This is a genomic window from Mesorhizobium sp. B2-4-3, from assembly GCF_006442815.1.
In the GTDB taxonomy this organism is placed as follows: domain Bacteria; phylum Pseudomonadota; class Alphaproteobacteria; order Rhizobiales; family Rhizobiaceae; genus Mesorhizobium.
This window is the reverse complement of the sequence record NZ_VFVL01000001.1, coordinates 111,479-169,149: the sequence shown is the minus strand read 5'-3', so window position 1 is coordinate 169,149 and position 57,671 is coordinate 111,479. Positions and strand designations below refer to the sequence as shown.

General features: G+C 62.6%; 43 protein-coding genes and 3 pseudogenes (2 of these 46 running past the window's edge). 19 read left to right on the top strand and 27 right to left on the bottom strand.

The genetic code is table 11. From position 1 onward, the window contains the following. Together FJ956_RS00800 and FJ956_RS00795 are read left to right on the top strand one after the other, a co-directional pair. On the top strand, window positions 1-588 hold the 3' portion of the coding sequence (locus FJ956_RS00800) for a nucleotidyltransferase (protein WP_140684028.1). The gene continues 219 nt to the left of window position 1, outside the view; only the last 588 of its 807 coding nucleotides appear in the window; the start codon falls outside the window, past its left edge; its stop codon occupies window positions 586-588. Next, entirely contained in the window at window positions 581-1,330 is a 750-nt protein-coding gene (locus FJ956_RS00795; protein WP_140684026.1) for a metallophosphoesterase, read from the top strand. Before FJ956_RS00800 ends, FJ956_RS00795 begins: the two co-directional genes overlap by 8 nt. 3 nt (window positions 1,331-1,333) lie before the next feature. Here FJ956_RS00795 and FJ956_RS00790 read toward each other — a convergent pair whose 3' ends face one another. The 3 genes and pseudogenes from FJ956_RS00790 to FJ956_RS00780 form a co-directional block, all read right to left on the bottom strand. Beyond that, complete coding sequence (locus tag FJ956_RS00790; protein WP_140684038.1) at window positions 1,334-1,612, bottom strand: hypothetical protein; 279 nt, start codon at window positions 1,610-1,612, stop codon at window positions 1,334-1,336. A gap of 76 nt (window positions 1,613-1,688) precedes the next feature. Then, window positions 1,689-1,892, bottom strand: a pseudogene (locus FJ956_RS00785) (ATP-dependent DNA ligase); the annotation flags it as partial. Between the two features lie 418 nt (window positions 1,893-2,310). Beyond that, the gene (locus FJ956_RS00780) at window positions 2,311-2,628 is read right to left on the bottom strand and encodes a hypothetical protein (protein ID WP_140684024.1); all 318 of its coding nucleotides are present in this window, start codon (window positions 2,626-2,628) and stop codon (window positions 2,311-2,313) included. A 520-nt stretch (window positions 2,629-3,148) separates the two neighbouring features. Here FJ956_RS00780 and FJ956_RS00775 point away from each other — a divergent pair. Both FJ956_RS00775 and FJ956_RS00770 read left to right on the top strand, forming a co-directional pair. After that, entirely contained in the window at window positions 3,149-3,328 is a 180-nt protein-coding gene (locus tag FJ956_RS00775; RefSeq protein ID WP_140684022.1) for a hypothetical protein, read from the top strand. Between the two features lie 561 nt (window positions 3,329-3,889). Further along, the gene (locus FJ956_RS00770) at window positions 3,890-4,321 is read left to right on the top strand and encodes a hypothetical protein (RefSeq protein ID WP_140684020.1); all 432 of its coding nucleotides are present in this window, start codon (window positions 3,890-3,892) and stop codon (window positions 4,319-4,321) included. A 341-nt stretch (window positions 4,322-4,662) separates the two neighbouring features. Here FJ956_RS00770 and FJ956_RS00765 read toward each other — a convergent pair whose 3' ends face one another. The 11 genes and pseudogenes from FJ956_RS00765 to FJ956_RS00710 all read right to left on the bottom strand — a co-directional run bounded on the left by FJ956_RS00765 (window position 4,663) and on the right by FJ956_RS00710 (window position 16,352). Next, the gene (locus FJ956_RS00765; protein ID WP_140684018.1) at window positions 4,663-4,866 is read right to left on the bottom strand and encodes a DUF2934 domain-containing protein; all 204 of its coding nucleotides are present in this window, start codon (window positions 4,864-4,866) and stop codon (window positions 4,663-4,665) included. A gap of 179 nt (window positions 4,867-5,045) precedes the next feature. After that, window positions 5,046-5,249 (bottom strand): hypothetical protein, encoded by a 204-nt coding sequence (locus FJ956_RS00760; RefSeq protein WP_140684015.1) that lies wholly within the window; start codon window positions 5,247-5,249, stop codon window positions 5,046-5,048. A 152-nt stretch (window positions 5,250-5,401) separates the two neighbouring features. Further along, a pseudogene (locus FJ956_RS00755) lies at window positions 5,402-7,392 on the bottom strand (protein-L-isoaspartate(D-aspartate) O-methyltransferase). Between the two features lie 19 nt (window positions 7,393-7,411). Further along, window positions 7,412-7,564: pseudogene (locus FJ956_RS00750) on the bottom strand (thiamine pyrophosphate-binding protein); the annotation flags it as partial. 273 nt (window positions 7,565-7,837) lie between these two features. After that, entirely contained in the window at window positions 7,838-8,275 is a 438-nt protein-coding gene (locus FJ956_RS00745; RefSeq protein ID WP_140684013.1) for a DUF2267 domain-containing protein, read from the bottom strand. 685 nt (window positions 8,276-8,960) lie between these two features. After that, window positions 8,961-9,503, bottom strand: coding sequence for a sarcosine oxidase subunit gamma family protein (locus FJ956_RS00735; RefSeq protein WP_246672226.1), 543 nt, complete (start codon window positions 9,501-9,503; stop codon window positions 8,961-8,963). Beyond that, on the bottom strand, window positions 9,496-12,444 hold the full coding sequence (locus FJ956_RS00730; protein WP_140684010.1) for a sarcosine oxidase subunit alpha family protein: 2,949 nt from the start codon (window positions 12,442-12,444) through the stop codon (window positions 9,496-9,498). Before FJ956_RS00730 ends, FJ956_RS00735 begins: the two co-directional genes overlap by 8 nt. Next, window positions 12,441-12,707 carry a sarcosine oxidase subunit delta gene (locus FJ956_RS00725; protein ID WP_140684008.1) on the bottom strand — a complete coding sequence of 89 codons (267 nt, stop codon included), beginning with the start codon at window positions 12,705-12,707 and terminating at the stop codon, window positions 12,441-12,443. Before FJ956_RS00725 ends, FJ956_RS00730 begins: the two co-directional genes overlap by 4 nt. Window positions 12,708-12,724: 17 nt before the next feature. Beyond that, a complete protein-coding gene (locus FJ956_RS00720) occupies window positions 12,725-13,981 on the bottom strand; it encodes a sarcosine oxidase subunit beta family protein (RefSeq protein ID WP_140684005.1) in 1,257 nt (418 codons plus the stop codon). A 9-nt stretch (window positions 13,982-13,990) separates the two neighbouring features. Next, window positions 13,991-15,139, bottom strand: a complete 1,149-nt coding sequence (locus FJ956_RS00715; RefSeq protein ID WP_140684003.1) for a Xaa-Pro peptidase family protein — start codon at window positions 15,137-15,139, stop codon at window positions 13,991-13,993. 31 nt (window positions 15,140-15,170) lie between these two features. Beyond that, complete coding sequence (locus tag FJ956_RS00710) at window positions 15,171-16,352, bottom strand: M24 family metallopeptidase (RefSeq protein ID WP_140683998.1); 1,182 nt, start codon at window positions 16,350-16,352, stop codon at window positions 15,171-15,173. 238 nt (window positions 16,353-16,590) lie between these two features. Between FJ956_RS00710 and ehuB the strand changes: the two genes are divergently transcribed. The 6 genes from ehuB to FJ956_RS30960 all read left to right on the top strand — a co-directional run bounded on the left by ehuB (window position 16,591) and on the right by FJ956_RS30960 (window position 20,988). Beyond that, complete coding sequence (ehuB, locus tag FJ956_RS00705; RefSeq protein ID WP_246672225.1) at window positions 16,591-17,448, top strand: ectoine/hydroxyectoine ABC transporter substrate-binding protein EhuB; 858 nt, start codon at window positions 16,591-16,593, stop codon at window positions 17,446-17,448. 56 nt (window positions 17,449-17,504) lie between these two features. Next, on the top strand, window positions 17,505-18,233 hold the full coding sequence (ehuC, locus tag FJ956_RS00700) for an ectoine/hydroxyectoine ABC transporter permease subunit EhuC (RefSeq protein WP_140683991.1): 729 nt from the start codon (window positions 17,505-17,507) through the stop codon (window positions 18,231-18,233). Next, window positions 18,230-18,889, top strand: a complete 660-nt coding sequence (gene ehuD, locus FJ956_RS00695) for an ectoine/hydroxyectoine ABC transporter permease subunit EhuD (RefSeq protein WP_140683989.1) — start codon at window positions 18,230-18,232, stop codon at window positions 18,887-18,889. Before ehuC ends, ehuD begins: the two co-directional genes overlap by 4 nt. Next, a complete protein-coding gene (ehuA, locus tag FJ956_RS00690; RefSeq protein WP_140683987.1) occupies window positions 18,886-19,665 on the top strand; it encodes an ectoine/hydroxyectoine ABC transporter ATP-binding protein EhuA in 780 nt (259 codons plus the stop codon). Before ehuD ends, ehuA begins: the two co-directional genes overlap by 4 nt. After that, a complete protein-coding gene (locus FJ956_RS00685; RefSeq protein ID WP_140683985.1) occupies window positions 19,662-20,411 on the top strand; it encodes a GntR family transcriptional regulator in 750 nt (249 codons plus the stop codon). The genes ehuA and FJ956_RS00685 overlap by 4 nt, the downstream gene beginning before the upstream one ends. A 445-nt stretch (window positions 20,412-20,856) precedes the next feature. After that, the gene (locus FJ956_RS30960; protein WP_281405604.1) at window positions 20,857-20,988 is read left to right on the top strand and encodes a hypothetical protein; all 132 of its coding nucleotides are present in this window, start codon (window positions 20,857-20,859) and stop codon (window positions 20,986-20,988) included. A gap of 486 nt (window positions 20,989-21,474) precedes the next feature. Here FJ956_RS30960 and FJ956_RS00675 read toward each other — a convergent pair whose 3' ends face one another. The 6 genes from FJ956_RS00675 to FJ956_RS00650 form a co-directional block, all read right to left on the bottom strand. Beyond that, a complete protein-coding gene (locus FJ956_RS00675; RefSeq protein ID WP_181170375.1) occupies window positions 21,475-22,203 on the bottom strand; it encodes an amino acid ABC transporter ATP-binding protein in 729 nt (242 codons plus the stop codon). Between the two features lie 32 nt (window positions 22,204-22,235). Next, window positions 22,236-22,910 (bottom strand): amino acid ABC transporter permease, encoded by a 675-nt coding sequence (locus FJ956_RS00670; RefSeq protein WP_140683979.1) that lies wholly within the window; start codon window positions 22,908-22,910, stop codon window positions 22,236-22,238. Next, the gene (locus FJ956_RS00665) at window positions 22,907-23,584 is read right to left on the bottom strand and encodes an amino acid ABC transporter permease (protein WP_140683977.1); all 678 of its coding nucleotides are present in this window, start codon (window positions 23,582-23,584) and stop codon (window positions 22,907-22,909) included. The genes FJ956_RS00670 and FJ956_RS00665 overlap by 4 nt, the downstream gene beginning before the upstream one ends. Before the next feature lie 79 nt (window positions 23,585-23,663). Beyond that, window positions 23,664-24,452, bottom strand: a complete 789-nt coding sequence (locus tag FJ956_RS00660) for an ABC transporter substrate-binding protein (protein ID WP_140683975.1) — start codon at window positions 24,450-24,452, stop codon at window positions 23,664-23,666. 109 nt (window positions 24,453-24,561) lie between these two features. Then, window positions 24,562-25,725 (bottom strand): saccharopine dehydrogenase family protein, encoded by a 1,164-nt coding sequence (locus FJ956_RS00655; RefSeq protein WP_140683973.1) that lies wholly within the window; start codon window positions 25,723-25,725, stop codon window positions 24,562-24,564. Then, the gene (locus tag FJ956_RS00650; RefSeq protein ID WP_140683971.1) at window positions 25,722-26,231 is read right to left on the bottom strand and encodes an Lrp/AsnC family transcriptional regulator; all 510 of its coding nucleotides are present in this window, start codon (window positions 26,229-26,231) and stop codon (window positions 25,722-25,724) included. Before FJ956_RS00650 ends, FJ956_RS00655 begins: the two co-directional genes overlap by 4 nt. Window positions 26,232-27,808: 1,577 nt before the next feature. On the opposite strand from FJ956_RS00650, the gene FJ956_RS00640 reads away from it, so the two are divergent. The 7 genes from FJ956_RS00640 to FJ956_RS00605 all read left to right on the top strand — a co-directional run bounded on the left by FJ956_RS00640 (window position 27,809) and on the right by FJ956_RS00605 (window position 46,462). Next, complete coding sequence (locus tag FJ956_RS00640; RefSeq protein WP_246681601.1) at window positions 27,809-39,220, top strand: autotransporter-associated beta strand repeat-containing protein; 11,412 nt, start codon at window positions 27,809-27,811, stop codon at window positions 39,218-39,220. A 286-nt stretch (window positions 39,221-39,506) separates the two neighbouring features. Further along, entirely contained in the window at window positions 39,507-40,433 is a 927-nt protein-coding gene (locus FJ956_RS00630; RefSeq protein WP_140677798.1) for a helix-turn-helix domain-containing protein, read from the top strand. Between the two features lie 183 nt (window positions 40,434-40,616). Then, window positions 40,617-42,128: an alpha-N-arabinofuranosidase gene (locus tag FJ956_RS00625; RefSeq protein ID WP_140677794.1), complete on the top strand. Its 1,512-nt coding sequence runs from the start codon at window positions 40,617-40,619 to the stop codon at window positions 42,126-42,128. 47 nt (window positions 42,129-42,175) lie between these two features. Next, a complete protein-coding gene (gene ugpC, locus FJ956_RS00620; RefSeq protein WP_140677792.1) occupies window positions 42,176-43,267 on the top strand; it encodes a sn-glycerol-3-phosphate ABC transporter ATP-binding protein UgpC in 1,092 nt (363 codons plus the stop codon). 1 nt (window position 43,268) lies between these two features. Next, a complete protein-coding gene (locus tag FJ956_RS00615) occupies window positions 43,269-44,204 on the top strand; it encodes a sugar ABC transporter permease (protein ID WP_246681600.1) in 936 nt (311 codons plus the stop codon). Continuing rightward, window positions 44,201-45,049: a carbohydrate ABC transporter permease gene (locus FJ956_RS00610; RefSeq protein WP_140677790.1), complete on the top strand. Its 849-nt coding sequence runs from the start codon at window positions 44,201-44,203 to the stop codon at window positions 45,047-45,049. The genes FJ956_RS00615 and FJ956_RS00610 overlap by 4 nt, the downstream gene beginning before the upstream one ends. A 93-nt stretch (window positions 45,050-45,142) precedes the next feature. After that, window positions 45,143-46,462 carry an extracellular solute-binding protein gene (locus FJ956_RS00605; RefSeq protein ID WP_140677788.1) on the top strand — a complete coding sequence of 440 codons (1,320 nt, stop codon included), beginning with the start codon at window positions 45,143-45,145 and terminating at the stop codon, window positions 46,460-46,462. A gap of 406 nt (window positions 46,463-46,868) precedes the next feature. Here FJ956_RS00605 and FJ956_RS00600 read toward each other — a convergent pair whose 3' ends face one another. From FJ956_RS00600 to FJ956_RS00570, 7 genes are all read right to left on the bottom strand, one after another. Next, window positions 46,869-48,956 (bottom strand): N,N-dimethylformamidase beta subunit family domain-containing protein, encoded by a 2,088-nt coding sequence (locus FJ956_RS00600; protein ID WP_140677785.1) that lies wholly within the window; start codon window positions 48,954-48,956, stop codon window positions 46,869-46,871. A 300-nt stretch (window positions 48,957-49,256) separates the two neighbouring features. Continuing rightward, window positions 49,257-49,991 carry a ribonuclease activity regulator RraA gene (locus FJ956_RS00595; RefSeq protein WP_140677783.1) on the bottom strand — a complete coding sequence of 245 codons (735 nt, stop codon included), beginning with the start codon at window positions 49,989-49,991 and terminating at the stop codon, window positions 49,257-49,259. A gap of 26 nt (window positions 49,992-50,017) precedes the next feature. Then, a complete protein-coding gene (locus FJ956_RS00590; protein WP_140677780.1) occupies window positions 50,018-51,181 on the bottom strand; it encodes a mandelate racemase/muconate lactonizing enzyme family protein in 1,164 nt (387 codons plus the stop codon). 27 nt (window positions 51,182-51,208) lie between these two features. Continuing rightward, window positions 51,209-52,306, bottom strand: a complete 1,098-nt coding sequence (locus FJ956_RS00585) for an ABC transporter ATP-binding protein (RefSeq protein ID WP_140677778.1) — start codon at window positions 52,304-52,306, stop codon at window positions 51,209-51,211. Between the two features lie 9 nt (window positions 52,307-52,315). After that, window positions 52,316-53,206, bottom strand: coding sequence for a carbohydrate ABC transporter permease (locus FJ956_RS00580; protein ID WP_140677776.1), 891 nt, complete (start codon window positions 53,204-53,206; stop codon window positions 52,316-52,318). Beyond that, on the bottom strand, window positions 53,203-54,162 hold the full coding sequence (locus FJ956_RS00575) for a sugar ABC transporter permease (protein WP_140677774.1): 960 nt from the start codon (window positions 54,160-54,162) through the stop codon (window positions 53,203-53,205). The genes FJ956_RS00580 and FJ956_RS00575 overlap by 4 nt, the downstream gene beginning before the upstream one ends. Window positions 54,163-54,239: 77 nt before the next feature. Further along, window positions 54,240-55,721 (bottom strand): sugar ABC transporter substrate-binding protein, encoded by a 1,482-nt coding sequence (locus FJ956_RS00570; RefSeq protein ID WP_140677772.1) that lies wholly within the window; start codon window positions 55,719-55,721, stop codon window positions 54,240-54,242. Between the two features lie 217 nt (window positions 55,722-55,938). On the opposite strand from FJ956_RS00570, the gene FJ956_RS00565 reads away from it, so the two are divergent. Together FJ956_RS00565 and FJ956_RS00560 are read left to right on the top strand one after the other, a co-directional pair. Continuing rightward, complete coding sequence (locus tag FJ956_RS00565; protein ID WP_140677770.1) at window positions 55,939-56,649, top strand: GntR family transcriptional regulator; 711 nt, start codon at window positions 55,939-55,941, stop codon at window positions 56,647-56,649. Window positions 56,650-56,691: 42 nt separating this feature from the next. Beyond that, window positions 56,692-57,671: the 5' portion of a mandelate racemase/muconate lactonizing enzyme family protein gene (locus tag FJ956_RS00560; RefSeq protein WP_140677767.1), read on the top strand. Its footprint extends 187 nt past the window's final position; 980 of the gene's 1,167 nt are visible here — the first part of the coding sequence; it begins with the start codon at window positions 56,692-56,694; its stop codon lies off the right edge, out of view.

Below are 57,671 nucleotides of genomic sequence, written 5' to 3'. Positions count from 1 at the left end.
GCCGGCGACTGCCCGCGCGTCCTCGCCCATTTCAAGGATATCGGCTACGCCGTCGAGATCGAGGATGATCGCTGGCTGGGGAAGGTCTTCGAAGGCCCGCATTTCTTCGATGTGATCTTTGCATCAGCCAACGGCACCATGCAGGTCGAGGACCAGTGGCTGGAGCATGCCCGGCAGGTTGAGCTGCTCGGCAGCCGTGTCCGGATCATCGGACCCACGGAACTCATCTGGTCGAAATGCTTCATCCAGGACAGGGGCCGTCACGATGGCGCCGACATTGCCCACACCGTCCTCAAGGCGCATGACCAGATCGACTGGCACAGGCTGCTTTCCTATCTCGACGTCCACTGGGAGGTTCTTTTGATGCAGCTGCTCAACTTCCGCTGGATCTATCCGAGCGAGCGCGACCTCGTCCCCGACTGGCTGCTCGATGATCTGCTCAAGCGGCTGGCCACACAGCGGCGGCTGCCGTCGCCCAGAATGAAGATCTGCCGTGGCCGACTGCTGTCGCAGATCGATTATGAGATCGACGTGAAGGAATGGGGCTTCGCGGGCGTCGGCGGCGTTGGAGAATTCCGCGATGGCTGAACGAAGCAAGGCAGACCGCAAATCGAACGGCAACGGAAAGGTCAAAGTCGCCGCCATGGGCGATCTGCATGTTCAAGAAGATTCGCAGACATCCTACCGCGATCTGTTCGGCGAGGTTTCGCGCGAAGCCGACATCCTGGTGCTTACCGGCGATCTCACCAATCTCGGCAAGCCCAAAGAGGCCGAGCTTCTTGCCGAGGACCTGCGCGCCTGCTCGATCCCCATCGTCGCTGTGCTCGGCAATCACGATTACGAATCCGGCTGCGCCGACCAGATCGCGGCGACGCTCCGTCAGGCCGGCGTCCATCTCCTCGATGGGCAAGCGACGGAATTGATGGATGTCGGCTTTGTCGGCGTCAAGGGTTTTGTCGGCGGTTTCGGCTCAAGGATGCTCGGCTCATTCGGCGAGCCGGCAATCAAAGCCATGGTGGCCGAGAGCGTCAATGAAGCGATGCGGCTTGAGAACGCCATGCGGCAAGTTCGCGCCAAACGCACGCTTGTGGTGCTTCACTACGCGCCGATCCCGGAGACGGTCGCCGGCGAGCCGCCGGAAATCTTCCCCTTCCTCGGATCATCCCGGCTTGCGGAAACGATCGACCGGTTCAAGGTGAGCGCTGTCGTGCACGGCCATGCGCATCGCGGCAGCTACGAAGGCCAGACGCCCGGCGGCGCCAAAGTCTACAACGTCGCCATGCACATCACGAAGCCGACGGGCCGGCCTTACGCACTGATCGAAATCTGAACTTTAGACCTCGTCGAAGCGGCTGCCTTCCTTGGAAGGATCTTGCGACAGCACTCGTTCCTCCTCGTCGTCCGGCAGAGCCTCGTCGCTCTCTTGATCGGGATTGTCATCATCCTCTTCGGGCAAGGCCCCCTCGGTCTCGCCCGGATCAGGACCGTTCTCGGTGACGACGCTGTCAGGAAGCACTTTGTTGCCCTCGAAGGAATCCCAGTCCTGCTGTTCGATGGTCGGCGCTTCGGCTTCGTCCTGCCGTGCGGATCGCTGCTTGTTACGAGGGTCCATATCGTTCTCCAATACTCGGCTGGCTGTTTCCTTTCAGGAACCGCCCTGGCGGTCGATTGTTCCGGCAAGGGCGCAGCTACGCGATCTGCTCGAACGTGCATTGGCGGGGCGCTTTGTCAGGCCGCCAGCGCAAAAGCTTTGTGCCATGGCGGAAACGGTCGCTGGTGACATGGTCGAAACGAACTTCGACGACCAGTTCCGGCTTCACGGGTTCCCATGCTCCGCTGCGCTCCGTGCTCCAGCGGCTCGGTCCGCCCGGCGCCTTGCCGGTGAAGCCCGGTCCGCCATCCGTCGGCATTTTGAGCGTGCAATTGAGCGCGAATGCGGTGAGCGGCATCATATCCTCCTGCGGCTTGGGGCGATCGTCTCGCCCTGACGATCCGAGCCTTGGATGGTGGCGCTTTCGTAAGGGAGCTCGGCCGGACGCCTAACAGTGCGTTATCGGCTTTGTTCCTTGCCGATCCGCTGAAGTCACGTCGCCTCGCAACAGCGAACTCAATCCCGATCCCGAATGCCGCCAGTGCCGCTCTGCTTATTGGCGTCCCGCAGCAGGCGGACAATGGCATCCACTGGGGACGGGTCGGTGGTGGGTTGGGCTTTCCGACGCCACAGATGGCGAAACAAAATCCTTAAGCTTGGCATCGCAACAGCCTCCTGCGCTATCAAACCTGGAACGAGGAGCGATGTTCCCTTCGCGGCTAGCGAAAGGCTGCCGCGACAACAAATGCGACGGCGGCTACGACAACCAGCGCCACGATGACCAGCACCGGACCGTTCCTGCGCGGCTGCAGGTCGGACGCGTTATCCGGCGGTCGCATCGCATCGGCAAAGCTCGCCTGGTTGGTGAAGTTGGGTTTGCGCGCCTTGGCCGCCTGGACGGAAGTCGCGGCACCGCCAGCCTCGGCATCAGCCTCCTGCGGCGCCGCCGCCGGATCGAAACCGGGCGTCTTGTCCTGGGTCCTGCCGGCCTGGATTTCGCCGCGGGACTCGGCAGCGGTGCGTTGGTTGGGTGACATTTTGCGCCTCCTTTGTTCCCAAACTTGCATCCGGCCCCGCTGTTCCAGCCGGCAGTCAAGGCAGGAGATGGGATCAAGCAAGCAAGCGCCTTCGAGTTCATTGCCTGCGCGACGTCAGGCGCACGGTTGAGATCGATTCTTGAACTCGGACGGAACTTTCGGGTCAGGGGAGCCTTGTAACCTCGATACCGGAACAACGAGGCAGGAATGCAAGTTCTCGACACAGCGATACATGCCGATCCCAAAGGCGCGACAGTCGAGTTTCTTGGCGAGGGCGGGGAAAGGATCGCTGTCACCATGATTGTGTCCGACCCGTTGCTCAGCGACGCCGCGCTTATCGATCGCGCCAGAGAGATGATGCTTCAGTGCGCGGCGTTCGGCTCCCCGGCAGAACGAGACCAACCAGACGGCAGGTGGACGCGGCCGGCCTGGCGTCGAGCGGTCAGGAGACACGGGCCAGGGTCCGTACACATTCGAATATCGCGACGGCGGCAGTGTGAGGCGGGTCGAAGGCGTGGACTTGCCCAACCTCGAAGCTGTTCATGACGAGGCGCTGCGGTCGGCGGTCGATCTGCTCGACGATGCGGCCGAACCGCGTCAGGACGGTTGGGCGGTTCGGGTTCGTGGCGGCGGCGGTGATGTCGTCTTGTCCGTCGATTTCGAAGAAGCAAGGCAGGAAAGGGCAACCACCGCGATGTGAGGGAAGTCGGCGTCTGTGAAAGGTATGATGAAAGGTATGATAATGCATCCCTTCATGTCACTGCATACGCTTGCGAATTCACGGGGCGATGGGCTCAGACCCGAGTTTCTTCGTCTCTTCGAGGCGCGCGCCGCCTTGTTGGGCTCCGACGTGATAGAACTCCGTCTCGGCAACGAGCAGGCAGGTCCGAATCCCATCGGCAGCGTCGCAACCACGGCGCAGCAACACATCCCGCGCCGATCCGTCATTTGATCGAACTCGCAGGCCAGTTGGTCGCGGATTGCGCCGAGCCAGCTCGAAGAACACCATGGTCAGGCGTTTGACCTGCGTTCTCCACGATGTTCCGTTTGCTTCAGGTTCAAACGCTTGCCCATCGTCGCGAAGGATGGCTGGAACATACGAGATCGCTGGCAGTTCGGGGTTCGCTTCAGACGCCGTGCCAGGTGGCTATTGAAGACGGGGTGGGCAACACCTGTCGGCCTGCGCTCGCAGGCGTGGGCTTCATGCCCCGGCAGGATTCTGCCGCGGTGCGGATGCCGCCAAGAACCACAGGAGACAGCAATGAAGCATCAGACCTCATACGAACTTCAATCGGTGGCGGTCGTCGACCGGCTCGGATTGATCCCCCTTGCAACGAGAACGCAGCGGATCGAGCGGTGGGCGGAACTGCTCGACCGCAACCCCCTGCGCTGCCTCTCCGCGCTGACCGGCACCGAATATGTCGATCCGGGAGTTCGCGAACGGGTGCGGGCGGACGGATCGCCGCTTACGGTTGCGTTCGATGATCCGTTGCTGCGCGCAGCCGGATTGCAATCGGACACCTATGGCGAGGCGAAGCGCTTCTTCGAGCTTTCCGATTGGCAGTTGCATGACGTCGTCTGCAGCTGTCATGCCGGCGCCACGATGCAGGCGAGCTGGGCGGCCGCGCGAGTTCGCAGGATCGTAAAAGGCAATCGGGTTCTCGCCTGGCTCAGGAGCCGCTTCGTGCATTGACAATAAACGTGTCGTCCGGCGAGCGCGGGTCGCGGGACGACACGGCTGGGATCAATGCAGGCTCCGCGCGAGCGCTATTCCAAGCAGGGTGGCGCCGATCCTGAAATACGGCAACGATCCGGACATGCTCGATCGCGAGGCTGCAAGCTGAAGCGCGACACGGTGGCCGGTGAGCTGGCCGTACCTCAGCCACCTTGGTCGATAGCGTGCGGCGAGGGTTGCTGGGCGCCGCCACTGGGGCGTCTGCTGTTCAGGTCAGCCCAAAGCCAAAGGGCGATCAGCACGATCAGCAGAGCCGCGACAAGTGTACCGATACGGCGCATTCGCTGGTCGCCTTGCCTTCAGCCGCCGGGCCTGTTGGCGGCCGGATCCGAGCCGACGCCAACCGCGGGATCCGGTGTCACCGGGCCGCGCTCGGCTTCCGAGCCTTCCGACTCGATCTCCTGGACGGCTTGATCCCAATGTTCCTGCTCACGCCCGTCGGGGCGGCCTTCGCGTTCCCAGATCTCGTGGGCGCGCTGCCTGATGCGGTCTTCCCGGTCCATGCCGACCTCCTCTCGCGCCTGAACTGGGCGCTTGTCTGCGACTAATCGGGCGCCGAGAGGTTTGTTCCATCGGATTCGAATGGATTGATCGAATTTGCAAAGCGTCGGGAAACGTCGCCTTTGGAATCCCGCCCGTGCCAGTGGCCCCTGGTACGGGCGGGAGTGAGGGCGAGGATAGTTTACTTGTTCGTGCGAATTTTCTGACGCGGATTGATTCCGCCCGTTGAGGTGGTGTCGTTCTCGACATCTCCCTCGACCGTGTTCTCGCCATGCTCCAACTCGTCACCTTCCTTGATGGTACCCTTGGAGGTTCCAATGCCGGGATCGTTACTTATATCGGCGTCGCTCGGTCTTTTCGATTTCGGGTGCTGGTTTCCACTCATGACTGTTCCTCGATTGGTGCGTTTCACCGTTTCGCGGAAAACGGCGAAGCGCCCTGTCCCTTTGGCTACGGCGAAGGCGCCGAGCCCCGCTCACACTTTTCCTGGAATTGCTCTGGCCTCCCAAACTGGAAGGGATGCCGAATGTTCCGGCGTCAAACGCCGAATGGATAGGTTTCGGGGACGCCTCCAGCCGCGTGCTCGGGGCCGAGCGGCGTGACGGCGCTGGTTTCATCGAACCACACAAAGGCATCGAACTGCCGCGCCAGCGAGGCGTCGGCATAGTGGCTGTGCAGTTCGGTTTCCGGCCGGTAGATCACCCCGATGAAGCGTTCCAGGCGGCGCTCGATCAGGCGGTCGCGCAGGTCCGGGTCGCGCCCGAGGTCAAGCAGGAACCGGTCGATGCCGGCGTCGTGGCAGAGCCGTTCGTAGCTGTCTTCGCGAGAAGGCCGCACCGACTTGATTTCCATCTCGCCGCCCCAGTCGGTCGCTGCGGCGACAGTGCCTGCATGCGTGCCGAAACCGATGAGTGCCGCGGCATCGCCGAACCGCTGGCGGCAGAGCTGGCCGATATTCACTTCCTCGCGCGAGATTCCCATTTCGGTATAACGCGCATCGCCGATATGGGAATTGTGCGCCCACACCACGGCTTTGGCGTTCGGTCCCCGCGCGCCGAGAATGCGTTCCAGCGTTTCGAACATATGCGTGTCGCGCAAATTCCAGGATTGCGATCCGCCATAGTACATAGTGCGGTAATAACGCTCGGCGGAGGCAATGAGCCGGGCATTCTGCGCGGCGTCGAACAGTTCCTCGCCGTCCTGTCCGGCTTGATCGAGTTGCCTCGCCAGCATGTCGCGGCATTGCTCGAGGACCGCTTGCTCGCATTCGCGATAGCCCTTGGTCAGCGCGGCCCGGGCATAGGTCGACGGTTCGGTCTGCCACGGCGTCAGGCAGCCATAGCGCTCCCGTGCAACCCTTGCCGCTTCCGGGTCGACGCGATCGAGATACTCCAGGACGGCCGCTATCGAGCCGCGCATGTTGTAGATATCGAGGCCATAGAAGCCCGCTTGCGGCTGCAGCGCCTTGACCTTGTCATTGTGCTCGCGCAGCCATTCCATGAATGCCGCGACGTCGGTGTTGCGCCACATCCAGGTTGGAAAGCGCTGGAACGGCCGAGCGGCGCCGGGCGAGGCGCCGCGGCCGCGGACATAGCGGTCGATCGCGGCGGCATCGGGCCAATCGGCCTCGACCGCGACGATCGTGAAGCCGTACCTCTCGATCAGCCTTTTGCTGATTGCCGCGCGCGCCCGGTAGAATTCGGACGTGCCGTGGCTGGCCTCGCCGAGCAGGACGACCCGTCGGTCCGCGAACCGGTCGAACGCTTCGGCGAAGCCTGAGTCGTCGAAGTCCAAAAGCGGCTCGGCCGCCGCGGCGATCATCTCCGGCAGGCTGTGCGGGCGGGCAAGCGGTATCGTGCGGGCAATCCGTGGGCGGCTTTCTTCCCGCCAGCCCTGTTCGCCAATCAGCGGGACGAAGCGCACCCCGCCGAAATCCTCCTCGTTGTAAGTCGAGGCGCCGGTGCGGGTTACCTTGAGCAGCCGCTGCTCGTCGGGATCGTCGCCGACCGGGATAACCAGCCTGCCGCCGACATCGAGCTGCTGCTGCAAGGCCAACGGCGCGCCCGGTCCGCTCGCCGCGACCACGATGGCATCGAAGGGCGCCGCTTCGGGCCAGCCCCTTGTGCCGTCGCCGGTCCGCACGTCGATATTGCCATAGCCAAGTTGCTGAAAGCGCCGCTGCGCCGCCTCGGCCAGCGCTGCATGGCGTTCGATCGTGTAAACATGGTCGACACGCGGCTCATGACCGCGGCTGCGTAGCCGGATCCGGTGCCAACTTCGAGCACCTGGTCGCCCGGGCCGATCTCTGCTATTTCCAGCATGAAGGCGACGATGTAGGGCTGCGATATGGTCTGCCCCTCCGCGATCGGCAGCGCTCCGTCTTCATAGGCGAATTCTTCGTAGCCGGGATCGACGAAGGCTTCGCGTGGAACTTCCCGCATCGCCGCCAGGATTTCCCTGTTACGGATGCCGCGACGACCGAGATGAACATCGACCATCCGACGGCGCTCTTGCGAAAGATCGAGCATCGGAATTCCCTCCATCCTATTCCTTGTGCCGCACTTGAACGAAAGAAATTTTGTCCTGGTTTTTTCGCAGCGCCTCCATGACGCCGTTGATGCCGTCGCCGAGAAGCCCGAACACGACTTCGACGTTCCAGGCAATCAAGGTGTCGACGAAGGTTTCGGCCGCATTGGGCATGGCGAGGTTCCGCTGTTGGCTTCCGAACCAGCAGGATTGCGGTTGGTTCCCTTGTTGGCGGCGTTCGGAACAAACCCGCGCCGGACGAACTTCGGCACCTCCTTCACGAGAATCCGGTCTGCTCGGTATTTCGGGAATATCCGCAGACAAGCGCGAGCTAAAGGTGACTGCCGATCCCAAGGCCTGCGAAGCCCTTGAGCTTTTCGACATCGTCAAAAGCAGCACAATGCCAGGATGTGTGTAGAAGGCCCACGCCGGCAGGGAGGAATCCGCCTATGCACCGACGCTGCCCGGCCAAAGCATCTGAATGTCGCTGGGCAGGGCGGCGCGCACCTTGGCCGATTGGCCGAGATCGACATGATGGACAAGTGTCTTGAATACCGCGCGCGCCGCATCGCCTGGATCGACCGGCCGCGTGGCCTTCAATGCGTCCGCAACCGGGTCCAGAAACTCGTCGATCGATCGGTCGTGGCTTGGCTGATCGGATGGGTTGTACTGATCGTAATAGGCTCCGCGGATCAAGAGCGGCAACTCGGCGGCGAGATTGGCCCCCAGGTCCGGCGGCAGCCTGTCGCGCAAGGTTCGCAGGACGACGCCAAGGGTATGCCACGCCAACTGCCGATCGGGCCCGAGATCATCCATGATCTCCTTCAGCCAGATATTGGTGGTCTGTATCGTCTTGTCGAAAACGTCGAGGCCATTAGCGCTCATCATCGCCTCCAGATGAGAAAAATGCCCACACACCCATCAAACACAGAACACGCTGCCAGAGTTATTGTTTCGTCCGTTTGGCGATTGTTTTGATCGGCTGCCCGGAAATTCTGGAAGCCGTCCTCATCAGCAGAGGGCGCCAGAGTCTGCTTTCGGCCCAACACCCCGCAAGTTGGCGTACGCTTCTGGCCCCAAATCGGGACATTTGCCGGTGGGTCAAAGCGGCGTCACTACCTAGCATCAGGAGGCACATGCTGGTTGACAGGCGAAGGATGGCATGGAGGTCATCTACCATCTGCGTCGGTGGAGAATCGGGATTCGTGCTCAATGGGCTGCGGGACCATACGAGACCGTACGGGAAAATTCCCGAGTTGTGCCCACGAAAAAGATAACAAAATCAATAGTTCGAGGTCGTCCTCCGGGCCCACCATTATCGTTGTTTATCAATGGCTTACGGGTCGGTTCGCCAACAGGTTCGCCAAAAGGTTCGCCAAGCATCGGCTTGCGAGTCACGAGGCGCACAACGCGATCCATACCTTGCACCGCCAGACGAACCTGGGAGGCCTCGCGTGAATAGAGCTACCAGCCATGCGTCTTTGACCACCAACAGCCGGCGGGCATCGGAACCTCCTGCTGCCTGGGTGGACGGGTTTAGAAACGGTTCCATCTTGTCGGCCAGCGGCAGTTAATTTCGCGCTTTAATTCCAGGCGAAGAACGCTTGCTGGCGCTGTCGGCAACCCAGTCCGCAAGGCTGTGCGCAAAGCTTCGCGGCACGATCATGTCGCACCCGGTCTCGCTCGTGCGCAGGACGAGCACGGGTACGTGATGGAAGACCGTTTGAAATGCGCGGCCCGGCGCTGCGCCTGGCGAACGCCAGTCGACTGCGATGCAGCCGGAGAGGATTTCCAGGACGCGCGCGCCGCTCAAGCTGAAGCGCACGCGTCCCTCGCCGAGGTGAACCGAACAGCCCAGTTCGGGATCGATCGCTGGCTGCGGCGTTTCTGCATCCGCCTCCATTATCAGCCAGAGCCGGCGGGGGGAGACCCGAACGATGAGCGTGTCGGCAAGGCGGGCCGTGTCACCGACCGAGACGGGCAGGGCAGTGCCCAGCATTTGCGAAGCACTCAGCTCAAACTGGGCCAGCATCCCGTCCCAGCCCTCGATCTGAACGATCGGGCAGTCGGATCTCGACAGAGTGAAATCTTTCGATGCCAGAGCCTCAGCCATGCAGCCGCTCTCCTTTGGGATCTACAAAGACGGGCGAAACGATGCGGGCGCGAACGGTTTCAGCCTTCATCGGATAGGTCGCGAGGACTTCGCTTCCCTCCACCGCGACATCGCCTGCCAGCAGGGCGAGGCCGACATAACGGCCAAGCTCCGGGCTGAACGTCACCGACGTTATCCGGCCGCGTCCGTGCCCGGTGACGATATCGCCGGGTATGAACAATATGGCGCCGCCGCGCAGCCGCTTGCCCTCCTCGGCGGATTCCAGGCCAACCAGACGCTGGCGGTTGGGAGCTTGAAATGCCGGTCGCCGTCGCAGCACGTCACCAACAAACCCGGTGCGTTTTGCCGCCATGCGGCCAAGGCCGAGATCGTCGAGTGTGGTCCGCCCATCGATCTCCGGTCCGGCAACATGGCCCTTTTCGACCCGCAGCGCGCCGAGCGCCTCAACGCCGTACGAGTTCAGGCCGAAGGTCGCGCCGGCCTCAAGCACATGGCGCCAGACCGTCTCGCCGGCAGTTGCACCGACGTAGATCTCGTAGGCGCGCTCGCCGGAATAGCTGAGCCGTATGATGCGCAAAGCCCGGCCGTCGAACTCCGCTTCGGCAACGCCCATATGCGGCAGCGCATCGTTCGAGACGTCGAGCCCAAGAAAGGCGGCGGCAAGGACATCGCGGCTCTTCGGTCCGGCGAGCGACATCGCCGCCCACTCGTCGCTGACGGAGGTGACCGCGACGCGCAGCTCCGGCCAGGCGGTGTCGAGCAGGAATTCCAGCCGCGACAGGACATCGGCCGCCTTGGCGGTCGAGGTGGTCATGAAGAAACGATTCTCCGACAACCGCGTGGTGGTACCGTCATCGAAGACGATGCCGTCATCGCGTAGCATGACGCCGTAGCGGGCGCGACCGACCGGGAGCTTGGCAAAGCCGTTGGCGTAGACACGGTCGAGGAAAATGGCCGCGTCCGGCCCCTGCACGTCGATCTTGCCGAGGGTGGAAATGTCCATCAGACCGGCGGCCCCGCGCACCATCCGCATCTCGGCGACATAGGCCTCGTTCACGTCCCGGCCGGCGGCGCGGTAGAAATACGGACGCATCCACAGCCCCACCTCGAGCATGTCGGCGCCATTCGCCACATGCCAGTCATGCATCGGCGTGCGGCGGATCGGCTTGAAATGATGGCCGACGGCGCGGCCGGCGAGCGCGCCGATGGCGACCGGCGCATAAGGCGGACGAAAGGTCGTGGTCCCGGTTTGCGGGATCGTCTCCTGGCGTAGCGCCGCCATAGCCGAGAGTGCTGCAAAATTGCCGGTCTTGCCCTGGTCGGTCCCCATGCCGAGCGTGGTGTAGCGCTTCAGATGCTCGACCGATTCATAGCCCTCGCGATGCGCCAATTCGATGTCCTTTGTGGTCACATCCATCTGGAAATCGACGAAGGCCTTTCCGCGCCCGGTGGACGGGATCGCGCGGAACGCGTCGGTTGCGGCTTCGCCGAGATCGAGCCTCGCAGGAGCCGGTGCGGCTGCCGATTTTCCGCAGAAGGCTGCTGCTTCGATGCCGGCACGGTGGCCGCCGTCGATGGCATCGGCCGTCGAGTAGCGGCCCATCATCGAGCCGGCGCCAAAGTGGCCTGCCGGAAGGCCGCCGGGAACGAAGCCGTTCATGTCGTCGCGATAGACCGGTTTGACACCGAGATGCGAGGTGAGATGCACCGTCGGCGACCAGCCGCCGGACACGCAGACGAGGTCGCACGCGATTTCCGAATTGCCGCCCGGCCCGGCAAGCTTCGCGGCCTTGACCGCATGGCCGCCACGCAGGTCGGCGATTTGGGTCCCGGATCGGATTGCTATGTTCAGGCGCCTGGCCTCCGCCGCCAGACCGGCGGGTAGGGTGCTGCGCTGATCCGCGATGGTCACTTGCGCACCGGCGGCGGCAAGGTCGATGGCGGCGCGATAGGCGCCGTCATTCGTCGTGGCGACCAGGATATTCTTGCCCGGCAGGACGGCGAAGCGGTTGAAGTAGGTCCGGGCGGCCGATGCCAGCATGACGCCCGGCCGGTCGTTGTTGGAGAAGACCAGCGGCCGCTCGATGGCGCCGGCGGCAAAGACGACTGCGCGGGCGCGAAGCATGGTGAAGACCTGCCGCGCGACGCCTTGCACGACCGGATCGTCGTTTCGTTCGATCAGCGCCAGCGTGTTGCCGTCATAGATGCCGAACGCCATCGTCCTGCGCCACACAGTGACGTTGGGCAGGCCTGCCAGTTCGGTCTCGATCGCCTTCAGCCAAGCTGCCGCCTCGCCATCGGAACGCTCCGACAGAAGCTGACCGCCGAGCAGGAAATCCTGCTCGATCAGGGCGACGTCTGCGCCGGCATACGCCGCGGCGCGCGCCGCCGAGAGGCCGGCAGGGCCGCCACCGGCGATAGCGACATCGGCAAATGCGTGGCGCACCTCGTAGCGGTCGGGATCGCGCTCGGTGCCCGCCCGGCCCAGGCCTGCCGCCCGACGGATGAAATGCTCGTAGAACATCCAGGCGCGCCGCGTCGGTCCCATGAAGGTCTTGTAATAGAAGCCGGCGGAAAGGAATGGCGCAAACAGCCCATTGATGCTCTGCAGGTCGAAGCCAAGCGAGGGCCAGCGGTTCTGGCTTTCGGCGATCATGCCTTGCGCCAACTCGAGCGCGGTGGCCGGCAGGTTCGGTTCGCGCCGTCCACCGGTTCCAAGCGTGACCAGCGCGTTCGGCTCTTCGGGTCCGGCCGAAAAGGTACCGCGCGGGCGGTGATATTTGAAACTGCGTCCGGTGAGCGTGATGCCATTGGCCAGCAGAGCCGAAGCCAGCGTGTCGCCTTGATAGCCGTTCAGCGTGCGGCCATCGAAGCTGAAGCCGATCGGTCGCATACGATCGATACGGCCGCCGGCAGGCAGACGTCTGTCGTTCGAGTTCATGCTCGTGTTTTCCTGGCGAAGCCGACGGAGGCGATTGCATGGTTGCGGGTATCGCGCTCGACGACCAGCCATTGCCGACACCCGGTCACGTGTTGCCAGAACTCCCTGTGCGGCCCCGGCGGGTTTTTGCGTACATAAACATAACGGTACCAGGCCTCGGGATCCGGGTCGTCATGGCCCGGACGGGTGATCGAAGCGTCGCCGCCATAGCGGAATTCATCATGGTCGCGCAGGCCACAGCACGGACATTCGATGCGAAGCATTTGTCTTGCTCTGCTCCCTATTGCAGCCAGGCCGAGGGACCGGCGCCGGCCTCGTCGAGCGTGTGGCCGGTGCGGAAGCGGTCAAGGCGAAAGGCGGCGATCAAGGGATGCGGCTTGCCGGTCGCCAGCGTGTGCGCGAAGCACCAGCCCGAGGCAGGCGTCGCCTTGAAGCCGCCATAGCACCAGCCGCCGTTGAGATAGAGCCCGTCGATCGGCGTCGGGCAGATGATCGGGCTGGCGTCGGGCGTCATGTCCATGACGCCGCCCCAATGGCGCAGCAGCCTGACGCGCGAGATACAGGGCATCAGCGCGATTGCCGCTTCGGCCACCTCGCGCACGACGCCGAGATTGCCGCGCTGGGCATAGGAATTGTAGCCGTCGAGATTGCCGCCGAACACCAGCCCGCCCTTGTCGGATTGGCTGACATAGAAATGATCGGCGCCGTAGGCCACGACATGGTCGACCAGCGGCTTCAGCGGCTCGGTGACGAAGGCCTGCAGCACGTGGCTCTCGATCGGCAGCTCCAGCCCGGCCTTCCGGCCGAGCACCGACGTGTGGCCAGCGACCGCAAGGCCGACCTTGCCGGCGCCGATGCGCCCCTTGCTCGTCTCGACGCCGACGATCCTGTCGCCGTCGCGGACGAAGCCGGTGACCTCGCAGTTCTGGATGATGTCGACGCCGTGACTGTCGGCGGCGCGCGCATAACCCCAGGCGACGGCATCGTGGCGGGCCGTGCCGGCCCGGCCCTGCAGGATGGCCCCATATATCGGGAACCGCGCCGTGTCGGAGAAATCGAGATAAGGCACGAGCCGCCGCACCGCATCGCGGTCGAGGATATCGGCATCGATGCCGTTCAGCCGCATGATGTTGGCGCGATGGCCGAACGTGTCGAGCTGGTCCGCCGAATGGGCGGTGACGATCTGGCCCCGCTGCGAGAACATGACGTTGAAGTTCAGCGCCTGCGACAGGCCTTCCCACAGCTTGACCGAGAATTCATAGAATTGGGTGTTGCCGTCGAGCAGGTAGTTGGAGCGGATGACGGTGGTGTTGCGGCCGACATTGCCGCCGCCGACATAGCCTTTCTCCAGCACGGCGACGTTGCGGATGCCATGGTTCTCGGCCAGGTAGAACGCCGTGGCGAGGCCATGCCCGCCGCCGCCGACAATGATCATGTCGTAAGCCGGCTTCGGCTCCGCCGCGCGCCATGCGCGCTGCCAGTTCTTCTGGCCGGACAGGCCGTTGCGGAGAATCGAGGACACCGAATAGCGTGACATGTTCATGGTCTAGCGGACGATCGGGCCGGTCGGGGTGCGGGTAAGCACCTCGGCGCCGGTATCGGTCAGCAGCACGGTGTTTGAGATGAAATCATCGCCGCGGCTGGTGCCCATCAGCCAGGACAGGATGTGGAAGCTCATGCCGGTCTCGATCTCGAGATCGGAATCATGCCGCAGGCCGGTCACCGAATTGCCGCCGGTCCAGGACGGCGGCTGGCCGATGCCGACGAGATAGCCGCAATGATGGCGACGGTAGTGCGACAGGCCCGCCTCGTCGGCGACGCCTTGCCAGGCGGCGTAGACGTCGCGTGCCCTGACGCCGGGTCTCAGCGCCTCGACGACGGCGTTGAAAGCCTTGGCCGTCACCTCGGCCATGGCGGCGTCCTCGTCCTTGATGGCGCCGATGCGGATCAGCCGGCCGAGAGGCGCGTGATAGCGCGAGACGCAGCCGGACAGTTCGACGAAGACCGGCTCGCCGCGGCGGTAGACGCCATCGCCCCAGGTCGTGTGCTCTTCGCCGAGCCGGGCAGCGGGGCGGATGAACGGGCCGAAGCCTGGCGCGTGACCGCCAGCGCGCGCCATCGCCGCAACGCATTCCGCGGCAACCTCCTGCTCGGCGGCGCCGTCATGGATCGCCGCGATCGCGGCGCCCGCGGCGGCGTCCGTGACTTTGGCGGCGCGACGCATCAGCGCCTGTTCCTCAGCGCTCTTCACCAGCCGCATGCCGTCGACCAGGCCGGAGACGTCGCTCCATTTCGCGTCGGCCTGCGCCTCGAGCTTCAGGGCGAGGCCGTGGCTGAGACCCGAGGTCCAGTGTTCGAGACCGATGCGCTTGCCCGTTAGGGCAAGTTCGGAAAGGACGCGCGCGGCCAGGTCGGCGGCGGTCTCGCTGTCGGAATGGCCGCGGAATTCCGCTGCCTTCACCCGGTTTTCGATCGTCACCTTTTCCATCGACCGGGTGACCAGAACCGGCTGCCGGTCGAGGGGCACGATGAGAAGATGCGGCGCGAAATAGCCCCAATGATCGAGGCCGGTGAGATAGAAGATGTTTTCCGGCGAGGCGAAGACGGCGGCATCGAGCCCGCGCTCGGCCAAGGCCTTGCGCACCTTAGACAGGCGGCCGGCGATCTCGGCTTCCGAAAAGGGATTGCGGTCCATTGTGTATCCTCGAAATTGCCTATGCGGGTGGTCAGTCGATGACGATGAGGTCGCGGGTGACGTCGCAGAGCCGTTCGCCGCCATGTTCGGCGACGACGAACGACTCCGAGATGGCGACGCCGAAATCGTCGAGCCAGACGCCGGCCATGAAGTGGAAGCACATGCCGGGCCGCAACTCCGTCTTGTCGCCGGGCCTCAGGCTCGCGGTGCGTTCGCCCCAATCCGGCGGGTAGGCGAGGCCGACGGGATAGCCGACGCGGCTTTCCTTCTTGAGCCCGTTTTTGCGCAATACTGCCTGCCATGCGGCCTCGACCTGTTCACAGGTGTTGCCGGGTTGGGCGAGTTCGAGACCGGCATCGACGCCTTCGACGATCACCTTGGCCATGTCGGAAAGGGCGGCCGGCGGCTTGCCGAAATGCACGGTCCGGGTCAGCGCCGCGTGGTAGCGCCGCCGCACGCCGGCGATCTCGACGATGGCCAGCCCGCTGTCGGGAAGCGGCGCGTCCGACCAGGTCAGGTGCGGTGTGCTCGTGCCTTCTCCGACCGGCATCAGCGGGCAGATTGCGGCGTAGTCGCCGCCGGCGCCCGGCATGCCCATGATCTGCGCATGATAGATTTCGGCGATGACATGGTTCTGCGGCACGCCCGGGCGCATCTTTTCGATGGCGCGGTTCATGGCATTGCTGCAGATCGCGCCGGCCTGGCGGATCAACGCCAGCTCGGCGTCCGATTTCACCAGCCGGGCCCAGTTGACGAGGTCGTGATTGTTGCTGAAGCGCGCCGAGGGCAGGCCGCCGACGAGATGGGCATGGCAGCGCGCCGTGTAGTAGTGCGCGTCCATTTCGACCCCGATATGCGCCCGGTCCCATCCGCGTGCCCGGATCAGACCGGCGAGTTCGTCATAAGGATGCTCGACGGGCTGCTGCACCAGCCGCTCCGAGAACGGGACGACGTTTTCATCGGGCAGGCCGGTGGTCATGCGGGCGCTCTTGGCGTCCTGCGCCCTGCCGAACCAGATCGGCCGGTCTTCTTCCAGATGAACGAGCACGCATTGCGGCACGTAGAAGGACCAGCCGTCATAGCCGGTCAGCCAGCACATGTTTGCCGGATCCTGGCAGATGATGAGGTCGAAGCCGGCCTTCGCCATGCGCTGCTTCACGTCCGCAAGGCGCTGTGCGTATTCCGTTTTTGTGAAGCTGGCCGAGTCGTTCAAACCTGTCGTTCCCGATCACAGTCTGTTAGTGCAACTTGCGAAAAAATGCCGGCGATTGTGCACAACTGCCGGGCATATCCGTTCATTTCTCAGTGATGAACGCCGATTTTTGAGATTCGTACAGCGCATCTTGCGATATGTCCAGATGAGTTGTATACGTCTTATGCACTCGATGTGACGGTGGAGAAACGCCGCTCGAGCCAGGCATCATTAAAAAAGAAAAGGGGAATACATGCTCATGTCACACATATCCCGCCGCGCGGTTGTGAAGGCCGCCGCTTGCCTTGCGCTCGCCGCGACGGCATTCACGTCGGCCCACGCGGAGACGACCCTCGAGCGCGCCAAGAAAGACGGCTATATCCGCGTCGGCTTCGCCAACGAGGCGCCGTTCGGTTTTGCCACGCCTGACGGCAAGCTGACCGGCGAAGCGCCAGAGGTCGCCAAGGCGGTGCTCGCCAAGATGGGCATCAAGCAGGTCGACGGCGTGCTGACCGAGTTCGGGTCGCTCATTCCCGGCCTCAAGGCCGGCCGTTTCGACATCATCGCCGCCGGCATGTTCATCACTCCGAAGCGCTGCGCGGAGATCAATTTCTCGGAGCCGTCCTACGGTATCGGCGAGGCCATGTTGGTGGCAAAGGGCAATCCCAAGGGCGTGAAGGACTTTTCCAGCATCAAGGACAACCCGGATCTGAAGCTCGCCGTGATGGCCGGCGCCGTCGAGGGCGGCTTCGCCAAGGATGCGGGCGTTGCCGATGGGCAGATCGTTACGCTGCCGGACCAGTCCAGTCTCGTCGCCGCCATCCAGGCCGGCCGCGCCGATGCGGCCGCGCTCACCGCGCTGTCGATCGCCGACATGGCCAAGAAGGCCGATGGCGTCGAATCGACCAAGCCGTTCGGCGAGGTCGCCGGCAAGTCAGTGAAGGGCCATGGCGGCTTCGGCTTCCGCAAGGAAGACACCGATTTGCAGGAAGCGTTCAACGCCGAACTGAAGAAATTCATCGGCTCGCCGGAGCACATTGCGCTGGTCGAGCCGCTCGGCTTCGGCAAGGATTATCTGCCGAACAAGACCACCGCGCAGCTCTGCAAGGGCGAATAAGTTCCCAACTGCTGGCGGCGCGAAAGCGCCGCCCTCTTTTTTCCTCGGAGAAGCAGATGGGAATCCGCACGCTCGTTGCCATGCTGGTCGTCTCGCTGGCCGTGATCGCCGTGCTGGCGACACAGGCAACATACAGGCTGTTCCTTCCTGGACTGCTGCAGGGCGCCGTTCTGACAATCGAGATCGCCGTCCTCGGGAGCCTGCTGGCGGTCGTCATGGGCGTTTTCGCCGCGTTGGCGCGCATGTATGGTCCGGCACCGCTCAGATGGCTGGCGACTGTCTATGTCGAAATCTTCCGCGGCACCTCGGCGCTGGTGCAATTGTTCTGGCTGTTTTTCGTGCTGCCGCAATTCGGCGTCACGCTCGACGCATTTCCCGTTGCCGTGCTCGCGCTTGGCCTGAATGTCGGGGCCTACGGATCCGAGTGCGTGCGCGGCTCCATCCTGTCGGTCGCGCGCGGCCAGTGGGAAGCGGGAACGGCACTCAACATGAGCCGTGCGCAGATGCTGCGCCGGATCATTCTGCCGCAGGCCTTCATCGCCATGATCCCGCCCTGGGGCAATCTGTTCATCGAGCTGCTGAAATCGACCGCGCTGGTCTCGCTGATCACCCTGTCGGACCTCGCCTTCAAGGCGCAGCAGATGAATCAGAACACATTCAAGACCGTTCCAATCTTCACGCTGGTGCTGCTGATGTACCTGGCGATGTCGCTGGTCGTTTCCATCGGCATGCGGCTGCTCGAAAGACGAGCCTCGCTCGGCCTGGCGCGAGGGAGGGCGGCATGATCTGGGATTGGAATTTTACCTTGCAGATCCTGCCGGTGCTGGCCCGCGCGGCCGTCGTGTCGGTCGAGGCGACGCTTCTCGGCTTCGTCATAGCGGCGACGCTTGGCCTGGTCCTGGCCGTGATCCGCATCGCGGTGCCGTGGACCGCCTGGACGATCTCCGTGCTGGTCGAATTGATCCGCTCGACACCGCTGCTGATCCAGATCTTCTTTATCTATTTCGTCTTTCCGAAATTCGGCCTTGTGCTCGACGCGTTCACGGCCGGCGTGCTTGCCATCGGCATCCACTACGCCGCCTACTGCTCGGAGGTCTATCGCGCGGGCTTCGACAACATCCATCGCGGCCAGTGGGAAGCCTCGATCGCGCTCAATCTGTCGTCCTGGACGACCTTTCGCGACATCATCATCCCGCAGGCCATCCCGCCGATCGTGCCGGCGCTCGGCAACTATCTCGTCGCGCTGTTCAAGGAGACGCCGCTGCTTTCGGCCATTGCCGTGCTGGAACTCATGCAGACGGCCAAGATCATCGGCTCCGAGACATTCCGCTACACCGAACCGATCACACTGGTCGGCCTGTTCTTCCTCGCGATGAGCCTGGTTTCGGCCGCGCTTATTCGTACCCTCGAACGCCTGCTCAACCGGAGGAACGCGCGATGACGGAACAACCCATGGTGCGCTTCGACAATGTTTCCAAACGCTACGGTTCGTTGACCGTCCTCGACGGCTTGAACCTCGAAATCGCGCGCGGCGAGAAGGTTTCGGTCATCGGTCCGTCCGGTTCAGGCAAGACCACCGTGCTGCGCATGCTGATGACGCTGGAGACGATCAATGACGGCGTCATCTGGGTCGACGGCGAGCCGCTGACGCATATGCAGCAGAGCGGCAAGCTGGTGCCTGCCAACCTTGCTCACATCCGTCGCATCCGGGCGAAGATCGGCATGGTCTTCCAATCCTTCAACCTGTTCCCCCACATGACGGCGATGGCCAATTGCATCGAGGCCCCGATGACCGTTCTCGGCATGAAGCGGGCCGATGCCGAAGCGCGGGCGGCCGAGCTTCTCGACATGGTCGGGTTGTCGCAGAAGAAGGATCACTATCCCTCCCAGCTCTCCGGCGGCCAGCAACAGCGCGTCGCCATCGCCAGGGCGCTGGCGATGCGGCCCAAGATAATGCTGTTCGACGAGGTGACCTCGGCGCTCGACCCCGAACTTGTCGGCGAAGTGCTGCAGGTGATAAGGCAAATTGGTCGCGAGCATGATCTGACAATGCTCATGGTCACCCACCAGATGGGCTTCGCCAAGGAATTTTCCGATCGCGTCTGTTTCTTCTATCAGGGAAAGATTTGCGAGCAGGGACCGCCGAGCGAGCTTTTCGGGGCGCCCAAGAATGAGCGGACTCGGCAATTTCTGCACGCAGTCCTGGAGGCTGGATGACGCTTGATACGGATGCCTCGGCCACCACGGCGATCGTTGAGGCGCCACGACCGCTTACGGCGCGGGAACGGTTCGAGCGTATCTACCGGATCCTGCGCGACCGCATCTGCCTGCTCGACTATCCGCCGGGAAGCCGGCTCTCCGAGGAAGAACTCGCCCAGGAATTCGAGATCAGCCGCACGCCGATACGCCGCGTGTTGGCGCGGCTTGAATCGGAAGGGCTGGTTCAGTCCGTGCATGGCGTCGGCACCATAGTCACTGATGTCGATATCGAGGAATTGCAGCAGGTCTATCACCTGCGCCTGGAACTGGCGCTTCTGGTCGGCAAGCTTTCGCCTGTACCGCGCACGGCAGCCGACCTGGATCGGATCCGGGCGCTCATCGCGCGCTGTGATTCCGATATGCTCAATCCGGATCAACGGGCTTTCCTGCAGTTGAACATGGACTTCTTCTCCGAGCTGACCGCCATGACCGGGAACCAGCCCCTGCGCGAGATCAGCGAGCGGCTATATTTCCAGGTGGCGCGTGTCGTCCTGAAGATGATGCCGCAACTGGGCTTGGTGGAGGAATTCACGGCCTTCCGGCGCGAAATGGAGGAGGTCCTGGCCGCAGCGCAGATCGGCGACTGGGAGTCGATCGGGCACATCAGGCGTGCGCATATCTCAATGAGCTTTCGACGCATGATGCGCCATGGGGATCATGCCAAGGACACGAACAGCGAGCGCTCGGTACGGCAAGAAGAATAGCCCGAGCACTCGCCTGCACAGGCAATTAACGACCCTTCCTTGCCGAAGTTCGAACGAACCAACCGGCGCCTTGACGGAACCTGGGGGCTCCCAAAAAAATATGAAAAGCCTGTGCTCGTTCGCAAGGCAAAGCTTGCGGTCGTTGTTGCCGGGCCGTCGCTGCCGGCGCCACCTTGGTCGACTGACGGTTAACCGAGCTTGAATTGTTCACGGTCAGGGAGACCTAACCAAGCTGACCGGAACTGCGAAGCTTCGCCAAGAGAATCATGGCGGTGCCGCGGTACTCAGCGTGCGCATGCTCACTCAACGGAGATGCTTCCCATGCGGCTAGGTTTGCGACTAGGAGTGTAGCATCTCCGTTGACCGAGGCGCATTTGAGCTCCCCGCTCTTATCCATCACAACGATTGCCGCGTCAGCATCACCGTAGCCTATTGCCGCGATTCTTTGAATTCGAGCGTCACCGTCGATCCGCACATCGAACAGCACCTGACCCCCAGTTTTGTCGGCGGCGTCAGCCACTCGATCGCCAAATGGGCGGTGCATGCGGCCGCCATCCCCAAGCGACTGCTCAAATAGAACTATCTCGACGTGCCCAGCCGCCATTCGCGGACAGTGCGCTGTCTATTGCGATTGGCAATAGTCCATGCCGAACTTTCACACATTTCAATCGGCCCACCAGATTTAATGCCGGCGGATTTTTTGTAGCCAATTGCAGCGGCGCCTGGCCTTGCCTGACCCCACCAAGTACATCAACACGCCTAGGACGACAGCGGTCAGCGTACCTCCGCCTATGGCCAACGATCGACGTCGGCGCTTGGTGAGCTTTTTCGGCTTTCGGCAGCCACAGTTTGACATTTCGCTGTTGGCGATGATGCCGGCCTCGGCCTCAGCAAGAGAAGGTTGTCTCGGTCCATTGCCCTTCAGCGAACGCCCAGGCCACTGAGCCACCGATTTCGACATTTGTTTGCGTGGGAACTTGAGCGGGGGAGGGATACCGCCAATACAGTGCAGTCACCCAATTCGTTTGCTGAAGGTAGGCGAGGACAGCCAGTAGCGCGCCGGTCAGTGTCTGAGTATCTTGCTGAGGAAGGCGCGGCTGCGGTCGGTCTTCGGGTTGGAGAAGAATTCCTCCGGCGTGCCGCTTTCGACGATGGCGCCGGCGTCCATGAACACTATCCGCTGCGCGACCTTGCGGGCAAAGCCCATCTCATGCGTCACAACCATCATCGTCATGCCTTCCTCGGCGACCGCGACCATGACGTCGAGCACTTCCGAGATCATCTCGGGATCGAGTGCCGATGTCGGTTCGTCGAACAGCATGATCTTAGGACGCATGCCGAGGCAGCGGGCGATTGCAACGCGTTGCTGCTGGCCACCGGAAAGCTGTGAAGGATAGGCATTGACCTTGTCGGCCAAGCCGACCTTGGCCAACAATTCGCGTCCGGCTTTCTCGGCCTCGGCACGCGTGATCTTGCGCACATGGATCGGGGCAAGCGTGACGTTCTCGAGCGCCGTCTTGTGCGGGTAGAGGTTGAACGACTGGAAGACGAAGCCGATCTCGGTACGCAGCCGCGTCATGTTGGTGGCGGGATCGCCAAGGCGCTGGCCGTCGACGATGAGGCCGCCCTCCTCGATCGTCTCCAGGCCGTTGATGCAGCGGATGAGCGTGCTCTTGCCGGAGCCGCTGGGGCCGCAGACGACGACCACTTCGCGCGGTTCGACGCTGAGCGTAATGTCCTTCAGCACGTTGAGCGCGCCGAACCATTTGTTGACGCCGCGAAACTCGATCATACCGGTGCGACCTTTGGATTGAGCAGATGATGTCACAATTGCACCTCGCCATGCACCGCGCCCATGCGGCGTTCGAGCCGGCGCGCGAGCATGATCAGTGGATAGCAAACCATGAAATAGCCGACACCGACCAGGAAGAAGACCAGCAGGCCGTTGGGCACCCGCTGCACCACTAACCAGCCGACGCGGGTGAGGTCGGTCAACCCAATCGCCGAGACGACCGAAGAATCCTTGATCAACAGCACATATTGCCCAACCAGCGGCGGCAGCACGATGCGCATTGCTTGCGGCAGCACCACTTGGCGCAGCCGCTGCCAGCGTGACAGGCCGGATGCCAGCGCAGCTTCGACCTGGCCGGTAGGCACCGAGCGGATGCCGGCGGCGACGATCTCGCAGATGAAGCAGGCGGCCAGATTGGTCAGCGCGATGACTCCAGCGGTGAAAGCATCGAGCTCGATGCCGAATTCCGGCAGGATGAAGAAGATCAGGAAGATCTGAACCAGGAACGGCGTTCCGCGGATCAGGTCTACCCACGCGCCGATCACGTTGCCGATTAGCTGGTTGCCACCGGTCCGCAATATGCCGAGGCCAAAGCCGAACAGCGTGCCCAGAACCAGGCTGATCAGCGACAGCACGACGGTCATGCCGAGGCCGCGCAAGGCGAGGGGATAGCTGCCGGCCAGGCTGTGCAGCTGCTGCCAGATCATGTGCTGCTCCTTGCCGGCTGCAGACCGAGCCAGCGACTTGACAGCGCCGCCAGCCCTTTGAGGCAATAGTAGAGCAGGAGATAAAAAGCAGCGATTGTTAGAAAACCTTCCGCTGGCATGAAGCGGTCGGAGGCGAGCAGTTGCCCGGCACGCGTCAGTTCGGAAACCGAGATCAGCGACAGCAATGCCGAATCCTTGACCAGCACGATCGCCTGGCCGAGCAGCGGCGGGATCGTCACCTTGAAGGCCTGCGGCAGGATGACGAAGCGCATTCGCTGGACGTAGGTCATGCCGGAAGAGACGCCGGCTTCCACCTGGCCGCGCGGGATCGACAGGATGCCAGCGCGGATGATTTCCGCGACATAGGCGCCGCTGTTCAGCGACAAGGCGATGATGCCGACGACGAGTTCGGGAAGCACCAGGCCGAGCCGCGGCAGGCCGAAATAGAGGAAATAGAGCTGCGCCAGCAAGGGCGTGGCGCGCACCGCGTCGATATAGGCCTTGGCCGGCACGCGAAACAGCCAGCCGCGCTGCAGGTTCATGGCGGCAAGCACGATGCCGATGGCAAGCGCGCCGGCAAAGGACAGCGCCGACAGCCAGACGGTCGTGATGAGGCCCTGCCCGAACAGCGGCAGATATTCGACGATGGTGCGGAAGCTGAAATTTTCGAGCATCGCTGGACGGAGTTCCCGAGGCGGACAAAGCGAATTCCGAGCGGCTTCGCGGCGCGAAACCGCTCGGATCTATCGCTGCCTAGTGGTCCTTTTTCCAAGCGTCGGAATTGACCCAGTAGTCGAGGTTCTTCTGCAGGCGGCCGTCGATGCTGACCTGGTTGAGAAACAGGTTCATCCAGACAAGCAGGTCCGGCTCGTCATATCGAGTGGCGAAGGCAAGCGGCTCCTTCGACAAAAGCTCCGGCATGATGTTGAAGGTGCCGGCCGGATAGGCGGTCGACTGGCCTTTGACCGCCGAGACGTCATTGACGCCGCAATCGGCCTGGCCGTTGTTGACGGCGTCGAGCAGCAGCGGGCCGCCGCCCTTGTAGCTCTTGATGTCGGCATCGGGGAAGGCGTTCTTGGCTTCCTTCTCCCCGGTGGCGCCCAACAGCACGGCGATCTTGGTACCTTTGGCCTTGCAGTCCTCGGTGGTCTTGAACTTGCTGTCGGCCTTGGTGAAGACGGTGCTGCCCGTGTACATGTAGGGCGTGGTGAAAGCGACCTTCATGCCGCGCGCCAAGGTCGGCGTCATGTCGGCGACGAGCAGGTCGGCCTTGCCTGAAAGCAGCGCCGGGATCAGCCCGTCCCAGTCATAGTCTAGGAAGGTGATCTTGACGCCCATTTCCTTGGCCATCAGTTCGGCCAGTTCAACCGAGCTGCCGGTGCGTTCGCCATTGGCGCCGACCAGCGAGAAGGGCGGTCCTTGCGTCTGCACCGCGACGCGCAATTCGCCGCGCTTGGTGATGTCGTCGAGCGTTCCGGCATTTGCCGCAGTGGCAAGGCCCGCGAGCGCAAGTCCGGCGATGAAACGTCTGGCAATCTTCATGTGGTATTCCTCCCGTTGTGGTTGTTGTTCTGCCCGCGGAATCCCTTGGGCTCTTTTTTGAGCATTGGTACCGTTGCCGGCGGCAGCCACCGCTCGAAAATCTCTCTCCTCAGTCCCAGGCCACCGTCTCGGCAACCGTGATGCCGCGCCTGCTCAGTTCGTCGAAGAAGCTGGTGTCGGGCACATGCTGCAGCGGATTCAAAAGGCCTGGTGTGGTGATCTCGCGCCGCGCCAGCATCTGCGCCACGATGCTGGCGGGATAGCCGACGCCGAGGCTCATGCCGAACAGCCCCGACCCCAGGTCGCGTTCGATGATCAGGTTCGATGTCACGGTTTTGCGGCGACCGTCTTCTAGACCGGAAAAGACATTGCGCATCACGCAAAGGTCCTTCTCGTCGGCGCCATACTGCAATTGCGGGCCGAGCAGCCGGCCGAGAAATTCGCGCGGGCTGGTGCTCATGCCGGGCACCTTGTCTTCAGAGAGGAATCCGAGTTCCTTCAGCGGCGCCCAGAACGCCGACCAGCCCGGCCAGCGCAACGTATAGCGGCCCGAACGCTGCAGCCCCTTGGCGGCGGCCAGCATCCCGACATAGTGCAGCGCGTCGCCATTGGGGAACGCTTCCAGCCGGCCAAGCCCCGCGACCTCGATCTGGTGGATGAAACGGTTGTCGTGCTGCTGGCTGGCAGGCACCGCAACGTGCTCGCCGTCTTCGATCATGACGCTGTCGCGGTTCTGGCTGACCAGAACCATGTCGAAGTTCCAGCTCACCTTGTAGCAGAGCGGCTTGGCCATCGCCTTCGGCTCGGGGATGCCACCGCAATAGGAATCGATCGACGCAATAGAGTCGAACTGTCGGGCGGCGCGCGCGTAAAGCACGAGGTCGATGCCGGGATCGAGCCCGCACTCGGTCATGATCGAAACGCGGGCCTGTTCGGCCGCGGGGGCCAGATCGGCGATCGTTTTTCCGTAGTTGGTGGTGACCAGCGGCGTGCGCGTCTCGATCGCGGCCAGCACTGCCTCGCGCATCAGCGGTTGCGGCAGCAGGTCGATGACGGCATCGACATCGGCCAGCACATTGTGGAGTGCCGAGCCAATCGTGTTCTCGGGCACGACGAAACGCACGCGAGCAAGGTCGGTCAGGCCGCCAAGGCGGGCAGGGCCGTCAGAGGCGGTGTCGACACACACGATTTCCTCGACATCGGCGCTGCCGACGAGATCGGCGATTGCCGCCCGACCTTGCAGGCCAAGGCCGCCGAGAACCGCGATCTTCATGCCGGCTCCTTGCGTACCGGCGCTTCATCCGACCAGCAGCCTTCCGGCACACTGACCCATTTGTTGCAGGAGGCCATGACGACGAAGGTCTCGCTGCGCACCACTTCGCCGGGTATGCCGGCGCCGGGGATCAGCTCGCTGGTGATGCGGTAGAGATCGGCGACGTCACCGGCCACGGTCACGTCGACGATGATGTCGAAGCGCCCGGTGACCACCGAGGCCGAATTGACGAAGGGCAGTTCCGAGATGCGCTGCGCCAGTTCGCGTGCACGGCCGCGTCCCTGTGCATTGATTCCGACAATGGCCGAGATCAACTCCGGGCGCTCGGTTAGATTCAGAAGCCCGACGATCTTCAGCAGGTTGCGGTCAAGCAGGTTGCGCAGTCGCGTGCGCACCGTCGGCACCGAGACAGCCATCGTCTCGGCGAGGCGGTTGATGCCGGGCTGTGCGTCCTGGGACAACAGCTTGACCAACCGCCGATCCGTTTGATCGAGATGTTCTCGCAAAGGTCTTGGCTTTCATAAAATGGAAAAAAACATGAGAATTTCTTCTCGGTATGAAAACCAATATATATATTTTTTCCAAATCACAAGAGCGGCATGCGGTGAGGCGAACGAGAGCCTGCTCAAACCGAGAGTTAGACCGCTAGGAAGCAAGCGGCGGGAGCAAATGCATGCTGCTCTGCAGACACACACGCTGCCAACTCACCCCAGCCAATACCTCGGCCCTGGTCCCTTGCGTCCTGCCATATCGGCAGGATTCGCAAGGCTACACCGGTCGATCGAGAGGCAGCCGCAACCGATGCACTCGGTAAGCCCGGATCTCAGCGCCGATTGGCGCGCCTGCATGATGTATTAAAATTTTCTCTGAATGTTAATGATGCCGCCAACGGCGTTGGAGTAGTGTAAATAGAAGTTCTTATAGTAATAAAGTTCGTCAGTCACAGTTAAGCTTGGAACAACCGTATACGCTACGTTGAGTGCCCGCGACGTCCCCCTTTTCCTCTACCCTGGGGCCTATGCCGAATGCCAGCGCGCCGGTTTTGGAAGGCCGAACCTGGGACAGGACGTCCTGGCTCAAGCTCCATGAGCCCGGACTGATAGCAAATGTTCGACAGGAGGCATTGTTGCGGTTCGGCAATTCCGATGATGCCGAAACGTTTCTCGGCTCCCTCAAGAAGGCCGGCCTGACGCCGGAGTGACGGCCTTTGCAAGGCCTCCCGCCGATGTTCGATACCGTAAGTTACGTTCCATTGCGGTTGGCCATCCTCAAAGTTGGCTTGGCGGTGTGGTTTTCATAAATCTTTCCCGGTGACCATCGCACCCAGGCACGGTGCGAGGGAGCATGCGGCAGGACTCAGCTACGCAATCTTGTGGCTCGCGAGCGTTTCGCGGCGGTGTGCGGGGCTTTCAGCCTTTCACTTTGCGCGCCTTTGTCGCTTCGCCGTTACACGGACCTGGAACTCGGTTCGTTTGGATTTCTGCGCATGGTCACCAGAGCTGAGCGTCTTCGATGAAGCCTGTCGAGCCAAGCTCTGGACTCTCCAACCGAATGTAAGATCTGACTTATATTTAAATTTACTAATGTTTACATCCATAAATCCAAAACAATTCAATTAACGTCTTTATAAGTTGCCTGATGTGTGATGGTCTTGACAGACTTGCTTTGCGGTGCCGATTCGGTCGCCAGTGCAACGCCGCCACTGCCCGGACAAAAGGTGCGATCGCGGTTGGCAATCTGATCAGGCTGAGGAGAGGGTGATGCTGGAGCAGATCAAGCCAGCAGTGGGGCATTGCGGATATATGAGGTCGTGGCAGCCTAGCCAGGCGAGTGGCGCGTCATTGCTGTTGGTCAGTCGACCGATGCAAGGATCCGCCGAAGATCATCTCTTTCTGACGTGGCAAAGCAGGCGGGCAAACCGGCTTGCCAACTCGGCTCGTCACCAACCCTTGTAACAAACCTCTTATCACATGGATCGGTCGGCTGCCGCCCAGGCCATATCGATTTGCAAGGCGGCCGGCATGTTACGGCGATTGGTTGCGGCAGTGGCTAGTCGACGCGGGGGAATATGATGGATAGAATCGTGGACAGCAAAGCAGGCATGTCGGCGGAGCCGACGCGCGAACCATCATTTGACCATCGCCTGCTGCGCGGTGGCCGTATGACCAAATGGAAGGGCGAGGCGGCGAGCTATGCGCCGAATCTTGCCCGCTTGGCTTCGACGGCAGCTCCGGTCTTGCGTGGTGCGCTTGTGTCGGCCGCGCTATTGGCCGGACTTGGCGCCGTCCCTGCAGGGGCGGCCGATCTTTATTGGGACGTCAACGGCACGGCTGTTGGACTCGGAGGTACCGGTGCCTGGAACACGACGTCGCTGCTTTGGAATCCGAGCAGTGATGGTGTCACCGGGCCGATGGCCAGCTGGAACAATGCCGCCGTCGGCGGCGACAATGCCTTCTTCAACGGCACCGCCGGAACGGTGACGCTCGCGGGGCCGATGACGGCCCACAACCTGACCTTCGGTGTCGCGGGCTATACAATCGCTGGCAGTACGCTGACGCTCACCGGCACGACGCCGACAATTTCCACTGCCGGAACGACCACAATCAGTTCGGTGATCGCCGGATCAGGCTTCACCAAAGTCGGCGCCGGCGGGCTGACGCTCACCGGCGCGAACACCTTCATCGGTGACATCACCGTCTCGGCCGGAGGACTCGGGCTCGCCAGCGATGCGTCGCTCGGTGCGGCCGGCAATGGCGTGTCACTTGCGAATGGTACCTCTATCAGCTCGACCAGCGCACTTGCCGCCAGCCGGGTTATTACGATTGTCAGCGGACGTGCGGTCGCATCTAGTGGGGCGCTCACAGCGCGCTTCACCGGGGCTGGTGGGCTACAGGTTTTGGGCACAATCAGCAACGACGCCAACGACTATACAGGTCAGACGGTTTTCGGCCAGGGCACCAACGGCTTCACCTCGGTAGCAGACCTTGGGTTTGCAAGCTCGCTCGGTGCGCCGACGGATGCGGCGTCGGGTACCATCACTGTAAGCGCCGGTGGCGGAGTGAGCGGCAATCTGGTCTATTCCGGTGACGGCGACAGCTCCAATCGCAACTGGAGTTTCAACAACACCTCCAGCGGAGGCAACTATCTCCAGAACGCGGGCACCGGGACGCTGACGCTGACCGGCGGTATTCTTGCCGGCGGTGCCTACGGACTTACCATGAATTTCTCCGCGGCGTCCGGCGACATGGACCTGCTGGGCGTCATTAGTTCCTCGGCCGCCCGGGCTATCGCCTTCACGGGAAATGCTGGCCGGATCATCACCGTCGGGAACGCCAACACCTACACCGGGCCGACCACGATCAACACTATCACCGTCAAGGCCGGGACGCTGGCGGACAGCGGCATCAATAGCTCGTTCGGCACCGGCAGCACTATCAACTTTGGTAGCGGCACGCTGAGCTATACGGGAGCGGGCTCGGCGACCGACCGCACGCTGACGATCTCGGGCCCCAGCACCATCAGCAATGACGGCATCGGCGCGCTCTCCTTCAGCGGACCGACGAGCTTTGTCGCGGGCGGCGTCGCCGATACGCTGACGCTTGGCGGCAGCTTCGCGGGGGCGAACACATTCTCCGGCGTGATCTCCGGCGCCGGCAACCTCACCATGAACGGCGCCGGCACCTGGGTGGTGAGCGGCAGCAACACTTTCACCGGCACCACCACGGTCCAGAGCGGAACGCTCACCGCAGGCAGCTCTGCTGCATTCGGGCCTTCCAATCCGCTTGTCGTCAATGGCGGCACACTTGACCTGGGTGGCTTCGACATAACCGCGCGCTCCTTGGCGGGCACCGGCGGGATCGTGGACCTCGGCAGCAACAACCTGACGGTGAACGGCACATCGGGCAGCACCACCTATGCCGGCGTCATTACCGGCACCGGCGGCCTCACCAAGCTCGGGGCTAGCACGCAGACGCTGACCGGCGCCAACACCTATTCCGGCGCAACCAGCATCGGCGGCGGCACGCTGGCGCTCGATTTCACAGCGCCCGGCGCGCCGACGGACAATATCATTTCCACATCTTCGGCGCTCAATATGAGCGGCGGCACGCTCACCGTGAAAGGTGGCACCGGGACGAACAGCCAAAGCTTCAATAGCCTGAACGTCACGGCGGGCAACAACCGGATCAACGCGACCGCTGGCGCGGGAGGCGTGCTGACGGTCGATCTCGGCGCCGTCAGCCGTACCGGCGGTCTGGTCGATTTCGGCATCGGCACGGGAACGTCGATGGCCACCAGCAACGCCGACGGCGCGCTCGGCGGCTGGGCAACCGTCAACGGCACCGACTATGCGCAAGTGTCGGGCGGCTTCATCACCGCATTCACCGCCTATGTTGATGAGGACAATGCGGCCCTGTGGGCGACCGGCGACATCCTCAGCGACGAAGCCGGCAGCGCCAACACGCCTTATTTCGGCACGGTGAATGGCAATGTCGCGCTTGGCGGACTCAAATACACGGCGGCGGCCAATTCCATCGTCACTGTTGGCGCCGGCAATACACTCGGCGTGGATGGCACTATCATCGTCTCTCCCTCGGTCGGCACTGCCAACCAAACCATCCAGGGCGGCTCCTTGACCGGAGGCGCCGGCGGCAGCGCGCTGGGCGTGCAGCAGAATAGTGGCGGCACCTTCACCGTCGCCTCGAACATTATCAACAACGGTGGCCCGACGTCCTTCACGGTGGGCGGCACGGGAGGCTCGACCGGCACTGGTGTCGTCGCGCTGACGGGCAGCAACAGTTACACCGGTGCGACGACGGTGAGCGGTGCTACGCTCGCCTTCAACAGTGTCGCCAATGGCGGCGCGGCGAGCGGCATCGGCGCCTCATCCAGCGCGTCCTCGAATCTGGTGATCGAGAACGGCACGTTGCGCTACACCGGCGCAACGGCCTCGACCGATCGCGGCTTCACCCTCGTCAACGGTGGTCCATCGCGCACCTTCGAGGTCACCAATGCCGCTACCAACCTGACGTTCTCCGGCCAGGTGACCAGCCCGGACGATGCCGGCTTCACCAAGACCGGTGCCGGCACGCTGACACTGACAAACGCGAGCAACGACTATGTCGGCGTCACCACCATTACCGGCGGCACTCTGGCCGTAAGCACGCTTGCCGATGGCGGGCAGGCGAGCGGTATCGGCGCGGCGAGCAACGCTTCATCCAATCTTGTGCTGCAGAACGGTGGGAAGCTCAGCTATATCGGCGGAACCACCAGCAGCGACCGTGGCTTCACGCTCGGTACCGGCGGCGGGGCTATCGATGTAGTCGGCGGCACCACGCTGACGATGAGCGGGGTTGGTACCGGGACAGGCGGTCTCAACAAGGGCGGCGCCGGTGTCTTGGTGCTGTCGGGCACGAACAATTATACCGGCGGCAGCACGGTAAGCGCTGGCATTCTGCGCGCAGGGTCTGCCGGTGCGTTCGGCACAGGGGCGATGACAGTGGCCACGGGAGCGACTCTCGATCTGGCCGGCAACAACAACACCGTGGGCGGGCTCGGCGGCGGGGGCAGCGTGCTGCTGGGCGCGGCGACCCTGACGACGAACGGCAACGGCAGCTTTTCGGGCATGATCGGCGGCAGCGGCGGCGTCGCCGTCGCGGGCGGCAGCCAGACCTTCAGCGGCTGCACCAACAGCTACACGGGAGCCACGACCATCACCGGCACGCTGAACGTCAGCTGCCTGCGCAATGGCGGACAGCCGAGCGACATCGGCGCCTCGAGCAGCGCCTCGACCAATCTGCAGATCGACGGCATACTGAACTATACCGGCGCCAGCGTCACGACCGATCGCGGCTTTACACTGACCTCGGGCAGGATCACCGTGGAGAACGCCGCCACGACACTCGAGTTCAGCGGGGTGGCGACGGGGACGCAGCTCGAAAAGTCCGGGCCGGGCACGCTCGTGCTCTCCGGCGCCAATACCTATAATGGCGCTACTTTCGTCAACGGCGGCACCCTCCGCGCTGGGTCGACCAGCGCATTCGGCTTGAGCGGCCTGCGAATGGACACGACCGGGGCAACCCTGGATCTGAACGGTTTCAGCAATACGGTCGGTTATATCAGCCAAGGCAATCTGGGCATTACTGGCGGCAACATCACGCTTGGCAGCGCCACGTTGACGATAAGCGGTATCGGAAACGCCAATTACAACGGTGCCATCAGCGGCAGCGGCGGGCTTGTGAAGAACGGGGCCAGCGCGCAGTCGTTGTCCGGCAGCGCTAGCAGCTACACCGGCCCGACCGTCATCAATGGCGGCATTCTCGCCGTGGCCAGCCTTGCGAACGGCGGCAGCGACAGCTCGATCGGCGCATCGACTGCCGCGGCGAGCAATCTGATCATCAATGGCGGCGTGCTGCGCTATAACGGCACGGGCGGCAGCACCGACCGGCAGTTCACCTTCGGCCCCAATGGCGGCGGTCTCGACGCGTACGCCTCTGGCCCGGGTCCGATCAATTTTACCAGCACGGCGCCTGTCACCATGTCAGGCAGCGGGAACCGAACGCTGCAGCTCGCGGGCCTGAGCACTGCCGACAACTCGCTTTCGGCGCGTATCGACAACCCGACGGGCGGCACTACCGCTCTCACCAAGAGCGGCACGGGTACCTGGGTGCTGAAGAACCAGACCAGCACCTATACCGGCGCCACGACGATCAGCGGCGGCGTGCTTGCTGTCGACAAGCTCGCCGATGGCGGCCAGGCGAGTTCGATCGGGAAGTCGTCGAACCTGGCATCCAGCCTCGTGATCGGCAGCGGTTCGACGCTGCGCTATACCGGCACGGGCGACACCACCAACCGGCTATTCACGCTGCAGACAGGTGTCAGCTTCATCGAATCGTCCGGCACCGGGGCGATCCAGTTCACCAATACCGGCTCCGCATTATACAGTGGGGCCGGAGCGCGCACGCTGGCGCTGGGCGGCACGAACACCGGTCTCAACATAATGGGCGGAACGATCGTCGACCAGAATGCCACGACCGCGAAAACGACTCTGGCCAAGAACGATGCCGGCACGTGGGTGCTGACGGGCAACAACAGCTATTCCGGCAACACCGTCATCAATGACGGGAACCTGATCATCGGCAATGGCGGCACGTCGGGCAACGCCGGCACAGGCAACGTCGTTGTCGTCAACTCGACCTCGACGCTGTCGTTCAATCGCTCCGACAGCTTCAGCTTCACGGGCACGCTGAGCGGTCTCGGCAACATCGCCCAGATCGGCACCGGCACGACAATCCTCACCTCGGCGACAAACACGATCGGCGGCAACACACGCATCGACGCCGGCACGCTGCAGGTGAACGGCGGGCTGACCACGGCGACCGTGGCGATGAACGGCGCCGGGACACTCACCGTCAACGGCACGGTCGGAGCCGCGGCGGGCACTACCTCGACCTTCACCGGCGATGCCGGGGCAAGCACCATCAACGTCAATGCCGGCGGCACGCTGAGGGCCAATGGCGACCTTGGCGCCGGCAACGACACCGTCAATATCAGCGGCACGCTTGCCACCGGCGCGACCGCGCTGAATCTCGGCGCCGGCAATGACACGCTCGTGTTGAATGACACTGCCGTGTTCTCCAGTGGGAGCGTCGACGCCGGCACCGGCGGCGAGAGCGGCGTGGGCGATACGCTGCGCGTGAACAACGTCGCCAACCGCACGCTGGACGCCACCAGCGTCGCCGGTTTCGAAAGCCTCGACAAGCAGGGCTCCGGCACGCTGGTACTGACCGGCAATCACAGCTACAGCGCCGGCACGACGATCGAGGCAGGGGTGCTGCAGGTCGGCTTTGGCGCCACCCCCGGCGCGCTCGACACGCCCAGCGTTCTCAACAACGGCAGGCTCACCTTCAACCTGAACAATGATTACACGTTCGGCGGCACGATCTCGGGCACCGGCGGCCTGACCAAGACCGGCCTCGGCACGACGACGCTGACCGGCAACAACAGCTATGCCGGAAGCACCCTCGTCACTGCCGGCACGCTGCTTGTCGACGGCGATCAGTCGGGTGCGACCGGAACCACCAGCGTCGGCTCCAACGGGACACTCGGCGGCACCGGCACTGTCGGCGGCAACGTCACCATAGCCAATGGCGGCACGCTGGCGCCCGGCGAAGCCGGAAACGCACCAGGAACGCTCGCCATCGGCGGCAATCTGACGCTCAACAACACGTCGGCCGTCAACGTCAATTTCGGTCAGGCCGATACAGTCGGCGGTCCGCTCAACGACCTCATCAATGTCGGTGGCAACCTGACGCTCGATGGCACGCTCAACATCACGCAGACGCCGGGCGGCGATTTCGGCCCCGGCGTCTATCGCATCCTCAACTATGGCGGTTCGCTGACGAATAACGGACTGAACGTCACGTCACCCGATTATTTCTTGCAGACCGCGGTGGACCACCAAATCAACCTCGTCAATTCCGCAGGGCTGACGCTCAGCTTTTGGGACGGCAATGCCGGCTCCCACTCCAATGGTGTGGTGGATGGCGGTAGTGGCACCTGGCGCGCCGCGGGCGACCAGAACTGGACCGACGCCACCGGCACTTTCGCCGCGCCCTTCGCCAATGCCAGCTTCGCCATCTTCCAGGGTGCTGCCGGGACGGTCACGGTCGACAACACCAACGGGCAGGTGCAGGCGGCGGGCATGCAGTTCGCCGCCGGCGGCTATCTCATCCAGGGCGGCGACGTCGCTTTGGTCGGGCCGCAATCGACCATCCGTGTCGGCGACGGCACGGCGGCGAGCGCGACCTATGTGGCGACAATCAGCTCGAACCTCACCGGCAACAGCCAGCTACTGAAGACGGACCTCGGCACGCTGGTGCTGTCCGGCACCAACACTTATGCCGGCGGCACGGCGATCAATGGCGGCACGGTTCAGATCGCGTCGGACAACAATCTCGGCGACGCGTCCGGCGGCCTTTCGCTGAACGGCGGCACGCTGCACACGACGGCCGATATCACGTCTGCCCGCGCCGTGACGCTCAATGCCGGCGGCGGCACCTTCGACACCGATAGCGCGACCAGCCTGGCATTGAACGGCGCCGTGAGTGGCGCCGGGGCCTTGACCAAGGAAGGCGGCGGCACGCTCGTGCTCAGCGGCGCCAACAGCTACCAGGGTGGCACCGTCATCAATGGCGGCACCGTCCAGATCACGGCCGATGCCAATCTCGGCAATGCGGCCGGCAAGGTCACCTTCGATGGCGGCACGCTCTACCAGCAGGGTGCGGCCAGCATCGTCACCAGCCGCGACGCGACGCTTCAGGCGGGCGGCGGAACGTTCCAGATCGACAGCACTGTGCAGTGGGAAGGCTCCGTCGGCGGCGCGGGCGCGCTCACCAAGACCGGCGCCGGCGCGCTGATCCTCGGCGCCGACAACAGCTATGCCGGCGGCACGACCATTGCGAGCGGCATCCTGATGCTGGGCACCGGCGGCACGACCGGTTCCGTCCTCGGCGATGTGGTCGACAACGGCACGCTCAGCTTCAACCGTTCCAATCTCTATACCTTCGACGGCACGATCTCCGGCAGCGGTGGCGTCAGCGAGGACGGCACGGGCAACACCGTGCTCACGGCCGACAACAGCTACGGTGGCACCACGCTGATCGCAGGCGGCGGCGGGCTCTACATCAATGGCGACCAGACGGCCGCGACCGGGTTGACCGACGTCAATTTCGGCACGCTTGGCGGCAACGGCACCATCGGCGGCGATGTCTTCGTCGACGTGACCGGCAGGCTGGCCCCCGGTGGCCTGGACTCAACGCCCGGCATGCTCACCATCAACGGCAACCTCGAACTGGCCGACGGCTCGAACCTCGATTACTCGTTCGGCCAGGCTGGCGTCGTTGGCGGCGCCTACAATGACCTCACGGTCGTGCACGGCAATCTAGCGCTCGACGGCACGATCAACGTCACCGAAGCCTCCGGCGGCAATTTCGGCCCGGGCATCTATCGCGTCATCAGCTATGACGGGATGCTCAACGATCAGGGTCTCGACACCTCATCGAGCGACTACAGCGTGCAGACCTCGATCGCGCATCAGGTCAATCTCGTAAACACCTCCGGCGTGCTGCTCAACTTCTGGGACGGCGCAGCCGGGCCGAAAGGCGACGGAACGATCAACGGCGGTGACGGCGTCTGGCAGAATTCCGCCGGGAACGACAACTGGACCAATAATGACGGGACGCTCAACGCTCCCTACCAGGATGGCGTCTTCGCCATCTTCGCGGGCGCTGCCGGTACGGTCGACGTCGACGACAGCCTGGGAGACATTCACTCCACCGGTATGCAATTTGCGACCGGCGGCTACACGATCCAGGGCGGCGGCATCGCGCTCGACGGACCGCAGGCAACGATCCGCGTCGGCGACGGCACGCTGGTCGGCGCTGCCTTCTCGGCAACCGTTACTTCGAACCTCACCGGCGCCAGCCAGCTGGCGAAGACCGACCTCGGCACGCTCGTGCTCGGCGGCACCAACAGCTATAGCGGCGGCACCGCCATCAAGGGCGGCACGCTGCAGGTTTCGGCCGACGCCAATCTCGGCGACGCATCCGGCGGCGTGAGCCTGGACGACGGCACGACGCTTGAGACCGCCGCGGCCTTCACCTTGTCGCGCGATATTGGCCTGACCTCGGGCACCGGCACGCTCCAGACCGACGGCGACCTTACCCTATCGGGCCAGGCCACCGGCGCCGGCGGCCTCAACAAGACCGGCGCCGGCGCGCTCACCCTCACCGGCGCGAACAGCTACGCAGGTTCAACCACGGTCACGGCCGGCGGCCTCTATGTCGATGGCGACAACAGCGCGGTCGCCGGTGCGGTCTCTGTCGGAAGCGGCGCGACCATCGGCGGCAAGGGTATCATCGGCGGCGATGTAACGGTTGCCGACGGCGCATCCCTGTCGCCGGGATCGGCCGACGGCACGCCAGGGACGCTGGCGATCGCCGGGAATCTCCATTTGTCCAGCGGCTCGGTCCTCAACTATTCGTTTGGCGAGGCGGGTGTCGCCGGCGGGGCGCTCAACGACCTGACCACGGTCGGCGGCAATCTCGTGCTCGACGGCACGCTCAACGTCAGCGCGAGCGCCGGCGGTACCTTCGGGCCAGGCGTGTACCGCGTCTTCAGCTATGACGGCACGCTGACCAATAACGGGCTTGTGGTCGGGGCGATCCCATCGTCGGGCTATTCGATCCAGACCTCGATCGACCACCAGGTGAACCTCGTCAACACGGAAGGGCTCACCTTCAACTACTGGGACGGCAATGCCGGTCCGAAGAACAACGGCGCGGTCAATGGCGGCGACGGCGTCTGGCAGTCGGCCGCCGGCAACGACAATTGGGCAAATGAGACGGGTACGGCCAATGCCGGCTTCGCCGACGCATCCTTTGCGATCTTCGCGGGCCAGGCGGGAACGGTGACGGTGGACAACGGTCTCGGCCAGGTGGCTGCATCGGGCATGCAGTTCATGACCGACGGTTACGTCGTCAAAGGCGACGGGATCGAGCTTGTCGGCCCGTCTAGCAGCATCGTCGTCGGCGACGGCACGGCGGCGGGCGCAGGGATGACCGCAACGATCGCCTCGGCTCTCTCGGGCGACGCGCAGCTGGTAAAGTCGGATCGCGGCACGCTGGTCCTGACCGGCACCAACAGCTATACGGGCGGCACCGCGGTCAATGGCGGCACGTTGCAGGTCTCACAGGACGCCAATCTGGGCGATGCCGCCGGCGCGCTCAGCTTCGATGGCGGCACGCTCGGCACGACGAGCAGCTTCGCCACGTCGCGTGACATGAGCGTGATGAGCGCAGGCACCATCTCGACAGCGGCCGGCACGACCTTGACCGTGAATGGCGCGCTGAGCGGCTCGGGCGCCTTCACCAAGGCAGGCGATGGCACGCTTGTCCTGACGGCGGCAGGCTCGACCTTCTCGGGGCCCACCTCTGTCCAGCAGGGCAAGCTTGCGGCGGGCGCGGCGGACGCGCTGGGCTCCGGCTCTGCATTCACCGTTGCTTCTGGCGCGACACTCGATCTTGGTGGCTTCAACCAGGCCGTCGCCTCACTCAACAACAGCGGCTCGGTGCGTCTCAATGGCGCGCCCGGCACGACGCTGACCATCAATGGCGACTACACCGGCGCCGGCGGCACCATCTTCCTCAATGCCGCGCTCGATGGCGATGCTTCGACCGCCGACAAGCTGGTGGTGCATGGCAGCACCTCCGGCACCGGGATCCTTGCGGTCACCAATGTCGGCGGGGCAGGGGTACAAACGGTCGAAGGCATCAAGGTCGTCGATGTCGATGGCAGCTCGGGCGGTAGCTTCACGCTCGCCGGTGACTATGTCTTCCAGGGCGATCAGGCCGTGGTCAGCGGCGCCTATGCCTATCGGCTTTACCAGAACGGCGTGAGCACACCGGCCGACGGCGACTGGTATCTCCGCTCGGCGCTGATCAACAATCCGCTCTATTCGCCGGCCGTGCCGATCTATGAGGCCTATCCCGGCGTGCTGCAGAGCCTCAACGAACTCGGCACCCTGCAGCAGCGCGTCGGCAACCGCTCCTGGACCGGCGCCAGCCAGGGCGCCGACGAGATCGGCAGCGTCCCGGCCCAGAGCGCCATCTGGGCCCGCATCGAGGGGGCGCATACAAGGCAGAGCCCGCAGAGCGCGACCACCGTCTCCGACTATGACGTGACCACGTGGAAGCTGCAGTCCGGCATCGACGGGCTGCTTTACGAGGATGCCACCGGCATTCTTCTCGGCGGCCTCACCTTCCATTATGGGACAGCCTCGTCGGACATCTCGTCGATCTACGGCGTCGGCTCCGTCCAGGCCACCGGCTATGGTTTTGGCGGCACGCTGACCTGGTATGGCGACAACGGCTTCTACACCGACGCCCAGGGCGAGGTGACCTGGTATGACAGCGACCTGAAGTCCGCCACGCTGGGGGCCGATCTTGCCAAGGGCAACAACGGATTTGGCTATGCGCTGAGCATCGAGGCCGGCCAGAAGATCGCGCTGCAGGGCAAGTGGACGCTGACGCCGCAGGCCCAGCTCTCCTATTCCGCGGTGCGCTTCAACAGCTTCACCGATCCGTTCGACGCGGCGGTATCGCTGAGCGGCAGCGATGTCCTGACCGGCCGCGCCGGCCTGTCGCTGGACTATGAGGACGCCTGGACCGGCGCTCAGGGAAAGGTGAGCCGCTCGCATCTCTACGGCGTCGCCAACCTCTACTACGACTTCCTCGATGGCAACGATGTCGACGTATCGGGTACGGCCTTCCACGAGCACGACCAGCCGCTCTGGGGTGGCCTGGGTGTCGGCGGATCGCTCTCCTGGGCCGACGAACGCTACATGGTCTTCGGCGAGGCCTTCGCCAAATCGAGCTTGAAAAACTTCGGCGACAGCCGGACAATCGGTGCAAAGCTCGGCTTCAGCGTGCGCTGGTAGCGATGAAGCGACCTAAAAGCTCTTCGACATGGACTCGCCGAAGATTCCTTACAGGCACATCGCGCCAGTAAGCAGGTGGTACTGGACAACCCGCACCCCAAAAACTCCTCGATCAGACGGCTGTTCTTGAATTTCGTGCTCTCATCATGGGCGATGTGATGAGAAATGGCCTCCATCGCGGTCGCTCAACCCAAAAGTAGCATGGAGTGCCGCCGCCGCATTGATTGAATCAATTATCCCGATATACAAGCTGATTTCGGGTACGGATTGCATAGGCTGGAAATCCATGAGTCGCAATTTTCTGGTGATCGAACCTGAGGAAGGCATCGCCGTCCTCAAGGGGCTGGCCTCTTTGGCACGCATCTCCGTGCTGAAGCTGCTGCATGAGAAGGGGCCGATGAATGTCAACGACATCGCCGCCGTGCTGTCGCTGCCGCAATCGACTGTCTCCACCAATATCCAGGTGCTCGAGGATGCGGGCCTGATTCGCACCGAGAACCAGAAGGCTAAGAAGGGCAGCCAGAAGATCTGTTATCCGACCGCCGAGGAAGTGCTCGTAGTGTTCAAGAGCGAGTATCGCGCGGTCAAGAACAATGCCATCGAAGTGTCGATGCCGATCGGGCTCTACACTGGCTTCGAGGTGACGGCGCCCTGCGGCCTGTGTTCTCCGGACGGAATCATCGGTCTGCTCGACGTGCCGCACACTTTCCTCGATCCGGACCGTATGAAAGCCGGGCTGCTGTGGTTCACGCGCGGCTTTGTCGAGTACCAGTTTCCCAACAATGCCAAGCTCGCCAATGCCGAGATCACTGAACTTGAAGTGGTGATGGAACTGTCCTCGGAGGTGCCGGGCACCAGCGCTGACTGGCCCTCCGACATCACGCTGACGATCAATGGCATCGATGTCGGCACCTGGACATCGCCCGGCGATTTCGGCGACAAGCGCGGCGTCTTCACGCCCTCCTGGTGGAAGCTCAAGGGCTCGCAATATGGCAAGCTGAAGAACTGGCGAATTTCCGCTGACGGCACCTATGTCGACGGGGTCAGGATTTCCGAGACCAGCCTCGCCGCCCTTGATCTCAAAGGCCATCATTCAATCCGAGTTCGTATCGGTGTGAAGGACGATGCCGAGCGTCCCGGCGGAATCAATATTTTCGGCAAGGGGTTTGGAAATTACGATCAGGACATTCTGCTCAGAATCAAGACAGGTTGATATCATCAAATCGGGTTTCAAGGATAGTGCAGCAATTTCAGACGTTTGCCTCCATTGACGATCGAAGGTGCCGTTCAATTGTCAGACATTTGGCTGTTTTTGACTTGACGAACGTGCGCCGCTCCCCTTTGATATCGAACAAGGTGATTTAAATCATAATTTGTGATATTGTTGGAGGAATGCATGAAGGCAGCCGTCACGGCGCATCCGCACTATGTCGTCTCGAAGATCGATCCGAGGCTCTATGGATCCTTCATCGAGCATCTCGGGCGGGCGGTTTACACCGGTATCTATGAGCCGGGTCATGCGACGGCGGATGACAATGGCATGCGTCGCGACGTCATCGATCTCGTCAAGGAACTCAAGGTTCCGATCGTCCGCTATCCCGGCGGCAATTTCGTATCCGCCTACAACTGGGAAGATGGCGTCGGCCCCAAGGAAGGGCGCCCGGTGCGCCTTGACCTTGCCTGGCATACGTCGGAAAGCAATGAAGTCGGCCTGCATGAATTTGCCGACTGGTGCGCCTCGGCCAACACCGAGATGATGCTGGCCGTCAATCTCGGCTCGCGTGGCCTCGATGAGGCCCGCAACTTCCTGGAATACACCAATCATCCCGGCGGCAGCGAGTGGAGCGACAAGCGCATCGCCAACGGCCGCAAGGAGCCCTTTGACGTCAAGCTCTGGTGTCTTGGCAACGAGATGGACGGCCCCTGGCAGATCGGCCACAAGACCGCCGACGAGTATGGCCGCCTGGCCCACGAGACCGCCAAGGCGATGCGTGCCTTCTCCAAGTCACTCGAACTCGTGGTCTGCGGCTCATCGAATGCCAAGATGCCGACATACCCGGAATGGGAAGCGACCGTTCTCGATCATACTTACAACGAGGTGGATTACATCTCGCTGCACATGTATTTCGAAAATGAAGCCAATGACGCGCCGAACTATCTTGCCATGAGCGAGAAGCTAGACGCTTACATTGTCTCGGTCGCCGGCGTCATCGATTATATCAAAGCCAAGAAGCGCTCCAAGAAGCAGGTCTACATCTCGTTCGACGAATGGAACGTCTGGTACCATTCCAAGGAGCAGGACAAGAAGATCCTTGGCGGCAATGAGGGCTGGCCCTTCGCCCCGCCATTGCTCGAAGACATCTACAATTTCGAGGACGTTCTGCAGGTCGGCCTGATCCTCAATACCTTCATCCGTCGTTCAGACGTGGTCAAGATCGCGTGCCTGGCGCAACTGGTCAACGTCATCGCGCCGATCATGACCGTTCCCAACGGCCCGGCATGGCGTCAGACGATCTTCTATCCTTATCTCTATGCCTCCATCTACGGCCGCGGCAATGCGCTGGATCTCAAGGTGGCAAGCCCGACCTACAGCTCCACGGTCGCCGGCGACGTTTCATATGTCGACGTCGCCGGCGTGCATGATACGGAAACCGGACATGTCACCTTCTTTGCCATCAACCGCCATTCGAGCGAGGCAATCGAAACCGTGATCGACATCACCGGCTTCGGCGCGGCCGACATCGTCGATCACCAGGTGATGACGCATGCGAATCTGAAAGCCGTCAATTCTGCCGAGGACCCCGGCAATGTCGGCCCCAGGAAAGGGACCGGGGCCTCGGTGGCGGGCGGCAAGCTCCGCCTTTCGCTGCCGGCCTATTCCTACCAGATGATCCGCCTGAAGCTCTGACTTCAGGCGGATTGTCGGAAAGTGCATGGGCTGAGGAGGAGCTCGACGTGACGGCCGATATTGAGATCAGGAATGTGAGCAAGCATTTCGGTGCCATGATGGTGCTGGATGATCTGTCGCTCTCCATCAAGGCACGCGAATTCATCGTGTTTCTCGGGCCGTCCGGCTGCGGGAAATCGACGCTTCTGCGCATGATCGCGGGCCTCGAAACTGTCGATACCGGCGAGATAGCCATCAACAACGAACGTATCGATCATCTGCCGCCGGGCAAGCGCGGCATTGCCATGGTGTTCCAGTCCTACGCGCTTTATCCGCATATGAGCGTGCGCGACAATATGGCATTCGGGCTTGAGAATATCGGCATGCCGCGCGACGTCATCGACGCGCGGATAAAGGAGAGCGCCCGCATCCTCGAAATGGAGCACTTGCTCGAGCGCAAGCCGGGCCAGCTCTCCGGCGGCCAGCGGCAGCGCGTCGCCATCGGCCGTGCGATCGTCAAGGAGCCGAAGGCCTTCCTGTTCGACGAGCCGCTCTCCAATCTCGATGCGGCATTGCGGACCCGTACCCGCATCGAGCTTGCCCAACTGCACCAGCGCTTGCAATCGACGATGATCTTCGTCACCCACGACCAGATTGAGGCGATGACGCTCGCCGACCGCATTGTCGTCATGAACAATCGCAAGATCGAGCAGATCGGCTCTCCCATGGAAATCTACGACCGCCCCGCGACCAAATTCGTCGCAGGCTTCGTCGGCGCGCCGGCGATGAATTTTGTTGAGGCGACGCTCGACAGATCGAGCAGGAATGCCACCGCCAGATTCGCGGACGGTGTATCGGTTCACACCGAGATCGCCTCCAACCAGACGATCGATGGCAAATGCACTTTCGGTATCCGTTCGGAAGACGTGCGCATCGTTGCCGCCGGACAGGGCAATGCCGACGGCGTGGTCGATGTGCTTGAGCGGCTCGGCGAACGCACCTTGGTCTACGCCCGGCTTGGCGATGGCCAGCAGATCGTCGGCTCGGATGTTGGCAACAGCCGCGTCGCGGTCGGCGACAAGGTCGGGCTCGCCTTCGACGGCCGGAAATCGCATCTGTTCGGCGAGACCGGTCGCGCCTGGCACGCGAGGGAGGTGTGACATGGGTGACCGACGGGCGACGCCGCGGACCGCGCTTCCGGCCGCCAGCTTCGGAGCTGCCAGCGTCGATATCTACGCACCGCAATGGCGAAACTTCATTTTCGTCGCGCCGTTCCTGTTCTTCTTCACGACGCTTCTGCTGGTCCCGCTGTTCTGGGGAATGTGGCTGAGCTTCCACAAGGCCGACACTTTCTCATCCGGAAACTTCGTCGGTTTCGGCAACTATATCAGGCTGTTTCACGACAAGGTGTTCCTGCAATCGGTCTGGAATACCTTCTACTTCGTGCTCCTTACCGTTCCGACCTTGGCGCTGATCGGCCTTTTTCTCGCGCTTTGCCTCAACCGCCGCACCCGTACTGCCGCGGTGCTGCGGACCCTGTTCTTTTCTTCCTCGGTGCTGTCGGTCACGATCGTCACACTGATCTGGCGCATCGTGTTCATTCCGAATGTCGGCCTTCTGTCGACGATCTACGGATGGTTCGGCGCAACGGCACCGGCCTTCATTTCGGATCCCAGCCTGGCGATGATCGGCATCGCCATTGCCACCGTCTGGTGGTGCATCGGCCTGCCGATGATGCTCTTTCTCTCGGCCCTCCAGCAGATTCCGCAGGATATTTACGAAGCGGCAGCCCTGGACAATGCCAATCGCTGGCAGACGTTGCGCTCGATTACGCTGCCGTCGATCAAACGTACCTTCGTCCTGGTGGTCATCGTCCAGATCGTGCTGCAGTTCCAGTTGTGCGGCCAGGCCTGGCTGATGACACGCGGCGGTCCGAATAACCTGACCAAGCCGATCGTGCTCTACATCTACGACACCGCGTTCCGCCGCTGGGATCTCGGCATGGGTGCCGCGGCTTCGGAGGTGCTGTTCATCCTCATCCTGATGGCGGCCATGGCCCAGTACCTGGTCACGCGCAACAAGGCAGGTCAGGCATGAGGGCTCCAGCCATTTCCATCAAGGGACGCGCATTCGGCGACCGCGTGTTGCTGGCTCTGGTCATCCTGCTTTCCCTGGTCATGGTCGCGCCGGTTCTGTGGGTTATCGGCCTGTCGCTCAAGGAAAATGCCGAGCTGATGGCAAATCCGAATTCGGTGTTTCAGGCGCCCTATACTCTGAAGAACTACATCAACACCATCGGCACCTCGTCGGTGTTCGTCTGGGTATTCAACAGCATCATCGTCTCGGGAGGATTGACGCTCGGAACGCTGATCCTGTCATCGCTTGCCGGATATGGCTTTGCACGGCTGAATTTCCCCGGCCGAAACGTCCTGTTCGTGATCGTGCTCTTCGGCCTGGCGGTTCCGGAACAGGCGGTGCTTGTCGCGCGCCATCAGATATTCAGCATGCTGAACTTCCACAACACCTATCACGGGCTCATTCTCCCGGGCCTGTCGGCTTCATTCGGCGTCTTCCTGATGACCCAGTATTTCAAGGCCATCCCGAAGGAGCTGGACGAAGCCGCCATGCTGGACAATGCCGGCCGATTCAGGACTTTCTGGAAGATTCTTTTGCCGCTCACGGTGCCCGCCCAGGCAACCCTCGGCATCTTCACCTTTCTCGGCGCGTGGAACGACTATTTGTGGCCGCTGATCTCGGCAACCAAGAAGGATATGTACACGCTGACGGTCGGCATGGCCTCGACACAGACCAATTTCGCCCAGTCGGAAGGCATCGGCTTCTTGATGGCGCAGGCGGTGTTCGCCGGCGCGCCGATCCTGATCGTCTACCTGTTTTTCCAGAAATACATCGTCACGGCCGTCTCGGGCGCCGCGGTGCGATGACGAGATTGCCTGACGGCGGGGAGTGCGTCGCAGCGATTGAAGCATGAAGCCAGTCCAGCGTGGAGTGGCGCAGACTCAGTAGGAGGAACTGATATGAAAATGAAGAAAGTCCTGTTTGCAGCGGTCTCCGCGGGCGTGCTGATGCTCGCAAGCCCGAGCCTTGCAGCGACGGAATTGACCGTGCAGCGCTTTTTCGGTGCCTGCGATGCCGATTTCGGCACCAACACCGATGTCGCCAAGGCAGTAGGCGAATGCGGCATCATCACCTCGCTGATCAACAAGTTCAACGCCGACAACCCCGATGTTCACGTCAACGTCAGCACTGTGGAATGGCCGGGCTATGACCAGCTGACCGCGCAGTTCGCTTCGGGCGATGCACCCGATATCGTCACGATCCATGAATCCGTGCTTTCGGATTACCAGTCCAAGGGGCTGTTGATGCCGCTTGACGATCTGTTGAAGTCCGTCGGCGTCACACCCGATGCCTTCACGGACGCGGCGCGCAACGGCGCCACCAAGGACGGCAAGATCTACGGCCTGCCGATCGACAGCTGGACGATGCTCTATCACATCAACATGGATCTCTTCAAACAGGCTGATCTCGTCAATGCCGACGGCACGCCGATCCTTCCGAAGTCGCCAGAGGAACTGCTCGCCCAGGCCGAACAGTTCAAGCAGAAGACCGGCAAGCCTTACTTCGTTCAGAACCTCGCCAATGAGACCGCGCTCTACACGCGCAATCTCTATACCTATCTCTTCCAGCAGAATTCCGATTTCTTCGCCGATCCAAAGCATGTGAAGCTGAACACGCCGGAAGCCAAGAAGATCGTCGAGATGTACAAGGCGATCTTCGACAAGGGCTACACCACCAAGGACCTCGACTATGGCGGCGCCATCAACGCCTTCCTTGCCGGTGGAGGTGGCGTGCAGCTCAACGGCACGTGGGTTGTCGGCGACAACAACGCCCAGTCCGAAACCAAGGGCACGGCCCTCAACAAGGGCGGCTATGCGGTTTACCCGTATCCGCAGCTATTTGCCGGCGCCCACGCGCAATATGCCGACGGCCACACCTGGGCAGTCTCGCAGAAGGACCGCACACCCGAACAGACCGCGGCTATCGGCAAGTTCCTGAAGTTCTTCGCGGACCATGACTTCGACTGGTCGCGCACCGGCCACCTGCCGGCCTACAAGGCCATCATCGCCTCGGACGCCTTCAAGGCGCTGCCGCATCGCAATACCATCGCCGCGGTCGCCGATCTCGGCAGGCCGCTGCCGTCGGCAGTGCAGCGCCAGTTTGCGATCCAGGACATTGTGGGCGAAGAGATGAGCGCTGCAATCACCGGCCAGAAGGACGTCGATGCCGCACTTGCCGACATGGAAAGCCGCGTCAACGAATTGCTCGCCAACATTTGACTGCTGGTTTCCCGAAACGCTCTCGATGCCCGCGGTCGAAGGCCGTCGCGGGCATTTTTGGAAGCAGCACCGCTCCTTCGACTTTGACCCGCGAAAAAAGCCAATAAAATCAATACCGCCGGCACATCTGTAAGAGGGGCAAAAGTCGTGACGAGCAGGCGATGCACACTCGATCGCACTGCTACGAGTTCAATGATATCAAGCGCTTGTGCTGCCGGCTCATCGGCGACGACAAGCGATCCGGGAACTTCGCCACGACTTTTGCCCCTCTTACTAATTTCTTCCTCCGGTTAGCCAAGTTCATTTGCCCAGCCAGGGCTGCAGCCCGAGCTTGATGGTATCCGCGCAGGCGGCGCTCATGGCTATTGCGACAATGGTGATTGCCAGTCCCAATTTCTTCAGGATTTCAGTTCTCCTCATGAGGTTGATCGCCCGGCGTCGGAGTTGGCCTCCTGTTTTGTCGTGCCGAGAGATGGTTGAGCAGGTTTAGGGTGATCCTCCCCACATCGTTCATTGCTTTGCCGGCAGGCAGCGCGCCGCACCAGGCGACCGAACTTGCTGAGAAGATCAGGCCACCCGCAGCAAGATTTCGTAAGGTCATTTCAGCGCAGCGACGGCCGGCGCGTTCTTCATCCCCGCCCTCGTACCAGCGCGAGGTATCCTGAAAGAAGCCGGCTGGAAAGTCCGTCGCGCGGGCGATCACGATGGTGTCGGCCGACGTGCCCAAGGCCGGGTTCGTCGCATCCACCTCGTAACCCGCGGCAGCACCCAATACGATGCCTTCCGAACCGAAGGTTTCGTCCTCGATGCCTTCAAACAGCCATGCGCATTCCGGCGCGTGGCTTTCGAGCGTTCGCGTGAACGGGCGCGCGCCGTCGAAACCCATCAGCGAAATCGCGCCGCCGACCAGCGAAAACTCGCCCCGGCCGCGAGAGCGAAGGTGGCCGCCAGGCTCGTTGGTTATCGACAGGTATTGTTCGCTGATCGGACCGTCCCATGTGCGGCCCGATTCCAGGGGCGAACGGCGCAATTCCATCAGTTCGTCCTTGAAGGCGACCGTTCCGGCAAAGCCGTTTCCGCCGAGATAGGCAATGCTGCCGCCCTCGGCCGCAAATTGCCGCAGTGCCCCTTCCATCTCGGTCGACATGTATTCCGGATGGCTTCCGGTCACGACGGCCCGATGCCAGCGGAGAGCTTCGATCCCCTGCCGATGCAGATCGTGATCGGTGACGATGTCGAGCGCTATGCCGTTCTCGTTGCAGAATCTGAGGAAATGCAGATCGACCGGCAGGTTGTGAGGGCAGCCGCACAGGGGGTAGTTGTAGTCGTCCCGCAATGTCGCCTTGGGTTTGCGATAGGAGCAGATCGACACGCCGCTGAGATCGGAGTGGTAGTCGTAGAGCGACCTGAGGCTGTTTGCGATGGCAAAGCGGTGTCCGCGGTCGTCGCACTTCCATTCATAGAGATGGTCGGGGAGATACTCGTCCGCGTAAGCGAGATAGGTCGCGGTCGGCAGCAGATAAAGCAGCGGTGACGATGCACGCGCGGAGGTGACGAAGAACACGATGCGCTCGTAGCCGCCGTCCCATTCCACCTGGAATGCGTATACACCCGGCTTCGCATCCTCGGGCACCCCGGCGCGATGGGAAGCAGGCCACTGGAGCGGTCCCATGTCATCGTCATGGCAATGGATGGCATCGTAGTGCGAAGGTACGAGCCGCGGGTCGAAGCTCGATCCATCCCAGCGCGCCGATGTCACGCAGAATGTGGGCTGATTGACCACATCGAGCGCCAGCGGAACCGGTCCGCCTGAAGACAGGATCGGTCCCGCCGGCAGCAGAGTCGGGAAATCCCAGGCGATTGGTCCCTGAGAAGTCTCCAGCCGAATAGCCGCAAATCTCGCATTGAGCGTCAGCTCGCTTCGAGAGCCGCTCGCTCCGAAGAGGATGTCGGGCCCTTGCGGAGGCCATTCGGCGTCGCGCAATCGCCGCTTGAACTCGTAAGGGGCGAGGAGGTCGTGAGATTTCAGCTTGAAGAACGGCTCGTCCACATTCACACCGAGCTCGACGGTCAGCCAAACCCCTTGCGGAACCGCCGCGGTGAACAGACGATCGTTGCGCATCTCCAAGGCGATCGCCCCATCGCGAAGGCTCAGCAGAAAGGATCCCGCTTCCAGGATCGTGCGCGGCCCCATGTTGCGGGTGAGAAGCAGCTCGAAGCGGATGCCCTTGACGGCCGGCGCCTTTGCAAGCTCCTCGGCACGCAGGCGAAGGTACGATCCATGATCGAAGCTGCGATGCGCGTCCGGCTCGGATGTCGCCTCGATTGGCCAATTCACAAAGTCCGCGGCTTGCGTGTCCAGCCGACATATCCGCACGCTCTCTACCGACCGGCTGCAGGAGAGGCCAAGTTCCACCCGCTGGCCGGGCCTTACGCTCCAGGGTGTGGCATAGCCGACCGCGCTCATCGCTCCATGATCAACCAAGCGGCGCATCGATCGTGCCTCTCAAATCCATGAATGACAGAGCGACGTCGCAGTCTTGGTTCCAGATCGACCAGTTATCGCGCATACCCCTCAATCTCCATGAGACTACTTTCAGGGAGCATATCGCCGGGGTATATACCCCCGTTGGGGTAGGGTGCCGATAGTTTTGGATATTGGGATCATTCCGAGTTGGCGGGCCAGCGAAGCGGCGCATCCGGCTGGCGATCGTATGACTACCCTGAGGAGCGGCAGCGCGTGGCCGGTTGAGGGTGTCGTTCGGCCGACTGTCGGCCTGTATTGCAGTAGCGGCTAACGCCTTGTTTTGCGCCATTCCTCGTACTCGCCGCGAGCATCGTCGTGCAGGGGATAATAACGCTGCAAGGGCGCACCCTGCATGAGCTTCTCGCGTGAGAACTCTTCCCATTCGTGATGCTTGTGCGCCTCTTCGATCACCATGGGCGCCATCGAGACGGGGACCACCACCGCGCCATCATCGTCGGCGACGATGATGTCGCCAGGGATCACCGTGACACCGCCGCACGCAATCGGGACGTTGACGGCATTGGGATAGATGCTGGTCTGGACATGATAGTTGGGCGTCCAGCCGCGCAGCCATAGCGGCAGGTCGAGCTTCTCGACATTGGGCCGGTCGCGCATGCATCCGTCGATGACGATGCCGGCGCCGCCTCTGCCCTTGAAATAGGTCGACATCATATCGCCGAAGACGCCCGACCTCATGTCGCCGCGCGCGTCCACCACGACCACATCGCCCTCCTGCGCGTGATAGAGCACGTGCCGGTGCAGTTGTGTCTCCGGATCGGCATATTCCCCCTCGTTGAAGAGGTCGGGCCGCTGCGGCAGAAACTGCAGCGTCAATGCTGGTCCGACGATCGATTTGCCACGGATCTGCGCGACCGGGCCGACCATGTGCGGACTGCGGAAGCCCATGTGACCAAGCGTGCCGGCCACTGTCGCAGCGCCGATCTCCTTCAGCGCGTCGATCAGGTCCTTGGCCGGCCGGGTGATGTCGGGGGTATGCGTCATGACAGATGGACTCCGAATGAATTGAATTACCAGTTGGTGACGGAACCGTCGCGGCGCTTGAGATGCGGCGCTTCCCAGAAGCGAAAACTCTGCGCCTGGATCGCCGCCTCGTTGACCTCGACGCCGAGGCCCGGCAGATCGCCGACCGGGTAATGGGTGCCGTCCAGCCGCGGCTGCACGGGGAAGAACTCGGAATTGTCGAAGCCCAGCTTCCTTTCGGGCGCCCTGGTCTCGAGCCAGGCGAAGTTGGGCACCGCAGCCGCGAGATGCACGGTCGCGGCTGTGCACACCGGACCAAGCGGGTTGTGCGGCATCAAGTCGACATAATGCGCCTCGCTCCAGCCAGCGACTTTCATCGCTTCGGTGAGCCCGCCGACATTGCAGACGTCGAGCCGGTTGAACTGGTGGATGCCACGCTCAATGTAGGGCAGGAACTGCCACTTGCTGGCAAATTCCTCGCCGATGGCGAACGGGATGTCTGTCATCCTGCGCAGGGTCTCGTAGGCCTCCGGCGTCTCGTCGCGTATTGGTTCCTCGAGGAAATCCAGCACGCCGCGGCCGAGCTTGTTGCAGAAGCTCGCCGCCTCGGCCACTGACAGCCTATGGTGATAGTCGATGCCAAGCACGACTTCGTCGCCCAACGCCTCACGCGCCTTATTCAGCATGCCGGCGGTCGCGCCGATCGATACGCGCGGCTCAAAGATGTCCTTGCTGCTTTGTCCCGTAGGGAAGAAGCGGATCGCCTGCCAACCCTGCGCGCGCAATTCGCCGGCTCGTTCGATGGCGGTATCGCTCTCGGCCTCGTCTCCGGTCGAGGCGAATGTGGGAATGCGATCGCGCTGCTTGCCGCCGAGCAAATCATAGACCGGCACTCCGAGCGCCTTGCCCTTGATGTCGTGAAGGGCGATGTCGATGGCGGAGATCGCCGCCTGCAGAACGCGCCCGCCTTCGAAGTACTGGCTGCGATAAAGCTCTTGCCAGATCCGGCCGATCTGCATGGCGTCGCGGCCGATGAGAAACTCGCGATAGTGCTCGACCGCGCCCGCCACGGCCTTCTCGCGGCCGCTCAAGCCGCTCTCGCCCCAGCCGAAGATGCCCTGGTCGGTCTCGACCTTGACGAGCATCTGGTTACGGATTCCTACCCACACCGGATAGGGCTTGATCGCGGTGATCTTAAGCTTTGTCGTCATCCACGTCCCACACGCATCCGCCTTGTTTCAGTAGGCTTCGAGAGCCATTTCAGTTTCGCCGTCAAACAGGTGCATGCGTTCCTGGTCGAATTCGAGCCAGATCTGCTCATCAGGTTTGACGGCGACGCTGGGGGACACGCTGATGTTGACGATGGCGCCGGAGAGGAACGCTTGCACGAAGGTGACGTCTCCGGTCGGTTCCACCGTATAGGCCTTGGCCGGAATGGCGCCGGGGACGGAGCTCTTGTGCAGCTTGATCGTCGAGTGCCGCGCGCCGAGCACGATCTTGCTGGTGGTCGCGCTCTGCACCTTGCGCGCGTTGCTTTGCGACAGCTCGAGGTTCCAGCCTTCCGCGCTTGTCAGAACGGTGCTGCCGTTTGCCGTCGATGCCTCCAGCGGAATGAGGCTCATCGCCGGGCTGCCGACAAAGCTCGCGACGAACATGTTGACGGGATGGGCGAAAACCTGCGCCGGCGAATCATATTGTTGCAGATACCCGCCGTTCATCACCGCCATCCTGTCGGCCATGGTCACGGCCTCGAGCTGGTCGTGCGTCACATAGATGATCGTCGCCTTGAGGTCCTGATGGAACCGCTTGATCTCGGACCGCATCTGCACGCGCAGCTTTGCGTCGAGGTTGGAGAGCGGTTCGTCCATCAGGAACACTGCCGGATCTCGCACCAGGGCGCGGCCGAGCGCCACGCGCTGCTGTTGCCCGCCCGAGAGCTCGCGCGGCTTGCGCTCGAGCAGCTGCGTCATGTCGAGCACACGCGCCGCTTCCCTCACCTTCCTGTCGATCTCGTCCTTGGGCAGTTTGCGCATCTGCAGCGGGAAGGCGAGATTCATATAGACCGACTTCTGCGGATAGAGCGCGTAGTTCTGGAACACCATCGCGATGTCCCGGTCCTTGGGGTCGAGATCGTTGACCACCCGGTCGCCGATCAGGATGTCGCCAGAGCTGATCGGGATCAGCCCCGCGACGAGATTGAGCGTGGTCGTCTTGCCGCAACCCGAAGGGCCGACGAGCGCGACGAACTCGCCGTCATTGACCGTCAGCGAAACCTCGTTGACGGCCTTGAAGCTGCCATAGGTCTTGACGAGGTCTTTGAGGACCACATGGGCCATCGGCAGCTCCTAGTGCTTCACGGCGCCTTCCGTGAGGGCGCGCACAAAATATCGTTGCAGGAGGAGGAACAGCACCACGACGGGCACGCTCATCATGAAGCTAGCGGCCATCAGGCCCGGAAAGTCCGTCGTGTTCTCCGAGAAGAAGCGCTGGATGCCGACCGGCAGCGTCAGCTGTTCGTTCTTGGAGAGGAAAGTGTAGGCGTAGATGTACTCGTTCCAGGCGCCGATGAAGGAATAGATCGCGGTGGCGATGATGCCCGGCGTCGAGAGCGGCATCACGATCAGGACGAAGGCCTGGAAGCGCGTTGCGCCGTCGATGCGCGCCGCCTGCTCGAGCTGCACCGGGATGTTGTCGTAGAAGCCCTTCAACAGCCAGATCGCCAGCGGCAGGCCGAAGGTGAGGTAGGTGAGAACAAGCGAGCCGTGCGTGTTCACCAGCCCGATCGCGCGCATCAGGATGAAGAGCGGCACGAGGAAGATCACCGCCGGAAACATGTTGCGCAGCAGGACGGCGAAGAACAGGAAGTTCCGGCCCGGGAAGGTGAAGCGCGAGAATGCGTAGGCCGCGGGGACCGCCACGATCACCGAAAGGATGGTGGTGGCGGTCGAGACGATGAGACTGTTCCAGAAGAAGCGCAGGAAATCCTGGCCGACGCTGTTCTGCGGGTCGAGCAGCTTCTGGTAGCTGGCAAGGGTAGGCTGGTCGGGCCACCACTGCGGCGGAAACTGCATCGCCGCGAAGCCGGACTTGATCGAGGTGAGCAACATCCAGATCATTGGCAAGGCGGTGTAAAGCAGCATGAACACCAGGAAGAAACGGCCGCCCCATCGCCACCCATCGATGCGCAGGCGGCGAGCGGACTGGCCTCGTGCGGCGGTCGCGGAAACCGTGCTCATGCGCTGCCATCCTTCCGCTCGTTGCCGCTCAGCGCGCGGACGTAGAAGTAGCCGAGCGTCATCAGGATGATGAACAGAAGCACCGAATAGGCCGATGCCACGCCCCAGCGCTGGCGGCCGAAGGCGAGCTCATAGATGTGGGTGATCCAGATATGCGAAGCGTTCGACGGGCCGCCGCCGGTCATGATCCACGGGATGATGAAGGAGTTGAAGTTGGCGACTGCGAGCAGCAGGATCGTCACCGTCGAGACATTGCGCAAATGCGGGAAGGTGACGTGCCAGAAGCGTTGCCACGCGCTGGCGCCATCGACTTTTGCGGCGCGCAGCAACTGTTCAGGGACTGTCTGGAGGCCGGCCGTCATCATGATCATGGCGAAAGGGAACTCGCGCCAGATGTTGACGACGATCAGCGAGGGCAGCACCGTTGAGACGCTGTCGATGAAGTTCGGCGGCCGGCTGGCCCATCCAAGCTCGACCAGCACCGCGCCGATGATGCCGAAATCCGAATGGTAGATCCACTTCCAGATATAGGAGGCGGCGACGGCGCTGATGACCCAGGGAATGATGAGGATCGCGCGCAGGATGCCGCGACCGATAAAGTCGCGATGGAGCGCCAGCGCGGCGCCGAACCCCAGCACGAAGGAAAAGAAAGTGGATGCGATTGTCCAGATCAGGGTGTTGAAGGTGACCTGCCAGAACACCCCGCTGGTCAAGATGGCCGTGTAGTTGTTGAAACCGACAAAGATCTTGTCGCGGAGTTGCAGGCCGGGCGGGGTGTTGAAGAAGGACAGCTCGATCGTGTAGTAGATCGGATAGGCGATGACGATGAGCATCACGGCGATCGCCGGAAGCACATACGCGTAGTCGGCGCGATGCTCCCAGATCTTGCGGAGCAAGCTGGACCCGGCGGGTTGCAATCTGCGGCGAGCCTCGGCCTTGCCGGTCGCGATCGTCACTGTAGCGCGCCCTTGTTGTTGGGGAAGTATCGGCTGCGCTCGCGGCGCAGCCGATCGGATCGTCGGTCAGGCCCGGATTAGAGCCCGCCTCCCATCAGGTCTTTCACCTTCTTGGCCGCGTCGTCTGCCGCCTGGTCGACGGTCATCGCTCCGGTCAGGGCATTCTGCATCATGTCCGGGACGATGATGTTCATGATTTCGGGCGACTGCGGCAGCGCCGGGAACGGTATGCCGTATGGCAGCATCGAGGTCGTGACATCGAGGAATTTGATGCTGTCCAGACGTTCCTTCATCCATTTGGTCTTGAAGCCGTTGAGGTTGCCCGGGTTCGAGCCGGCGTAAGCCATCTTCAGCGACCATTCGGGGCTCGTCCACATGCAGATGATGGCCTTTGCCGCGGGCTCGTCCACCTTGCCGCCCTCGACATATTCGGGCTTCAGGATGTGGATGTTCGAGCCGCCGAACACGACGGCGCGCTTGCCGTCGGGGCCGGTCGGAATGAGGCCGTAGCGCATGTTGTCGATGACGGTCTGTGCCTTGTCCTTGTCGGTGCCCGTCGCCTTCTTCTGCAGGTCGAGCATGACGTTGTAGTCGGACGGATGCGAGATCATCATGCCGAGCTGGCCGGCGAGGAAAAGCGGCTGGTTGTCGGCCTGCTGATTGGTGAGCGCTGAAACGGGAACCGATTTGTCGCGGACATACATGTCGTAGGAAGCCTGCAGCGCCGCCTTGCTCTGCGGGCTGTTGAGCTCGATGTCCTTGTAGGTCGGGTTCGCAGCCGCTTCGTCGAAAACGCCGCCGCCATAGGCCCACAGCTGCGGCATGAAGCGATAGGGCGTGTTGCCGGCATTCTTGCGCGCCACGAGGCCGTAACCGGCAATGCCGAGCTTGTCGTGGATCTGCTTGGAGTATTTTACGACGTCGTCCCAAGTCGCCGGTGCCTTGTCGGGGTCGAGACCCGCGCGCTTGAAAATGTCGGCGTTCCAGATGAAAGCCATCGTCTCGTTGTTGGTCGGAATGCCGTAGGTCACGCCGTCCCAGGTCACCGCCTTCATGGCGCCCGGCCAGAAATCCTCGGTCGAATAGCCGACATCCTCGGGCTTGAGCGGCTGCAGATAGCCCTTGGAGGCGAACTCGGTGCCGCCCAGTATCTGCAGGCGGACCGCCATCGGCGCCGCGTTGCCGAGCAGCGCCGTGCGGAACTTGTCGAGAAGGTCGTTGTAGGTGAGGGCCTCTTCCTCGAGCTGAATGTTCGGATAGGTCTTGCGGAAGGTCTCGAAGAAATCCTTGTAGTATTGGCGCAGCAGATCCGGGTCGCCCTCGAACACGCCCTGATACCAGAACGTCAGTCGCCCCTTGTAGTCGAGCGGGGTGACCTTGGCGCAATCGCCCGCCGTATCAAAATCCTGCGTGCCGGCGATCGAGCGCACATATTCCGGCGACCATTTGCTCAGATCGACCGGCGGCGCGGCAAGCGCAGGCGCCGACATCAGCGATATCGTCAAAGCAGTGGAGACAGCGCCGCGCAGGACGGCACCGCCGACTGTGATCCTCCTCATAGGTCTCCTCCAGGTTCTCCCATGCCGCTCTGCGTCGAGGCAAGCGGTCCTTGGTCGTTTCGATCGCCGGGATGTTCCTCCGCCCTAATGTATCCCTTCGATCACTTTGTACGTTTTCAGATCACAGATTACCTGTCAACGCGAAGAATCGTACATTGTTTTGTCAGAGCCGAGCGTGATATAGGGCGGAGGGTGTATTGACTTGGGGGACTTGGCCTTGGGCGAAACGAGCGATTTCAAAGCGGAGCCACCTGCGGGGATCGACCCGATCGGGGCTTCCAGCGAGGGCGCCTCGCTTTATGAGCTGATCAGGGAGGATATCATCGAAGGACGGCTGGCCGCCAACGAACGGCTCGTTGTCGCCGATCTTGCGCGGCGTCACGGCACCTCGACAAACCCCGTGCGCGAGGCCCTGCAACTGCTGCGTGGAGAAGGCTTCGTCACCTTTCTTCCCAATCGCGGGGCGCGCGTACGGCCCATAGATCAGGATTTTGTCCGCGATATCTACGAGATCGGCGTTCTGATCGAACCCGCCCTGACGCGCTGGTTTGTAGGCATGGCGACCGACGAGGACATCGCCGAACTCGAACGGCTCCAGGGGTTGATCGAGGAGAACAACTTTGCCGATACCTTCAGGCACAGTGAGTTGGATACTGCCTTCCACACGGTGATGTACCAGCGTCACTATAACCGCCACGCCGCCGAGCTCTGGTGGAAGCATCGCGAGGTGCTGCGGGCCGTGAGCCGCCGTTTCAATTTCACGCTTGCCCGTCGCGCCGCGATCATCCGCGAGCACCGCGAACTCATCGCGCTCGTGAAATCGGGAGACGCCGACAAGGCGGCCGAACTCATTGCTCGCCATGTCGAGGGCTCCGGCCGGCATGTCCTCGAACACATGCGCGCGCGCAGCGCTGCCCGGGCAGGTTAGCGCAACAGCATCAGCGTGGCCGTTTCAGAAAGGATAGTTGAGATGAAAATCACAGGCGTTCGGCCGTGGCTGATCAAGTCCGACGCTTCCTACTGGGGAGAGTACCTGTTCGTCGAAGTGACGACGGACGAGGGGGTGAGCGGGTGGGGCGAGATCACGACCACGACGAAGCTCGCCAACCGCGCGCTGTGCACGATCCTGAGACAGATCGGCGCCGCCGTGACAGGCGAGGATCCGGCGCGCATCGAGCACCTGTGGCACAGGGTTTTCCGCAGCTTCACCTATATGGGCAGCCGCGGCGCCGCCGTGGAATGCGTGAGCGCAATTGACATCGCGCTTTGGGACATTCGCGGCAAAGTTCTCGGCAAGCCGATCTACGAATTGCTGGGCGGACCGGTGCGCGACGAAATCTCGCTTTACACCCATCCGAACCAGGCCAAATTCACCAGCAAGGAGGCCGTGGTCCGCGAAATTCGCGACATCGTGGAGTCCGGTCACACCGGGCTCAAATTCGACCCGTTTCCCCATCAGGGTCCCAGCGTCGATGGCGTGGCCCGTGAGAGGCGGGACGGCTATCTCGATGGCGGCATGACCCGCAGGGACGAGCGTGAAGCCGCCGAACTGACGGCGCTGATCCGTGAGACGGCGGGTCCCGATGTCGACATCCTCATCGATGCGCATGGGCGCTTCGACGTTCCCACCGCCATCCGCCTCTGTCGCTGCCTCGAGGAAGCCGGCCAGATCGACTGGTTCGAGGAACCGTGCCCGCCCGAGAGCCTCAACGCCCTCAAGCAGGTGCGCGACAAGGTCAGCGCCGCCATCTCATGGGGCGAGCGCGGCCACACCAAATGGGATTTCGTGCCGGTGCTCGAGAATAAGCTCGCCGACTACATCATGCCCGACGTCACCTGGACTGGAGGCATCACCGAGCTCAAAAAGATCTCAGCCCTGTGCGAAGCCTATTACGTCCCAGTCTCGCCGCATGATGCCGCCGGACCGATCAACGTGGTCGCGGGAGCGCA

Excerpts from the sequence above, each read along its gene's own strand:
- FJ956_RS00795 (WP_140684026.1), top strand. The coding sequence starts at position 581 with ATGGCTGAACGAAGCAAGGCAGACCGCAAATCGAACGGCAACGGAAAG.
- FJ956_RS00790 (WP_140684038.1), bottom strand. The coding sequence starts at position 1,612 with ATGGACCCTCGTAACAAGCAGCGATCCGCACGGCAGGACGAAGCCGAA.
- FJ956_RS00780 (WP_140684024.1), bottom strand. The coding sequence starts at position 2,628 with ATGTCACCCAACCAACGCACCGCTGCCGAGTCCCGCGGCGAAATCCAG.
- FJ956_RS00770 (WP_140684020.1), top strand. The coding sequence starts at position 3,890 with ATGAAGCATCAGACCTCATACGAACTTCAATCGGTGGCGGTCGTCGAC.
- FJ956_RS00765 (WP_140684018.1), bottom strand. The coding sequence starts at position 4,866 with ATGGACCGGGAAGACCGCATCAGGCAGCGCGCCCACGAGATCTGGGAA.
- FJ956_RS00760 (WP_140684015.1), bottom strand. The coding sequence starts at position 5,249 with ATGAGTGGAAACCAGCACCCGAAATCGAAAAGACCGAGCGACGCCGAT.
- FJ956_RS00745 (WP_140684013.1), bottom strand. The coding sequence starts at position 8,275 with ATGAGCGCTAATGGCCTCGACGTTTTCGACAAGACGATACAGACCACC.
- FJ956_RS00735 (WP_246672226.1), bottom strand. The coding sequence starts at position 9,503 with ATGGCTGAGGCTCTGGCATCGAAAGATTTCACTCTGTCGAGATCCGAC.
- FJ956_RS00730 (WP_140684010.1), bottom strand. The coding sequence starts at position 12,444 with ATGAACTCGAACGACAGACGTCTGCCTGCCGGCGGCCGTATCGATCGT.
- FJ956_RS00725 (WP_140684008.1), bottom strand. The coding sequence starts at position 12,707 with ATGCTTCGCATCGAATGTCCGTGCTGTGGCCTGCGCGACCATGATGAA.
- FJ956_RS00720 (WP_140684005.1), bottom strand. The coding sequence starts at position 13,981 with ATGTCACGCTATTCGGTGTCCTCGATTCTCCGCAACGGCCTGTCCGGC.
- FJ956_RS00715 (WP_140684003.1), bottom strand. The coding sequence starts at position 15,139 with ATGGACCGCAATCCCTTTTCGGAAGCCGAGATCGCCGGCCGCCTGTCT.
- ehuB (WP_246672225.1), top strand. The coding sequence starts at position 16,591 with ATGTCACACATATCCCGCCGCGCGGTTGTGAAGGCCGCCGCTTGCCTT.
- ehuC (WP_140683991.1), top strand. The coding sequence starts at position 17,505 with ATGGGAATCCGCACGCTCGTTGCCATGCTGGTCGTCTCGCTGGCCGTG.
- ehuD (WP_140683989.1), top strand. The coding sequence starts at position 18,230 with ATGATCTGGGATTGGAATTTTACCTTGCAGATCCTGCCGGTGCTGGCC.
- ehuA (WP_140683987.1), top strand. The coding sequence starts at position 18,886 with ATGACGGAACAACCCATGGTGCGCTTCGACAATGTTTCCAAACGCTAC.
- FJ956_RS00685 (WP_140683985.1), top strand. The coding sequence starts at position 19,662 with ATGACGCTTGATACGGATGCCTCGGCCACCACGGCGATCGTTGAGGCG.
- FJ956_RS00675 (WP_181170375.1), bottom strand. The coding sequence starts at position 22,203 with ATGATCGAGTTTCGCGGCGTCAACAAATGGTTCGGCGCGCTCAACGTG.
- FJ956_RS00670 (WP_140683979.1), bottom strand. The coding sequence starts at position 22,910 with ATGATCTGGCAGCAGCTGCACAGCCTGGCCGGCAGCTATCCCCTCGCC.
- FJ956_RS00665 (WP_140683977.1), bottom strand. The coding sequence starts at position 23,584 with ATGCTCGAAAATTTCAGCTTCCGCACCATCGTCGAATATCTGCCGCTG.
- FJ956_RS00660 (WP_140683975.1), bottom strand. The coding sequence starts at position 24,452 with ATGAAGATTGCCAGACGTTTCATCGCCGGACTTGCGCTCGCGGGCCTT.
- FJ956_RS00655 (WP_140683973.1), bottom strand. The coding sequence starts at position 25,725 with ATGAAGATCGCGGTTCTCGGCGGCCTTGGCCTGCAAGGTCGGGCGGCA.
- FJ956_RS00630 (WP_140677798.1), top strand. The coding sequence starts at position 39,507 with ATGAGTCGCAATTTTCTGGTGATCGAACCTGAGGAAGGCATCGCCGTC.
- FJ956_RS00625 (WP_140677794.1), top strand. The coding sequence starts at position 40,617 with ATGAAGGCAGCCGTCACGGCGCATCCGCACTATGTCGTCTCGAAGATC.
- FJ956_RS00615 (WP_246681600.1), top strand. The coding sequence starts at position 43,269 with ATGGGTGACCGACGGGCGACGCCGCGGACCGCGCTTCCGGCCGCCAGC.
- FJ956_RS00610 (WP_140677790.1), top strand. The coding sequence starts at position 44,201 with ATGAGGGCTCCAGCCATTTCCATCAAGGGACGCGCATTCGGCGACCGC.
- FJ956_RS00605 (WP_140677788.1), top strand. The coding sequence starts at position 45,143 with ATGAAAATGAAGAAAGTCCTGTTTGCAGCGGTCTCCGCGGGCGTGCTG.
- FJ956_RS00600 (WP_140677785.1), bottom strand. The coding sequence starts at position 48,956 with ATGCGCCGCTTGGTTGATCATGGAGCGATGAGCGCGGTCGGCTATGCC.
- FJ956_RS00595 (WP_140677783.1), bottom strand. The coding sequence starts at position 49,991 with ATGACGCATACCCCCGACATCACCCGGCCGGCCAAGGACCTGATCGAC.
- FJ956_RS00590 (WP_140677780.1), bottom strand. The coding sequence starts at position 51,181 with ATGACGACAAAGCTTAAGATCACCGCGATCAAGCCCTATCCGGTGTGG.
- FJ956_RS00585 (WP_140677778.1), bottom strand. The coding sequence starts at position 52,306 with ATGGCCCATGTGGTCCTCAAAGACCTCGTCAAGACCTATGGCAGCTTC.
- FJ956_RS00580 (WP_140677776.1), bottom strand. The coding sequence starts at position 53,206 with ATGAGCACGGTTTCCGCGACCGCCGCACGAGGCCAGTCCGCTCGCCGC.
- FJ956_RS00570 (WP_140677772.1), bottom strand. The coding sequence starts at position 55,721 with ATGAGGAGGATCACAGTCGGCGGTGCCGTCCTGCGCGGCGCTGTCTCC.